This is a genomic window from Pseudomonas sp. BF-B-15 (assembly GCF_019946675.1).
GTDB classification, from domain to species: domain Bacteria; phylum Pseudomonadota; class Gammaproteobacteria; order Pseudomonadales; family Pseudomonadaceae; genus Aquipseudomonas; species Aquipseudomonas migulae.
Window position 1 is genome coordinate 1 of sequence record NZ_JAGYFZ010000006.1, and the last position, 57671, is coordinate 57671.

53 protein-coding genes (1 of these 53 running past the window's edge) are annotated in these 57671 nt (G+C 58.9%); 13 read left to right on the forward strand and 40 right to left on the reverse strand.

What is annotated here, in order from left to right; genetic code table 11:
• The 4 genes from KGA97_RS03275 to hflK (KGA97_RS03290) all read right to left on the reverse strand — a co-directional run.
• Nucleotides 1–1553 (reverse strand): heavy metal translocating P-type ATPase (locus KGA97_RS03275; protein ID WP_223480216.1); only part of this gene is annotated, 1553 nt, incomplete at its 3' end.
• Entirely contained in the window at nucleotides 1550–2608 is a 1059-nt protein-coding gene (gene hflK, locus KGA97_RS03280) for a protease modulator HflK (protein WP_008027495.1), read from the reverse strand. The genes hflK (KGA97_RS03280) and KGA97_RS03275, both read right to left, overlap by 4 nt.
• Nucleotides 2605–3645 (reverse strand): protease modulator HflC, encoded by a 1041-nt coding sequence (gene hflC / locus KGA97_RS03285; protein WP_032828679.1) that lies wholly within the window; start codon nucleotides 3643–3645, stop codon nucleotides 2605–2607. The genes hflK (KGA97_RS03280) and hflC overlap by 4 nt, the downstream gene beginning before the upstream one ends.
• On the reverse strand, nucleotides 3642–5600 hold the full coding sequence (gene hflK, locus KGA97_RS03290) for a protease modulator HflK (protein ID WP_223480236.1): 1959 nt from the start codon (nucleotides 5598–5600) through the stop codon (nucleotides 3642–3644). The genes hflC and hflK (KGA97_RS03290) overlap by 4 nt, the downstream gene beginning before the upstream one ends.
• 217 nt (nucleotides 5601–5817) lie before the next feature.
• On the opposite strand from hflK (KGA97_RS03290), the gene lpdA reads away from it, so the two are divergent.
• A complete protein-coding gene (gene lpdA / locus KGA97_RS03295) occupies nucleotides 5818–7218 on the forward strand; it encodes a dihydrolipoyl dehydrogenase (protein WP_192228156.1) in 1401 nt (466 codons plus the stop codon).
• Between the two features lie 121 nt (nucleotides 7219–7339).
• Here lpdA and KGA97_RS03300 read toward each other — a convergent pair whose 3' ends face one another.
• Nucleotides 7340–7813 (reverse strand): Lrp/AsnC family transcriptional regulator, encoded by a 474-nt coding sequence (locus tag KGA97_RS03300; protein ID WP_008027506.1) that lies wholly within the window; start codon nucleotides 7811–7813, stop codon nucleotides 7340–7342.
• A 144-nt stretch (nucleotides 7814–7957) separates the two neighbouring features.
• Here KGA97_RS03300 and KGA97_RS03305 point away from each other — a divergent pair, with 144 nt between their 5' ends.
• The gene (locus KGA97_RS03305; RefSeq protein WP_223480217.1) at nucleotides 7958–8587 is read left to right on the forward strand and encodes a LysE family translocator; all 630 of its coding nucleotides are present in this window, start codon (nucleotides 7958–7960) and stop codon (nucleotides 8585–8587) included.
• Nucleotides 8588–8590: 3 nt separating this feature from the next.
• Here KGA97_RS03305 and KGA97_RS03310 read toward each other — a convergent pair whose 3' ends face one another.
• The 5 genes from KGA97_RS03310 to KGA97_RS03330 all read right to left on the reverse strand — a co-directional run bounded on the left by KGA97_RS03310 (nucleotide 8591) and on the right by KGA97_RS03330 (nucleotide 15775).
• Nucleotides 8591–10708 carry a hypothetical protein gene (locus tag KGA97_RS03310; protein ID WP_223480218.1) on the reverse strand — a complete coding sequence of 706 codons (2118 nt, stop codon included), beginning with the start codon at nucleotides 10706–10708 and terminating at the stop codon, nucleotides 8591–8593.
• Nucleotides 10695–11891, reverse strand: a complete 1197-nt coding sequence (locus tag KGA97_RS03315) for a DUF3142 domain-containing protein (RefSeq protein WP_223480219.1) — start codon at nucleotides 11889–11891, stop codon at nucleotides 10695–10697. Before KGA97_RS03315 ends, KGA97_RS03310 begins: the two co-directional genes overlap by 14 nt.
• 130 nt (nucleotides 11892–12021) lie before the next feature.
• Nucleotides 12022–14052: a pyridoxamine 5'-phosphate oxidase family protein gene (locus KGA97_RS03320; RefSeq protein WP_223480220.1), complete on the reverse strand. Its 2031-nt coding sequence runs from the start codon at nucleotides 14050–14052 to the stop codon at nucleotides 12022–12024.
• Nucleotides 14053–14115: 63 nt separating this feature from the next.
• Nucleotides 14116–14742: a glutathione S-transferase family protein gene (locus KGA97_RS03325; RefSeq protein ID WP_008041372.1), complete on the reverse strand. Its 627-nt coding sequence runs from the start codon at nucleotides 14740–14742 to the stop codon at nucleotides 14116–14118.
• 130 nt (nucleotides 14743–14872) lie between these two features.
• Complete coding sequence (locus KGA97_RS03330) at nucleotides 14873–15775, reverse strand: LysR family transcriptional regulator (RefSeq protein WP_008041374.1); 903 nt, start codon at nucleotides 15773–15775, stop codon at nucleotides 14873–14875.
• A gap of 106 nt (nucleotides 15776–15881) precedes the next feature.
• On the opposite strand from KGA97_RS03330, the gene ppk2 reads away from it, so the two are divergent.
• Nucleotides 15882–16703: a polyphosphate kinase 2 gene (gene ppk2, locus KGA97_RS03335; protein ID WP_008027519.1), complete on the forward strand. Its 822-nt coding sequence runs from the start codon at nucleotides 15882–15884 to the stop codon at nucleotides 16701–16703.
• Nucleotides 16704–16772: 69 nt separating this feature from the next.
• On the opposite strand, the gene glmS is transcribed toward ppk2, so the two are convergent.
• The 21 genes from glmS to rpmH form a co-directional block, all read right to left on the reverse strand.
• Nucleotides 16773–18605, reverse strand: a complete 1833-nt coding sequence (gene glmS / locus KGA97_RS03340) for a glutamine--fructose-6-phosphate transaminase (isomerizing) (RefSeq protein WP_008041429.1) — start codon at nucleotides 18603–18605, stop codon at nucleotides 16773–16775.
• Nucleotide 18606: 1 nt separating this feature from the next.
• Complete coding sequence (locus KGA97_RS03345; protein WP_008027522.1) at nucleotides 18607–19383, reverse strand: DeoR family transcriptional regulator; 777 nt, start codon at nucleotides 19381–19383, stop codon at nucleotides 18607–18609.
• 209 nt (nucleotides 19384–19592) lie between these two features.
• Complete coding sequence (glmU, locus tag KGA97_RS03350) at nucleotides 19593–20960, reverse strand: bifunctional UDP-N-acetylglucosamine diphosphorylase/glucosamine-1-phosphate N-acetyltransferase GlmU (RefSeq protein WP_192417792.1); 1368 nt, start codon at nucleotides 20958–20960, stop codon at nucleotides 19593–19595.
• Between the two features lie 116 nt (nucleotides 20961–21076).
• Nucleotides 21077–21502 (reverse strand): F0F1 ATP synthase subunit epsilon, encoded by a 426-nt coding sequence (locus KGA97_RS03355; protein ID WP_007969909.1) that lies wholly within the window; start codon nucleotides 21500–21502, stop codon nucleotides 21077–21079.
• A 45-nt stretch (nucleotides 21503–21547) separates the two neighbouring features.
• The gene (gene atpD / locus KGA97_RS03360) at nucleotides 21548–22927 is read right to left on the reverse strand and encodes a F0F1 ATP synthase subunit beta (protein ID WP_008027526.1); all 1380 of its coding nucleotides are present in this window, start codon (nucleotides 22925–22927) and stop codon (nucleotides 21548–21550) included.
• 27 nt (nucleotides 22928–22954) lie between these two features.
• Entirely contained in the window at nucleotides 22955–23815 is an 861-nt protein-coding gene (atpG, locus tag KGA97_RS03365) for a F0F1 ATP synthase subunit gamma (RefSeq protein WP_008027528.1), read from the reverse strand.
• Between the two features lie 50 nt (nucleotides 23816–23865).
• Nucleotides 23866–25410 (reverse strand): F0F1 ATP synthase subunit alpha, encoded by a 1545-nt coding sequence (gene atpA, locus KGA97_RS03370; protein WP_008027530.1) that lies wholly within the window; start codon nucleotides 25408–25410, stop codon nucleotides 23866–23868.
• 21 nt (nucleotides 25411–25431) lie between these two features.
• A complete protein-coding gene (locus tag KGA97_RS03375) occupies nucleotides 25432–25968 on the reverse strand; it encodes a F0F1 ATP synthase subunit delta (protein WP_008027533.1) in 537 nt (178 codons plus the stop codon).
• A gap of 12 nt (nucleotides 25969–25980) precedes the next feature.
• The gene (locus tag KGA97_RS03380) at nucleotides 25981–26451 is read right to left on the reverse strand and encodes a F0F1 ATP synthase subunit B (protein ID WP_008027535.1); all 471 of its coding nucleotides are present in this window, start codon (nucleotides 26449–26451) and stop codon (nucleotides 25981–25983) included.
• A gap of 56 nt (nucleotides 26452–26507) precedes the next feature.
• Nucleotides 26508–26765 (reverse strand): F0F1 ATP synthase subunit C, encoded by a 258-nt coding sequence (atpE, locus tag KGA97_RS03385; RefSeq protein ID WP_002555987.1) that lies wholly within the window; start codon nucleotides 26763–26765, stop codon nucleotides 26508–26510.
• 133 nt (nucleotides 26766–26898) lie between these two features.
• Nucleotides 26899–27768, reverse strand: coding sequence for a F0F1 ATP synthase subunit A (gene atpB, locus KGA97_RS03390; RefSeq protein WP_008027537.1), 870 nt, complete (start codon nucleotides 27766–27768; stop codon nucleotides 26899–26901).
• A gap of 16 nt (nucleotides 27769–27784) precedes the next feature.
• Nucleotides 27785–28192, reverse strand: coding sequence for a F0F1 ATP synthase subunit I (locus KGA97_RS03395; RefSeq protein WP_008027539.1), 408 nt, complete (start codon nucleotides 28190–28192; stop codon nucleotides 27785–27787).
• Between the two features lie 148 nt (nucleotides 28193–28340).
• Nucleotides 28341–29213 (reverse strand): ParB/RepB/Spo0J family partition protein, encoded by an 873-nt coding sequence (locus KGA97_RS03400; protein WP_008027541.1) that lies wholly within the window; start codon nucleotides 29211–29213, stop codon nucleotides 28341–28343.
• A gap of 9 nt (nucleotides 29214–29222) precedes the next feature.
• Nucleotides 29223–30020 (reverse strand): ParA family protein, encoded by a 798-nt coding sequence (locus KGA97_RS03405; RefSeq protein ID WP_008027543.1) that lies wholly within the window; start codon nucleotides 30018–30020, stop codon nucleotides 29223–29225.
• 18 nt (nucleotides 30021–30038) lie between these two features.
• Nucleotides 30039–30683, reverse strand: a complete 645-nt coding sequence (gene rsmG / locus KGA97_RS03410) for a 16S rRNA (guanine(527)-N(7))-methyltransferase RsmG (protein WP_007948096.1) — start codon at nucleotides 30681–30683, stop codon at nucleotides 30039–30041.
• Entirely contained in the window at nucleotides 30680–32578 is a 1899-nt protein-coding gene (gene mnmG / locus KGA97_RS03415) for a tRNA uridine-5-carboxymethylaminomethyl(34) synthesis enzyme MnmG (protein ID WP_008027545.1), read from the reverse strand. Before mnmG ends, rsmG begins: the two co-directional genes overlap by 4 nt.
• A gap of 551 nt (nucleotides 32579–33129) precedes the next feature.
• Nucleotides 33130–34500 (reverse strand): tRNA uridine-5-carboxymethylaminomethyl(34) synthesis GTPase MnmE, encoded by a 1371-nt coding sequence (gene mnmE / locus KGA97_RS03420; protein WP_223480221.1) that lies wholly within the window; start codon nucleotides 34498–34500, stop codon nucleotides 33130–33132.
• Between the two features lie 79 nt (nucleotides 34501–34579).
• The gene (gene yidC, locus KGA97_RS03425; RefSeq protein ID WP_008041448.1) at nucleotides 34580–36265 is read right to left on the reverse strand and encodes a membrane protein insertase YidC; all 1686 of its coding nucleotides are present in this window, start codon (nucleotides 36263–36265) and stop codon (nucleotides 34580–34582) included.
• Between the two features lie 2 nt (nucleotides 36266–36267).
• Nucleotides 36268–36513, reverse strand: a complete 246-nt coding sequence (gene yidD, locus KGA97_RS03430; RefSeq protein WP_010207715.1) for a membrane protein insertion efficiency factor YidD — start codon at nucleotides 36511–36513, stop codon at nucleotides 36268–36270.
• A complete protein-coding gene (gene rnpA / locus KGA97_RS03435) occupies nucleotides 36506–36907 on the reverse strand; it encodes a ribonuclease P protein component (protein ID WP_028620331.1) in 402 nt (133 codons plus the stop codon). Before rnpA ends, yidD begins: the two co-directional genes overlap by 8 nt.
• A 16-nt stretch (nucleotides 36908–36923) precedes the next feature.
• Complete coding sequence (gene rpmH, locus KGA97_RS03440; RefSeq protein ID WP_003213577.1) at nucleotides 36924–37058, reverse strand: 50S ribosomal protein L34; 135 nt, start codon at nucleotides 37056–37058, stop codon at nucleotides 36924–36926.
• A gap of 566 nt (nucleotides 37059–37624) precedes the next feature.
• Here rpmH and dnaA point away from each other — a divergent pair.
• The 5 genes from dnaA to KGA97_RS03465 all read left to right on the forward strand — a co-directional run bounded on the left by dnaA (nucleotide 37625) and on the right by KGA97_RS03465 (nucleotide 44589).
• The gene (gene dnaA, locus KGA97_RS03445) at nucleotides 37625–39145 is read left to right on the forward strand and encodes a chromosomal replication initiator protein DnaA (RefSeq protein ID WP_008027554.1); all 1521 of its coding nucleotides are present in this window, start codon (nucleotides 37625–37627) and stop codon (nucleotides 39143–39145) included.
• A gap of 39 nt (nucleotides 39146–39184) precedes the next feature.
• Nucleotides 39185–40288 (forward strand): DNA polymerase III subunit beta, encoded by a 1104-nt coding sequence (gene dnaN / locus KGA97_RS03450; protein ID WP_008027555.1) that lies wholly within the window; start codon nucleotides 39185–39187, stop codon nucleotides 40286–40288.
• A gap of 20 nt (nucleotides 40289–40308) precedes the next feature.
• Complete coding sequence (gene recF / locus KGA97_RS03455; protein WP_008041454.1) at nucleotides 40309–41412, forward strand: DNA replication/repair protein RecF; 1104 nt, start codon at nucleotides 40309–40311, stop codon at nucleotides 41410–41412.
• A gap of 5 nt (nucleotides 41413–41417) precedes the next feature.
• Complete coding sequence (gene gyrB / locus KGA97_RS03460; protein ID WP_008027559.1) at nucleotides 41418–43835, forward strand: DNA topoisomerase (ATP-hydrolyzing) subunit B; 2418 nt, start codon at nucleotides 41418–41420, stop codon at nucleotides 43833–43835.
• Between the two features lie 235 nt (nucleotides 43836–44070).
• Complete coding sequence (locus KGA97_RS03465; RefSeq protein ID WP_032832632.1) at nucleotides 44071–44589, forward strand: Hcp family type VI secretion system effector; 519 nt, start codon at nucleotides 44071–44073, stop codon at nucleotides 44587–44589.
• 185 nt (nucleotides 44590–44774) lie between these two features.
• Here KGA97_RS03465 and KGA97_RS03470 read toward each other — a convergent pair whose 3' ends face one another.
• From KGA97_RS03470 to glyQ, 4 genes are all read right to left on the reverse strand, one after another.
• Nucleotides 44775–45554: a lysophospholipid acyltransferase family protein gene (locus tag KGA97_RS03470; RefSeq protein WP_008027562.1), complete on the reverse strand. Its 780-nt coding sequence runs from the start codon at nucleotides 45552–45554 to the stop codon at nucleotides 44775–44777.
• An 82-nt stretch (nucleotides 45555–45636) separates the two neighbouring features.
• Nucleotides 45637–46170, reverse strand: a complete 534-nt coding sequence (gmhB, locus tag KGA97_RS03475) for a D-glycero-beta-D-manno-heptose 1,7-bisphosphate 7-phosphatase (RefSeq protein WP_008027564.1) — start codon at nucleotides 46168–46170, stop codon at nucleotides 45637–45639.
• 6 nt (nucleotides 46171–46176) lie between these two features.
• Nucleotides 46177–48231 carry a glycine--tRNA ligase subunit beta gene (gene glyS / locus KGA97_RS03480; RefSeq protein ID WP_008041461.1) on the reverse strand — a complete coding sequence of 685 codons (2055 nt, stop codon included), beginning with the start codon at nucleotides 48229–48231 and terminating at the stop codon, nucleotides 46177–46179.
• Nucleotides 48228–49181: a glycine--tRNA ligase subunit alpha gene (gene glyQ, locus KGA97_RS03485; RefSeq protein ID WP_003213601.1), complete on the reverse strand. Its 954-nt coding sequence runs from the start codon at nucleotides 49179–49181 to the stop codon at nucleotides 48228–48230. Before glyQ ends, glyS begins: the two co-directional genes overlap by 4 nt.
• An 81-nt stretch (nucleotides 49182–49262) precedes the next feature.
• Here glyQ and tag point away from each other — a divergent pair, with 81 nt between their 5' ends.
• From tag to KGA97_RS03500, 3 genes are all read left to right on the forward strand, one after another.
• The gene (gene tag, locus KGA97_RS03490; protein ID WP_008041464.1) at nucleotides 49263–49820 is read left to right on the forward strand and encodes a DNA-3-methyladenine glycosylase I; all 558 of its coding nucleotides are present in this window, start codon (nucleotides 49263–49265) and stop codon (nucleotides 49818–49820) included.
• Between the two features lie 40 nt (nucleotides 49821–49860).
• A complete protein-coding gene (locus tag KGA97_RS03495; protein WP_192228140.1) occupies nucleotides 49861–50748 on the forward strand; it encodes a lysophospholipid acyltransferase in 888 nt (295 codons plus the stop codon).
• Nucleotides 50749–50930: 182 nt separating this feature from the next.
• Nucleotides 50931–51170: a PilZ domain-containing protein gene (locus KGA97_RS03500; protein WP_008027574.1), complete on the forward strand. Its 240-nt coding sequence runs from the start codon at nucleotides 50931–50933 to the stop codon at nucleotides 51168–51170.
• On the opposite strand, the gene KGA97_RS03505 is transcribed toward KGA97_RS03500, so the two are convergent.
• The 5 genes from KGA97_RS03505 to def form a co-directional block, all read right to left on the reverse strand.
• Nucleotides 51171–51485: a tetratricopeptide repeat protein gene (locus KGA97_RS03505; RefSeq protein ID WP_008027576.1), complete on the reverse strand. Its 315-nt coding sequence runs from the start codon at nucleotides 51483–51485 to the stop codon at nucleotides 51171–51173. It abuts the gene before it with no gap.
• 116 nt (nucleotides 51486–51601) lie between these two features.
• Nucleotides 51602–52975, reverse strand: coding sequence for a Trk system potassium transporter TrkA (gene trkA, locus KGA97_RS03510; protein ID WP_008027578.1), 1374 nt, complete (start codon nucleotides 52973–52975; stop codon nucleotides 51602–51604).
• Nucleotides 52976–52997: 22 nt separating this feature from the next.
• Complete coding sequence (gene rsmB, locus KGA97_RS03515) at nucleotides 52998–54308, reverse strand: 16S rRNA (cytosine(967)-C(5))-methyltransferase RsmB (RefSeq protein ID WP_008041465.1); 1311 nt, start codon at nucleotides 54306–54308, stop codon at nucleotides 52998–53000.
• Nucleotides 54305–55264: a methionyl-tRNA formyltransferase gene (gene fmt / locus KGA97_RS03520; protein WP_008027581.1), complete on the reverse strand. Its 960-nt coding sequence runs from the start codon at nucleotides 55262–55264 to the stop codon at nucleotides 54305–54307. Before fmt ends, rsmB begins: the two co-directional genes overlap by 4 nt.
• Nucleotides 55265–55335: 71 nt before the next feature.
• On the reverse strand, nucleotides 55336–55842 hold the full coding sequence (gene def / locus KGA97_RS03525; RefSeq protein ID WP_008027583.1) for a peptide deformylase: 507 nt from the start codon (nucleotides 55840–55842) through the stop codon (nucleotides 55336–55338).
• Nucleotides 55843–56013: 171 nt separating this feature from the next.
• On the opposite strand from def, the gene KGA97_RS03530 reads away from it, so the two are divergent.
• Complete coding sequence (locus tag KGA97_RS03530) at nucleotides 56014–57039, forward strand: LysM peptidoglycan-binding domain-containing protein (protein WP_192417806.1); 1026 nt, start codon at nucleotides 56014–56016, stop codon at nucleotides 57037–57039.
• A gap of 80 nt (nucleotides 57040–57119) precedes the next feature.
• Nucleotides 57120–57671, forward strand: partial view of a DNA-processing protein DprA gene (gene dprA, locus KGA97_RS03535; protein ID WP_223480222.1) — the 5' portion only. 549 nt of this gene lie beyond the right edge of the window; only the first 552 of its 1101 coding nucleotides appear in the window; its start codon is at nucleotides 57120–57122; the stop codon falls past the right edge of the window.

Here is a 57671-nt window from a genome sequence, read left to right on the forward strand (position 1 = left end):
TCCCCGACCTCCATCGGCTGGAAGCCGCGGCCGATTTCTGTCAGCACACGGTTGAGTTTGTCCGCGGGCAAGGCCTGGGCTTCGACATCGCTGATCCCGACATCCAGGGCCAACGTATTCGCGACGCTTTGGCGATCGCCGGTGAGCAACAATTGCCGGCCCAATCCGAGTTCACGTAACTCACTCAAGGCAAACCGCGCTTCAGGCTTCACGCTGTCCGCGAGCAACAGCCAGGCCAGGAATTCACCGTTGAGCGCCAACCCGGCGATCGGGCCATCGTGTTCAGGAACCGCTGAAGTGGCGATTGCCAATTGCGCGAACAACTCCGGTCGCCCGAGCGCCGCTTCACCCTGCTCAGTCATCGCTACCACGCCCAGGCCCTGACGTTCGTGAATGTCCGTGAGCAGCAGAAAATGTTCCTGGCTAACCAACCCGGCGAGCGCGCGACTGACCGGGTGACTGCTGGCGGAACCCAGGCTGGCAGCCAGTTTCAGCACGTGGTTGCGATCTTCCAGCGGACTGTCGATCGATTGCAGGCGCAAGGTGCCGAAGGTCAGCGTCCCGGTCTTGTCGACCACCAGCGACGTCAGATCCGCCAGCTCTTCGAGAAACGCCGAACTGCGGATCAGAATCCCGTGTCGTGCGGCAACCGCGACGCCGGCAATCGCCGTGGCCGGTGCCGACAACACCAACGCACATGGACAGGCTGCCACCAACACCGCGAGCATCGCTTGCGCATCATTGGTGATGAACCAGGTCACTGCGGCCAGCAACAACACCAGCACCATATAGCTACCAGCGTAGCGCTCCAGCAAACGGGTGATTGGCGGCTTGGAACGCTCGGCGCTTTGCATCAGCGCGATGACTTTACCGAGTGTCGATTCATTGCCGGTACGGGTCACTTCAATGCGCAGCAGGCCATCAAGGTTGATCGCCCCGCCGAACACCGTCATGCCGACGCCCGCCTCCACCGGCACCGACTCGCCCGTGATCGATGCGGTATCGAGACTCGCCTGACCGGAGAGCACACGACCATCGGCCGGCACCCGATCACCGGCGCGGACCTCCACGCGGTCGCCAGCCTTGAGTGTGCCGTTGTCGACTTCGACGATGGAGCCATCCGCCTGAACCTTGCGCGCATGGCTGCGTGTCAGTTTGCCGAGTGCGTGAATCGCCTCCTGGGAACCGATCACGCTGCGCTCTTCCAACACATGACCGAAGATCATGATGATCGGCAACAACGCAGCGGTCAGCAGATCGCCCGTTGCCCAGGCACCCAACATCGCCAACGCAATCAACTGATCGGTGATCCCGTGCAAGCTGGGATAACGCAGGCTGTACCAGGCAGAACGCATCACCGGCACGGCCACCAGCAACGAGGCAAAACCCAGCAGCAATTGACTGACGCCCGTCTGCTCCGGCGACCACCAGCGCCAGATCAAACCGAGCGCCAGCAAGCCGAGCGCGAGCATGGCCAGGGTCAGTTGGCGTGCAGCGCTGCGTTGTTCGGCCGAGGACAACATGCTCGGTGCGGCGGCAGTTTGGGCGGTCATTGTGCAGCTCCCTGAATGATCAGGCGGGAATCGTCTTTCGGATTAACCGTGGTCACCGAGCCGGCCTGACCGAGGATTTTTGGCAAGCGCTCGCGGTAAATGCGCAACAGCATTTGCGGGTCGGTGCCTTGTTGTTGCGCCTTGGCCAAGCTCAATACCGTGGCCGTGTCGGCGGAGGCTTTGGCCAGCCGTTCGCTGGCTTGAGCGTGGGCGACTTGCAGCGCACGGTCGGCTTGCTCGTTGGCGGCCTGGGTGAGTTTCTCGGCTTCAGTGCGGGCATTGGCCACGGCTTTATCGGCTTGCTGACTTGCCGTCAGAACGGCGTTGAAAGCATTGACCGCAGGTCCTGGCAGACTCGACTGCACATCCACGCGCGCCACTTCGATCCCCAGTCCCTGCCCCGTTGCAGTCAATTGCGCGAGTCGTTGATTGATGCCTTGTACCAAATCCCCGCGCAGGCGTTCGCGTCTTTCCGCCGCTTGATTATCCGCGCCGATCAACTCCGGGCGCGCCACCAGGATGGTGTCCAGATCTCGTGCGGCGGTGAGTGCCACGGCGCTGCGAGTCACCAGCCGATCCAGTGCCGGCAGCACATGTTCACCTTGAACAACGAACGCATACGGTTCGGTGACTTTGTAAAACACCCGCACATCCAGTTGCACCACACCTGCGTCACCCGTCAGCAGATAACCGGAACCTGCCAGCGCATCACTGAGCGGCGTGGCGAAAGTGGCTGCTCGGTCGGCCTGCAGCGCGGCATCGCTGCGCAGTAGATTATCGACCCGACGCTCGATCACCCGATCTGCCGCCGGCAACAAAACCACCTGCTCGAACGGCCTCGGCCACGCCAACAGCAGGCCGGCATTCTGAATGCGATCCAGCGCACCAAAGTGCAACACCACCGCGCGATTTTGCGGGTCGATTTGCCGCACGTTGGAGAATGCCCACGCCAACGCGGCCAAGACTGTCACCGCATACAGGGCGAGAAAAGCCAATCGCCCGGCCTGAATCCAGGGGCTACTTAACTCATTTGTTCCACGTGGAACCAAACTCATGGCTGCGATCCGGACTTGTTATCGAGTGTCGGCGGGCCGTCAACCAACACCCGGAACGGCGCGGCATCGGTGCGCAGAATCAGTTTTGTTCCAGGCGTGACGATGGTGCCCAAGGTGTCGAGGGAGCGCAGCAAGTTATACAACTGCGGCGAACCCGCGTAAGCACGGCCGTAAATCTGTGCGGCTTCGACCCGGGATTGAGCTTCGATGTCGGCAGCTTTTACCGTGGCATCGGCCTGGACGATTCGCGCATCACGCTCGGCAGCAGAGCGAATTTGCGCCGCTTCACGTTTGCCGATGGCCGTGCGTTCGGTGGCGATTGTTTCACGCTCGGCGCGCATGCGATCGACGGTGGCGGTCAGGGTCACCGACGGCAAGGTCAATCGTTCGATGCCGACTTGCAGCACACGAACGCCATAAGTGGCGAGTAACTGCTGATCGATTTGCTGACGCAACTGCGCTTCAAAATCAGCGATGTGCACCTGGCTGGCATCGGTGTTCACCAGATTGGCCAGGTCAAAACTGCTGGCCGTGGTTTCCAGCGCCGAGCCGACGAAGGTGCGAATCTGCCGCGCCGCTTCGTCCGGCTGATTCTGCACGGCGCGCATGAAGCGCTGCACATTGTCCGGATCGCCTTGCACCTGCCACGCCACGTAAGCCTGAACGATGATGCGCAAACCGTCGCGCGTACCCACATCCTGCAAACCACTGGACGTGGTGCGCAAACGCAGATCGACCGGAATCGCCGCTTCAAAAGGCGCGGGCCAACGCCAGCCCAGCCCCGGCTCCAGCAACACCCGCGACGGATTACCGAAGCGCGTGATCACCGTGGCTTCGCCGGAGCGCACCTGCACCAGGCTCGCGGCGGCGATGGCAAACGCCACCAGCAACGCCGCCCACCCCATGCGCCGCCACGGGAATGGACCCGCTTCCTGCGGATCGCCGTGGTGGTGATGGTGATGCCCGTGATGATGCCCGCCATGACCGTGATCGTGGCCGGCGTGATCATCGTGATCGTGAGTGTGCGACTGGCTCAATTGGCAGCTCCTGGCTGAGCAGTTTTACGCGCCGATGCAGGGTCAACCGGCAGCGTGAAAGTACGGAGGTCGATGGTCGGCGCGTTGCCGCTGCCGCCCAGACGATGATCGAGAACCAGCAACCTGGCGTTGGTCAGGCCTTGGGAGAGCTGGCTGAAATACTGTTCCAGCACGAAAGCCTGGCCCGCGCTGGCGTAGGCTTTTTGCTCGGCGCTGAATTTCAGATCGGCCGCTTGCGCAGCCGCATTGATTTCACGCGCGCTGGCCGTCGCTTGATCCCGTGCGATGCTGGCCTGCAATTGCGCCTGATTAGTGGCCTCTGCAGCTGCGCCGCGCTCACGCGAGATCAAGGCCTGCGCAGCAATTTGCGCCGCTTGCACACCGTGATAAGCGTTGGCCGCGCCGGCCGGTGGGTGAATCGCTTCAACCACAGTCGCGAGAATCTCCACGCCGCTGTCGAGTTTTTCCAGGTCCGCTTGCACCGCGCGGCCAATCTCTTCGGCGAGCCCTACCCTGTCCTCACCGAGCAGACCGTCGAGGGTACGAGACGCGAAGTCGTGCACCAGAATCCGGCTGGCGGTGCTGCGGATCAGTGCCGGCACGTTGGCGCTGTTGTACGTCGCGGCCAACGCCGCTTGATCCGTGAGGCCGATGCGATAGACAAAACGCACGTCCATGTTGACGATCTGGAAGCTCTGTTTGTCGGCGCGACTGCTGGCAATCACCTGAGACTTGTCGTTCACATGACTGGCGTCCCACAAGCGATTGGCCGTCGTCGGCGCCGGACCTTCAGCCGGTTCAGCCACAATCGGCGCCGTCGCTTCGCCAACACTGGTGGCCAACTCGTGGACCACGCCGTTCTCGACACTCAACACTCGACCCAGCGGCCATGGCAGACCTGCGTGCAAACCGGGGCCGAAGACCTCCACCGGTTTGCCGAAACGCTCATAGATGCCCCGCCCTTGCAGGGAAATTTCGTGAATGCCAGTGAGCGACCAACCGACCAGTGCCACCACCGCCAGCACCGGAACGAATGCCCGGCGCATGTAAGTGAAGGCCCAGATCTGTCGCAGATCGATGCCGAAGCGGTTATGTAATTCGTGTTGCAGCGCCAGCAACGGTTGGGGTGGCCAGCGCAGCATGTCAGCGACGAAACTTCGCGCCAGCAACGCAGGTTCGAGTTGTTCACGCTGCGGACTGAACAGTGACAACACCGCGCGTAGCAGCAGTTCAACCGCAACCAGACCCGGCAGCAGGCCAATCAGTACAGCCAGACGTACCGGCCAAACCGACGCTTCGCTGCCGAACAACAGGCACAGCGCGCCCAGCACAAGACAGATGATTGCCACGCGCGTCAGCTGCGCAAGCGAACCTGCTTCGGGCCACTGGGCCACGTTTTCCTGGGCAAGTTGTCGCTCCAGCACCAGCAAACCGAAGGCCAGCAGTAACGACAATGCCGCCGCGACACTCGCGGAAAAACCGAGCGCAGCGGGAGGCAGGGCCAGGTTCCAGACTTGATTGATGCTGAACACTACCAGCAGCGCCCAAGCGCCAAGCCACAGCGTCGAAGCGCCGATCTGCGCCAGCAGCCGCAACCATCGCTGGCTGATCCGCTCCAGCAGCCGTTCATACCAGCCCACTGGCGGCGTTTCAGCGACGACTTCCACAGGGAGCATCGCCGGGTGCATCGCCCTTTCACGCCACTGCGTCACCCACCACGCCGATTGCAGCCCGGCGACCAGCACCAGCAAACCGGCGCTCTGATTGACCAGCACCGCAGGCCAAAGCGACTGCGGTGCAAACAGCCCGACGAAAAACGCCAGCACCCAGCCTGCCCCTGCGAGCGCGCCGAGGCCGATTGCCAACTGCCGCAATCGCCGCCCTTGAAAGACTGCCTGCTGAAAGCGCGGCAGCCCGGCTACCGTTGCGCCCTCAATCTCGAGATCGACTTGCATACCACCCCAGTGATTTTCTTTGCTCACGTCGCAATTCGTTACGATATAACGAAAGCCGTGAAATTTTCGTACTAAATCTCTTTATCTAAAGACGCTCAACCTGTCGCTTGGCTGAAGCCTTGACCGAAAGGCGTGGCTGCGCACATATTACGCTCGTAATTTTATTCAGGAACTACGTTTATCCAGCCCGATTCCCATCCAATTCAGGAGTACATCCATGAGCAACTATGACGTCGTGATACTGGGCGGAGGCCCCGGCGGCTATAACGCGGCGATTCGCGCCGGCCAGTTGGGCCTTAAAGCCGCCTGTGTCGAAGGCCGCGCCACCCTCGGCGGCACTTGCCTGAACGTCGGTTGCATGCCGTCCAAGGCATTGCTGCATGCTTCTGAATTGTATGACGCGGCCATGGGTGCGGAATTTGCCAACCTCGGTATCGAGGTCAAACCCACGCTGAACCTCGCGCAAATGATGAAGCAGAAGGATGACAGTGTTGCCGGACTGACCAAGGGCATCGAGTTTCTGTTCCGCAAAAACAAGGTCGACTGGATCAAGGGCTGGGGCCATATCGACGGGCCGGGCAAAGTCACGGTAACGGACAGCCAGGGCGGCAAGACTGAGCTGAGCGCCAAGGACATCATCATTGCCACCGGCTCCGAGCCCACTCCCCTGCCCGGCGTGGACATCGACAACACGCGCATCCTCGATTCCACAGGTGCGCTTTCTTTGTCCGAAGTGCCCAAGCATCTGGTGGTGATTGGCGCCGGAGTCATTGGCCTGGAATTGGGCTCGGTGTGGCGGCGTTTGGGCGCACAGGTGACCGTGGTCGAGTTTCTCGACCGGATCTGCCCTGGTGTGGACGGCGAAGCGGGCAAAACCCTGCAACGTTCGTTGAGCAAGCAAGGCATCAGCTTCAAGCTGAGTTCGAAAGTCACCCGCGCCACGACCTCGGCGAACGGCGTTCAGCTCAGCGTAGAACCGGCCGCCGGCGGCACTGCCGAACTACTCGAAGCCGATTACGTGCTGGTCGCCATCGGGCGCCGGCCTTACACCGAGGGACTGGGGTTGGAGAACGTTGGCCTCGCCACGGATAAACGCGGCATGCTCGCCAACAAGGGTCATCGCACTGAAGCGGCAGGCGTGTGGGTCATCGGCGATGTCACGTCGGGGCCGATGCTTGCGCACAAGGCCGAAGATGAAGCCATGGCCTGTATCGAGCAGATCGTCGGCAAGGCAGGCGAGGTCAACTACGACCTGATCCCCAACGTCATTTACACCAGGCCGGAGCTGGCCAGCGTCGGCAAGACCGAAGAGCAACTCAAGGCTGAGGGCCGCGCGTACAAGGTCGGTAAATTCCCCTTCACCGCCAACAGCCGGGCGAAGATCAACCACGAGACTGAAGGCTTCGCCAAAGTGCTGGCCGATGAGCGCACCGACGAGATTCTTGGCGTGCACCTGGTAGGCCCGAGCGTCAGTGAAATGATTGGCGAATATTGCGTGGCTATGGAGTTCAGTGCTTCGGCTGAAGATATTGCCCTGACCTGTCATCCACACCCGACCCGCTCCGAGGCGTTGCGCCAGGCGGCGATGAATGTGGAGGGGATGGCGACGCAGATGTAGGGCTGGAGGTTTTCGGTGCCGGGCCTACCGCCTTCGCGAGCAAGCCCGCTCCCACACTGGTTTTGTGTACGCCACAGATCACATGTGGGAGCGGGCTTGCTCGCGAAGGGGGCAACTCGGTTTAAAGCGGCAAATGCTCTAGAGGCAACGCGCCCGGCGTTTTCACAGTGTGAATCGCAAAGTTGCTGCGGATGTCGCTCACGCCCGGCAACTTCAGCAACCGCCCGGTGAGAAAGCGGTCATAAGCACGCAAATCCGGCACCACCACCTGCAACAGAAAATCCGATTCCCCTGACACCAGAAACGCCGAAATCACTTCGGGCAACGCCATCACCGCCACACGGAAGGCTTCGGCCTGTTCGTCGTTGTGGCGTTCGACCTTGACCCCGACAAACACCGTCAGCCCCAACCCGACTTCATCGCGGTCCAGGTTGGCCTGATAGCCGCGAATCACCCCGGCCTCCTCCAGCATCCGCACCCGACGCAAACAGGGGGACGCGGACAGACCGATTTCATCCGCCAGTTGTACGTTGCTCAGACGACCGTCACGTTGCAGGGCCGCGAGAATTTTTCGGTCGTAAGCGTCCAGTTTCATGCTTGGTAGATCCTGATGGTTCATGCGTCAAAGAATGGCAGGTTATGCCAATTCAAGACTGTTTAGAAGCAAACTACGCAACCACCTGCCCTGTGCTTCAGCCCTAGACTGGCGCTACCGAATCGACAACGAAAGGGGTGCAGCATGGCGGGGCTTTGGCTGTTTTTCATGGCGCTGGCAGTGGTTTACCTGCTCCCAGGCCCGGACATGATTCTGCTGCTGCAAACCGGCGCTCGTCAGGGCAAAGGCGCGGCGCTGGCCACGGCGGTGGGATTGGGCATTGCCCGGGGTTGTCATGTGGCGTTGGCGGCACTGGGGCTGGCGGCACTGTTCAAGGCTGCGCCCTGGACGTTCGATTTGGTGCGCCTGACCGGGGCCGCGTACCTGTTGTGGATCGGCATTCAATGCCTGCGGACCACGATGCTCCCGAGCCTGAACGGCGCAGATTCAGCCTGTGGAAAACCTCGTTGGCGCGAAGCCATTCAGCGCGGATTGTTGACCAACCTGCTGAACCCCAAGGCGCTGCTGTTCTGCTCGGTGCTGCTGCCGCAGTTTATCGATCCGCATGCAGGGCCGGTGCTCGCACAATTCGCGACCCTGGGCGTGGTGCTGGTCAGTGTCGGTTTGTTGTTCGACAGCGCGTACGCCTTGGCCGGCGCCGCGCTTGGCCGTTGGCTGCAACGCAGTCCTTCGGCCCAGCGCGTACAGCAGTGGTTGTTTGGCAGCCTGTTGATTGGTTTTGCCCTGCGACTGACCTTTGTTCAACAGGTTTGAACCTTACTGCGACTTACGGCGGCGACGATTGATCAGTAACAATGCCGCTGCCGTGACCGCCAACACACCGCCGATCTGCAAAGTTTTTTTGTAAGGCCGCAGCTCGGAGCGCACGGCGTCGGTGACCTGGGTGACGTAGCGCTTGTCGGCGCGCTGAAAATCCGGGTCCTGGCATTGGTGACCGAAATCACCCGCCCAGACGACATACGGGCCTTCCTCGACATAACGACGGTAGAACGCGCTTTGCTCTTGCAGGCTCGTCCCCCACGACGAAGCCTTGCACAGCACCGACGCGAAAGCCTGGCTGCTGTGGGGCAAAAGATCAGCCGCTTTACTCGCCAGCGCGGTGGCAACAAACCGGTAATGGAAACGCTCATCAGGTTGCGCCAACGTGGCTTGCTGCCGTTTCACCTCACCCTCGGCCATTAATGGGCCGACCTTGAGCTCGGGAGTCTTGAGACTGTAATTGCCACCGAAAGTGGCGTAATCCGGAGACATCTCGTAGCCCAACAGCTCCATTCCGTCGAAACGAGCCACTGTCGCGGCATGGTAATAAGCGAATGCCCGTTTGGTTGGCCACCATTTCGACTCGGCGTCGTGGCGCAACTCCCCGTACCACTTGGCCTTGGCCTGCAAGTCGGCATTATCGAAATAGCCTGGCGCCTCGTCATAACGGCCCTCACGCAACAATCGCCGCCCCAGCAGGTTGCGCAACTTCGCCGCCACCGACAACGGCACGTAGTTATCGCGATCCTCCTGAGTCAGTGCTGGCGGCGCCGGCACTTGAGTGTCGACGTAATGCTTGAGTTCATCGACGGTCAGCACACGCTCAGCGACGGTCGCAGCGTCGAACCAATAAATGTCGTTGCTGCGATAGAGCTGATCGAATGCCTGCAAATAATCCCCACGTTGCAACGCCAGGATCGCGCTTTCCCCCTCGACACGACACTTGGGCTGAAGCGTTTCGAAATCCCAGTCCGGCGTCCGTCGCTCGCCCCAGGATTCGTTCTGCGGGAAGGCCTGGGCAGCCTTGGCGTACGCGGCGGCGGCAGCCGTCTTATCACCCTCGCGCATCGCCAGTTTCGCCCGCAGCCACCACGCCAGGCCACCGTCGCCGGCGTGTTCAAGGAAGGCCTTGGCGCTGGCGTAATCGCCCTGTTGATAATTCACGGCCGCCAGCCGATCAGCATTGTCGAGGCTGCCGCGCGTGCTGTTCTGCAGCAGCTTGATCAGTTTTTGCTCGCTCGGCGGTTGATCACCAAATGACCAACCCAACCGGCTGATCAGCGACGCCGTGACCAGCTGCTGCACCGGTTTTCCTTTAAGCAACGCGGCCAGTTGCTCGTCAGGCATCGCCGCCAGATCGGCCATCAACAGCTTCAATGAGGTGTAACCCACTACGGAACCGTGGAGGTTTTGCGTGGCGTAGAGTTTTATAGCGTTGTCCCAATCGCCCGCCGTGCGAGCGACACGCGCCTCTTCGCCGAGGCTGGCGACGCCCAGCTCCAATGGGTCGCTGAAGCCGTCGATGCTCAACTGGCGCGCCTGCTCAAAGGCCTTTCGCGACTGCGTCAGCAGATCGGGTGCGGCGTCCGCTTCGCTGCTCATGGCAAACAGCGCCCGGCCCAGCGAGTAAGCGGCCCAGGTGCTGCGCAACGCGCGTTGATCCGCCGGCAATGCGAGCACTTTCTGGAAGTAATCGGCGGCCAATCCATGGTCACCGGCGCTGAACGCCACGGCGCCCGCCAGATAGAGCCTGAGCTCGGTCGGCAGACTTGCGCCCTGCGCCTCGACCTGATGAGCATCGCTCAGCGTGCGCAGTTGTTTGACCAACGCCTGCTGCTGCGCCGTCAAACCAGCCTGTTCGGCGTCGTCGCGCTGCACGGCATAGTCAGGCGCGTCCATGCTGTAGACGACTTCGCTGACGTTCTTCAAACCCGTAATCGCCTGCCCGAGACGACTGATCTCGAACCGGAAGTTGCCTTCCGGCAGCTCCGCCAGCGACTGGCCCCGGTTGTCGAGCAGGCGCATGGGGAAATCCGGCCCGCAGGCCACTGCCGAACCCAGTGGAAAACCGAGGCTCAGGCAAAGCAAATGGCGGGGCCAGTTACGGGTGAACATTCGAACCTCCTTGATCAATGTTTGTGCAGCGCGCCCAACCGATGGCGCGCTGCCCACCGGCCGGGATCCGACCGTCGCGCAGGCGGGTGAAGGTAAGCAGATCCGGGCTTTGTTGCAACGCATAACCGGCCAGGGCATCGGCGCCCTCACAACCTCGCGCGGCGAGCGTCAGGCGTTCGGGCCAGGCACTGTCGAGGTTGCCTTGATTGCTGATGCTGACGTCATAGAGGCCATCCTGCGCCGAGAGTTTCAGCGTCAGGCGACTATCGAGGGCATCGCCACGGGCCACGGCGCGCAAGGTCGTCAGGCTCCAGGCCCGGCGATCATTGACCAATGGCAGGCGAAACCAGATCAGCCCGGCCAGATGAGCCGGCGGATCGTCGCGCAACTGGGTGGCAAGTGTGCTCAGTTGCTGCGGATCGGCCAGCAATTCCCGGCGCTCGCCGACGCGCTCAATGGGCACTTCGCTTTCCACGTCGAGTGCGCCGCCGGCCTGCGGCAACAACGCTACGCCATAGGCCGGCAGCGCCAGATAAAAAGGTTTCGAAGTGATGCGGCTCCAGGCGCTGGCCCATTTTCTGGCCTGATCCGGATCAAACAATCCCATGCGCGGGTCGCTCACCGCATGCACCTGCAACACGCTGCTATCGACTGTGGATAACAATGCAGGCAGTTCAGGACTGTCGAGCCACGCCGGCAGCGCAGTAATGCTCAACGGCATGGAAGCCGGCAGCACCGCGCGCAAGTCCGTGAGGAATTTCCGATAAGCCGGTAGCCGAGCGTTCCCGGCATCGTGGTCGATTTCCACGCCGGAGAGCACCAGCCCTTGCGCCTGCCAATCGCTGAGCACTTGCTGGATCTGCGCAGCGACCTCGTCCTGATCCAGCGACTTGAGCTGGCCATCGAGACGAATCACCGCAATCAGCGGCCAGCCATCCCGTTTGAGCAGCACCGGGTCGATTCGCGCCCGGTTCCAGCCCGCCTTGGGGAATGCTTGCAAGGCCAACACCCGCAAGGTCGAAAAGTCCGCACGGCTGTCTTTGAGTGCGGCTTCGTGGGCCGGCGTCCATTGTCGTTGCCATACATAAAGTTGCTGATCGAGCGGCGGTGCGTCCTGTTGTTCGCAACCGCTAAGCAAAGCCAGCATCACCAGCAAGCCTGACAGGCGAGCGAGAAAAACCATAAAACTCCTAAGCCTGAATCTCATATTTGTAGGAGCGAGGCTTGCCCGCGAAGGCGTCCTAAACTCCGCCAAAAGCTTCGCGGGCAAGTCGGGGCGCCGCATCGCTCGCTCCTACACGCCGCGTCAGATGCTACAGGTCGAGCACCAAAGGCTGCGAGCCCTGCGCCGGAATCGCACAACAAATCAGGACATGTCCTACTTCCGGCACTTCCGCTGGTGGCTGTGGATAATTCACCTGACCGCTGATCAGGCGAGTCTTACAGGTCCCGCAGGAACCGCCGCGGCAACTGAACTCCGGGCGCAAACCGCGGCTTTCCGCCAACTCCAGCAAACTGCCGCCGTCGGGTTGCCAGCGAGCTTCTTTGGCCGAACGCTCGAACACCACCGGCACTGACGTGGTCGCGGCGGGCGGTTGCTCGATGACCACCGCGTCGGGGTCCGGCCGGCGACGCAAGGTCGACGGGCCGAAGGTCTCGGCGTGAATCCTGCTGTCACGGATGTCCAGTTCCCGCAGGCTGTCGTACAGCCCCTGGGTAAAACTGCCCGGCCCGCAGAGTACAAAATCGAGCTGATCGTAGTCCTCCACTTCAAGGATGTTCTTCAGCAACGCGGCGTCTATCCGTCCGGTCAGGTCAAAGTCCTCGCCCTCCTGAGCATCGGCCTCCGGCTGACTGAGCAGACGCAGCACCCGCACCGAATCACCGGCGTCATCCAGCAAACGATCCAGCTCGGAGCGAAACGGTTGATCCGCCAGCGTGCGAGAACTCTGAAAAAACCATGTAGGCCGAATGTGTCGGGTGCGCAGGCCTTGATACACCACCTCCCGCACCATCGACAGCAAAGGCGTAATGCCTACGCCGGCGGCCAACAACACCAGCGGCCGACGCTCATGGGTTGCCACGGTGAAATGCCCTTGAGGCGCGCGGGCTTCCAGCAGGTCACCGACACGAACCTGCTCATGCAGATGCGAAGACACCCGCCCTTCTCGCTTCACGCTGATGCGGAAAAAGTCATCGGACGGCGCGCTCGACAGGCTATAGGTGCGGATATGCACCTCGCCGCCAATGTTGAACCGCAGCGGTAGATGCTGCCCCGCTTGAAACAGCGGCAACCCGGCGCCATCGGCGGGCTCCAGATAGATCGAGCGGATGTTGTGGCTTTCCGCTTCGATGCGCACCACCCGCAGCGGCCGCCAATGATCACCCAGCGCCCGGGCTTGCAGGCGTGCGTTGGCCTGCTCCCAGGTGCCCGTCAGCAAACTGGTGGGCGATACGCCGTCGAAGCGCCAGCGCAGAGCCAGTGCTGCGGGCCGACGCACCACCTGCTCCACCTCGAATGTCCACAGACGCTCGGCGCCTTGAAAGGCTTCTACTTGGGGGCCTTCAAGGATGATTTCGGTACGACCGCTGAGGTGCAGCAGGTCGCCGGAGTTGAAGTCGATAAACAGCAAGCCCGCCCGTGGATTGATCAACAGGTTGCCCAGGGTATTGAAGAACAGATTGCCGGCGAAGTCCGGGATGGTCAGACGATTACCTTCCACGTGTACGAAACCGGCCTGACCGCCACGGTGGGAAACGTCCACCGAACGTCGGCCGTCCACATCCACATAACTGGCGACGAAGAAGGTATCGGCGTCGGCAATCATGGCTTTGGCAGCGTCATCCAGAGCGCCCAGGTGCTGCGCGATGCGCGTCGAGGGATCCGCCAGCGGCACCGAACGAAACTGCCGCAATTGAATGTATTGCGGGCAGTTGCCGAAGGACTGTTCGACCGTTACGCCGAAGCCATTCGCCGTCACGGCGCCGACGCGACCATTGAGGCGGTTGCGCCGCCGCGTGTGCAGTTCGATCCCCAACAAGCCGATCGCCGCGCCATCAGTCAATTGCGCCGGGTCATCCGCCCCCGGCAAGCTGTTGAATTGCAGCGCACCTGGCTGGGGCGAATGAGCGAAACCCGGTTGCCCTTCAAGAATGCTCGCCCAAGGATTGCCGTCGATGTCCACTGCGCCGTACAGCATGAACGGCAGTTGCTCATAGAATTTGCGGTGTTGGTCCGGCATCTCAGTGCGAACCACCCTACGACCCAACTCCTCCATTCGCTGGGCAACACCGACGTGTGCCTGCAACTGTTTTTCGCCCGCGTGCCAAGGTGACTGGTCCATTACGGCTTCTCCCGTGCGCGCCAGGCGCAGTGTGAACGGCCCGACAATGCCGGGCCGCAGGTATCAGGCAGTTTTTTGCAGGCCGGCGACAGTGCGCGGCATGCCGACAAACCCTGGCAAGGCTTCGATGCGCGCCAGCCAGGCTCGTACGTTGGCGTAGTCCTCGAGCGACACGTTGCCTTCCGGTGCGTGGGCGATGTAACTGTAGGCGGCCACGTCGGCAATGGTCGGCTCGCTGCCGGTCAGGTAAACCGTATCCGCCAGTTCCTGATCGATCAGTTTGAGCCAGACGTGGGCGTAAGCGATCGTCTCTTCAGCCCTGTAAGGCGCGCCAAACACCGTGATCAGCCGGGCCCGGCCCGGGCCAAAGGCAATCGGTCCAGCCGCCACTGACAACCAGCGTTGAACCTTGGCGGCACCGAGCGGGTCGTCTGGCAGCCAGCGACCGTTACCGTATTTTTTCGCCAGGTAAACCAGAATCGCGTTGGAATCGGCCAGCACCACGCCTTGATCGTCGATGGCCGGGACCTGTCCGAACGGGTTGATCGCCAGGTAATCCGGCTGTTTGTGCGCGCCCTTGGCCATATCGACCAGGATCAGCTCGGTCGGCAGTTGCAGCAGGGATAACATCAGCTCCACACGGTGAGCATGGCCGGAACGTGGGAAGTTGTAGAGTTTGATCGCTTGCATGGTCGACTCCGCTGGGTGGTGGCGCCGTTCTGAAACGATCAGCGCCGATGGGAGCCATCTTCCACCCCCAACCAAAACAACAGAATAACCAGCAAACGCAATCAATTATTTCAGCCAGTGCAATAACCCATCAGCCCTGCAAGGCCGGGTGTTCGCGCAGCGCTTTCACCGTGAAGTCGACAAAACTGCGAATCCGGGCCGGCGCATTGCGGCCGCCCTGATACACCACATGGATGGGCAATGGCGGCAGTTCGAAGTCAGCCAATACGATTTCCAGTTCGCCGGAAGCGACTTTACTGGCGACTTGATAAGACAGGACACGGGTGAATCCCAGCCCGAGACACGCAGCCGTAATGGCTGCCTGATTCGCCGTCACCACCAATCGCGATTCAACCCGCACGCTGAGTGGCTCGCGCGCATCCTGAAAAGGCCAGCTTTTAAGCTGACCAATAGCGGACGTCGAAATAACCGGTGCACGCGCCAGATCCTGAGGATGCACCGGCCTGCCTTGCGCCTCCAAAAATGGCGGAGCAGCGCAAATCACCCGCCGTACTTCGCCAACGCGGATCGCGTGCTGGTTGCTGTCGGGCAACTCACCGATGCGCACAGCCACATCAATCCCCTCCTCGACCATGCTCACCACCCGATCGACCAGCAAGCCGTTGATGCAGACTTCAGGAAACTGCTTCAGATAACTCACCATTACCGGCGTAACGAACAACTCGCCAAATAACACCGGCGCGGTGATCGTCAGTTGCCCACGGGGTTCGGCATGACTGCCCGCAGCTGAATCCTCCGCTTCCTGCACCTCGGCAAGAATCCTCCTACAGTCTTCGAGATACCGCTGACCCGCCTCGCTCAAATGCACGCTGCGGGTGGTGCGCGTCAGCAACCGTGTGCCAATGCGTTTTTCCAGCGCGGCCACGGCACGGGTAACACTGGCCGCCGACAGGCCCAAACGCCGCGCCGCAGCCGAAAAACCCTGGTCCTGGGCGACGGCGGCGAAGACCTGCATTTCCTGGAATCGGTCCACTGGGTATGTCCTCTACTCAGATAATCGCTACCGTCAGGCTGCGAATCCAATACGGCGTTCAAAACAATCTAGTCTGACATAACCGGGAATTTGCGAGGTCTTGATTATGGCAAAGGATAAGAAGCGCCCGCTTAAGCAGAACGCTGCCGACAGCTCGAAGATGTCTAACAAGGACTACCTGGAAGAACTGCGCCGACTGCACGTCGAAACCGTCAAATTGCAGGAGTGGGTAAGGCAAAAAGGGATCAAGGTGTGCATTGTTTTCGAGGGCCGCGACGGTGCCGGCAAGGGAGGGACAATCAAGGCCCTGACTGAACGGGTGAGCCCACGTATCTTTCGGGTGGTGGCGTTGAGCGCGCCGACCGAACGTGAGAAAACCCAGATGTATGTCCAGCGGTACCTGCCGCATCTGCCGGCGGCTGGCGAAGTGGTGATCTTCGATCGCAGTTGGTACAACCGTGCGGGCGTTGAGCGTGTGATGGGGTTCTGCACCCAGGAGCAGGTTGACCGTTTCCTGAAGTCGATTCCGTTGGTGGAACGTGCAATCGTCGATTCAGGCGTCATCCTGATCAAATATTGGCTGGAGGTCAGCCAAGAGGAACAGACACGACGTCTCCAGGCACGCATCAAGGATGGACGCAAAATCTGGAAGCTCACCGGCATGGATCTCAAGTCATACAGCCGCTGGTACGACTATTCACGCGCCCGTGACGACATGTTCAAGATGACCGACACCGAACATGCCCCCTGGTTCGTGGCCAACTCCAATGACAAGCGACGGGCTCGCCTGAACATCATCACCGACCTGCTCAGCCGCATTCCCTATAAGGATGTTCCGAGGGAGCCCGTGAAGTTGCCCAAACGCCAGAAGCCAGGCAGCTATCGAGAGCCGGATTATCCACTGCGATTGATAGAGGAAAAATTCTGAGCTGAATGTAAAAGGGGCAAGGTCCTGTGAACAACAGGAACCTTGCCCCTCGATTCAGCTGTGGATAACTTATTCCACGGTGACTGACTTCGCCAGGTTGCGCGGCTGGTCAACGTCTGTGCCCTTCAACACCGCGACGTAGTACGACAGCAACTGCAGCGGGATGGTGTAGAGGATCGGCGACAGAATGTCGTGGATGTGCGGCATGTGCACAACGTGGGTGCCTTCGCCGTTGGTCATGCCGGCCTGTTCGTCTGCGAAGACGATCAGCTGGCCACCACGGGCGCGCACTTCCTGGAGGTTGGACTTCAACTTCTCCAGCAGTTCGTTGTTGGGCGCCACGGTCACGACCGGCATGTCGTTATCCACAAGCGCCAACGGGCCGTGTTTCAGTTCGCCGGCCGGGTAAGCTTCAGCGTGGATGTAGGAGATTTCCTTAAGTTTCAGGGCACCTTCCATCGCTACCGGGAATTGCGCGCCACGACCGAGGAACAGGGTGTGATGCTTCTCGGCGAACAACTCGGCGATTTTCTCCACAGTGCTGTCCATGGCCAGGGCTTCGCCAAGACGGGTCGGCAGGCGACGCAGTTCTTCGACCAGGGTGGCTTCGACGCCTTTGGCCAAAGTGCCGCGCACTTGACCCAGGGACAGCGTCAGCAACAGCAGGCCAACCAATTGAGTGGTGAAGGCTTTGGTCGAGGCCACGCCGATTTCGCGACCGGCCTGGGTCAGCAAGGTCAGGTCGGACTCACGCACCAGCGAGCTGATGCCGACGTTGCAGATCGCCAGGCTGGCGAGGAAGCCCAGCTCCTTGGCGTTGCGCAGCGCAGCCAGGGTGTCGGCGGTTTCGCCGGACTGGGAAATGGTCACGAACAGGGTGTCTGGCTGCACTACGACTTTGCGATAGCGGAATTCGCTGGCGACTTCGACCTGGCACGGGATGCCGGCCAGCTCTTCCAGCCAGTAACGGGCGACCATGCCGGCGTGGTAGCTGGTGCCGCAGGCGACAATCTGCACGTTGCGCACTTTGGCGAACAGCTCGGCAGCCTGTGGGCCGAAAGCTTGCACCAACACACCGTCCGGGCTCAGACGACCTTCGAGGGTACGCTGCACCACAGCCGGTTGTTCGTGGATTTCCTTGAGCATGAAGTGGCGGAACTCGCCCTTGTCAGCCACGTCGGCACCGTCACGGTACTGCACGGTTTGGCGCTCTACGACCTTGCCGCTAACGTCCCAGATCTGCACGCTATCGCGACGAATTTCGGCGATATCGCCTTCTTCCAGGTACATGAAGCGGTCAGTGACCTGGCGCAGGGCCAATTGGTCGGAAGCGAGGAAATTTTCACCCAGGCCAAGGCCGATCACCAGCGGGCTGCCACTGCGAGCGGCGAGCAGGCGATCCGGTTGCCGAGCGCTGATCACGGCCAGGCCGTAAGCACCGTGCAACTCTTTAACAGTGGCCTTGAGGGCCACGGTCAGGTCGTTCAGATCCTTGAGTTTGTGGTTCAGCAGGTGGGCGATGACTTCAGTGTCGGTGTCCGATGTGAACACGTAACCCAATGCCTTGAGTTGTTCGCGCAGGGCTTCGTAGTTCTCGATGATGCCGTTGTGCACCACCGCCAAATCACCGGAAAAATGCGGGTGAGCGTTGCGCTCGCACGGCGCACCGTGAGTGGCCCAGCGAGTGTGGGCGATGCCCAGGCGACCGGCCAGCGGCTCGGCTTCGAGCGCCAGTTCCAGTTCGCTGACTTTACCCGGACGACGCATGCGCTCGAGCTGTTGGTCATTGGTATAGACCGCCACACCGGCGCTGTCATAGCCACGGTATTCCAGGCGCTTGAGGCCTTCGAGGAGGATGGCAGTGATGTTACGTTCTGCGACTGCACCGACAATTCCACACATGCTATTTCTCCTGACTGACAGCCGCGCATATCAGCGTGATACCGCGGGCTTGTATCTGATCGCGTGCCTCCAGCGGCAGGCGATCATCGGTAATTAGGGTATGGACGCTGCTCCATGGCAGCTCCAGGTTGGGAATCTTGCGGCCTATCTTGTCGGACTCCACCATCACGATCACTTCGCGGGCAACATCCGCCATGACGCGGCTGAGTCCCAGCAATTCATTGAAGGTGGTGGTACCGCGCACCAGGTCGATGCCGTCGGCACCGATGAACAACTGATCGAAATCGTAAGAGCGCAGCACTTGCTCGGCGACCTGCCCCTGGAAAGACTCGGAATGCGGGTCCCAGGTACCGCCGGTCATCAGCAGCACCGGTTCATGCTCGAGTTCACTCAAGGCGTTGGCGACATGAAGCGAGTTGGTCATCACCACCAGGCCCGGCTGCTGACCAAGTTCCGGAATCATCGCTGCCGTGGTACTGCCACTGTCGATGATGATCCGGGCATGCTCGCGGATCCGCGCAACGGCAGCACGGGCGATCGCCTGTTTGTACCTGGAAACCGGTTGCCCGATATCGGCGACCAGTTCCTGAGGCATGGTGATCGCACCGCCATACCGGCGCAACAAAAGACCATTGCTTTCGAGCGCCGCCAGGTCCTTGCGAATCGTAACTTCCGAGGTTTCGAAGCGCTTGGCCAATTCATCAACACTGACTTCGCCCTGCTCATTGAGCAAGGCGAGGATATTGTGACGGCGTTGAGGTGTATTGCGCTTCGACATGACCTGGTAAGTTTCGATTCGAAAGATAACGGAAGCAATCAAAACCTATTGGCGAAACTTCGTCAAGCGCGAGGCGATAAAAAGGTCTGTGGATAAAAGCTTCGCGGGCAAGCCTCGCTCCTACGGGATTTGTTCACTATCGGAGAACGACGTGAAATCTGTAGGAGCGAGGCTTGCCCGCGAAGACGATGGCATGAACTGTGGATAACTCAGGCCTTTTTGATTTTCTCTGGCCGCTTCCAGCCATCGATGTTCTTCTGGCGTGCACGGCCTACGGCCAACTGCGCGTTATCCACATTCTGCGTAATTGTCGATCCGGCCGCAGTGGTCGCACCGCTAGAGATATCCACAGGCGCCACCAACGAGTTGTTGGAACCGATGAACACATCCTCACCCAACACGGTTTTCCACTTGTTGGCACCGTCATAGTTGCACGTGATAGTGCCCGCACCGATGTTGGTGCGTGCGCCAATCTCGGCATCGCCCAGATAGGCCAAGTGACCGGCCTTGGCGCCTTCGCCCATGTGAGCGTTTTTCAGCTCGACAAAGTTACCCACATGCGCGCGAGCCTCCAGCACGGAGCCGGGACGCAGGCGCGCGAATGGACCGGCATCGCTGCCTTCGCCCATGATCGCGCCTTCGATATGGCTGTTCGCCTTGATCACCACGCCTTTGCGCAAAGTGCTGTCCTTGATCACGCAGTTCGGGCCGATCACCACGTCATCTTCGATGACAACCTTGCCTTCGAGAATCACGTTGATGTCGATCAGCACATCGCGACCGACAGTGATGTCACCGCGGACATCGAAACGTGCCGGGTCGCGTAGGGTCACGCCCTGGGCCATCAAACGACGACCCGCGCGCAGTTGATAATGACGCTCGAGCTCGGAAAGCTGCTTGCGATCATTGGCGCCCTGCACTTCCATCGCATCGTGAGGCTGCTCGGTCGCCACCACCAGACCATCACTGACTGCCATGGCAATCACGTCAGTCAGGTAGTACTCGCCCTGGGCGTTGTTGTTGGAAAGACGGCTCATCCAGCCGCCCAGTTGCGCGAACGGCAGTGCGAGAATGCCGGTGTTGCCTTCAGTGATCGCACGCTCGGCTTCGTTGGCGTCTTTCTGCTCGACGATAGCCGTCACCTTGCCGGCAGCATCACGAACGATGCGGCCATAGCCGGTTGGATCATCCAGCTGAACGGTCAGCAAACCCAATTGCTGCGGTGCAACCTGCTTGAGCAGACGTTGAAGAGTCTCGACTTCGATCAACGGCACGTCGCCGTAAAGAATCAGGACGGTGTCGGATTCAATGAACGGGACTGCCTGAGCAACCGCGTGGCCAGTACCCAGCTGTTTGTCCTGCAGGACGAAATTCAGATCATCGGCTGCCAGTCGCTCACGTACGGCGTCGGCACCATGGCCAATCACCACGTGGATGCGCTGTGGATCAAGTTGCCGCGCGCTGTGGATAACATGGCCAAGCATCGAGTTGCCGGCAATCGGATGCAGGACTTTCGGCAGTGCCGAGCGCATGCGAGTGCCTTGGCCGGCAGCGAGGATAACAATTTCAAGAGACATGACTGGCTACCAATCCTGGATGGTCAGCGGCTGCGACCAGGTTATGAAAATCGGAAAAGAAAAAAGGGTAGCCGAGGCTACCCTTTTTAATCAATCGCGCAACAAGTGATGGCCTGTTAGTGGCCAAACTTCTTGCGGATCTGCTGGACGGTGCGCAGCTGAGCTGCAGCCTCGGCCAGACGTGCGGCAGCAGAACCGTAATCGAATTCCGCGCCCCGCTCATGCAAGGCCTTCTCGGCAGCCTTAACGGCTTCCTGAGCGGAGGCTTCGTCCAGGTCGGCAGCTCGTTGCACGGTGTCGGCAAGAACCTTGACCATGTTCGGCTGAACCTCGAGGAAACCACCGGAGATGTAATACACCTCCTCTTCCCCGCCCTGCTTGACCAGGCGGATCGGGCCAGGCTTGAGATTAGTGATCAGCGGCGCGTGGCCCAGGGCGATACCAAGATCACCCAGTGCACCGTGCGCAATCACCATCTCGACCAGGCCGGAAAAGATTTCTCCTTCCGCGCTGACGATATCGCAATGGACTGTCATAGCCATCTGATTGCCTCAACCTAAATTAGCGCCCGTTGCCGGGCGCCGGGATTACAGTTTCTTGGCTTTCTCGATCGCTTCTTCGATGCCGCCGACCATGTAGAACGCTTGTTCTGGCAGGTGGTCGTAGTCACCGTTGAGGATGCCTTTGAAGCCAGCAATGGTGTCTTTCAGGGAAACGTATTTACCCGAGGCACCGGTGAAGACTTCAGCCACGAAGAACGGCTGCGACAAGAAGCGCTGGATCTTACGAGCACGGTTTACCAACTGCTTGTCGGCTTCCGACAGCTCGTCCATACCCAGGATCGCAATGATGTCCTTCAGTTCTTTGTAACGCTGCAGAACGTACTGTACACCGCGAGCGGTATCGTAGTGGTCCTGGCCGATTACGTTCGGGTCCAGCTGGCGAGAAGTCGAGTCGAGTGGATCGACCGCTGGGTAGATACCCAGGGAAGCGATGTCACGGGACAGAACGACGGTGGCGTCCAAGTGGGCGAAGGTGGTCGCTGGCGACGGGTCAGTCAAGTCATCCGCAGGTACGTATACCGCTTGGATCGAGGTGATCGAACCGTTTTTGGTCGAAGTGATACGCTCTTGCAGAGTACCCATCTCTTCGGCCAGGGTCGGCTGGTAACCTACTGCGGAAGGCATACGGCCCAGCAGTGCGGATACTTCAGTACCGGCCAGGGTGTAACGATAGATGTTGTCGACGAACAGCAGAACGTCGTTACCTTCGTCACGGAACTTCTCGGCCATGGTCAGGCCGGTCAGTGCTACGCGCAGACGGTTACCCGGCGGCTCGTTCATCTGACCGTAAACCAGTGCCACTTTGTCCAGAACGTTGGAGTCCTTCATCTCGTGGTAGAAGTCGTTACCCTCACGAGTACGCTCACCCACACCGGCGAACACGGAATAACCGCTGTGCTCGATGGCGATGTTACGGATCAGTTCCATCATGTTTACGGTTTTGCCTACACCGGCACCACCGAACAGACCAACTTTACCACCCTTGGCGAACGGGCAAACCAGGTCGATAACCTTGATGCCGGTTTCCAGCAGGTCGTTGCCGCCCGCTTGCTCAGCGAAGGTTGGCGCAGGACGGTGAATGCCCCAGCGCTCTTCGGTGGCGATCGGGCCAGCTTCGTCGATCGGGTTGCCCAGTACGTCCATGATCCGGCCCAGAGTCGCTTTACCGACCGGTACGGAGATGGCTGCGCCAGAGTCGGTGACTTCCAGACCGCGCTTCAAGCCCTCGGTGGAACCCATCGCAATGGTACGAACCACGCCGTCGCCCAGCTGCTGCTGAACTTCGAGAGTGGTGCCTGCATCGCTTTTTACACTCAAAGCGTTGTAGATGCTCGGTACGCTGTCGCGTGGGAATTCCACGTCGATAACGGCGCCGATGATTTGAACGATACGTCCGCTACTCATAGCTGGATCCTCTGAATATTTGAACCGTTAAACCGCGGCAGCGCCGCCGACGATTTCCGAGATCTCTTGGGTGATCGCAGCCTGACGCGCCTTGTTGTAGACCAGCTGCAAATCGCTGATCAAATCACCGGCGTTGTCGGTAGCGTTCTTCATCGCGATCATCCGCGCAGCTTGTTCAGCCGCGTTGTTCTCGACCACCGCCTGGTAGACCTGCGACTCCACGTAACGGACCATCAAGCCGTCAAGCAGCTCTTTGGCGTCCGGTTCGTACAGATAATCCCAGTGGTGCTTGAGTCCTTGATCCGGGGTTGCCACCAGTGGAATCAACTGCTCCACGGTAGGCGTTTGCGTCATGGTGTTGATGAACTTGTTGGACACCACGGACAGGCGGTCAATACGGCCGTCCAGGTAGGCATCCAGCATCACCTTGACGCTGCCGATCAGGTCATTGATCGACGGCTCTTCACCCAGGTGGCTGATAGCTGCTACGACGTTACCGCCGAAGTTGCGGAAGAAAGCCGCACCCTTGCTACCAACAACACACAGATCAATCTCGACGCCGTTTTCGCGGTTTACCGCCATGTCCTTGACCAGAGCCTTGAACAGGTTGGTGTTCAAGCCACCACACAGACCACGGTCACTGCTCACCACGACATAACCAACGCGCTTTACTTCACGGTCGATCATGAATGGGTGGCGATATTCCGGGTTAGCGTTGGCCAAATGGCCAATAACCTGGCGGATGCGCTCCGCGTAAGGACGGCTAGCAGCCATGCGCATTTGTGCCTTGCGCATTTTACTGACCGCCACTTTTTCCATGGCGCTGGTAATCTTTTGCGTGCTTTTGATGCTCGCAATCTTACTGCGAATCTCTTTTGCGCCTGCCATGTAACACCTATCAGGTTAGCAAGCGGGAGCCTTGCGGCTCCCGCTGCGGCTTACCAGGTTTGGGTGGCCTTGAACTTCTCGATACCGGCTTTCATGCCAGCGTCGATTTCGTCATTGAAGTCACCCTTCACGTTGATCTTCGCCATCAATTCGGCGTGATCGCGGTTGAAGAAAGCAATCAGCGCTTGTTCGAAGCTGCCGATCTTGGCGATTTCAACGTCAGTCAGGAACCCACGCTCAGCGGCATACAGCGACAGCGCCATGTCAGCGATCGACATTGGTGCGTATTGCTTCTGCTTCATCAGCTCGGTAACGCGCTGACCATGCTCAAGTTGCTTACGGGTCGCTTCGTCCAGGTCAGAAGCGAACTGGGCGAATGCCGCCAGTTCACGGTACTGAGCCAGAGCGGTACGGATACCACCGGAGAGCTTCTTGATGATCTTGGTCTGAGCGGCACCACCCACACGGGATACCGAAACACCGGCGTTCACAGCAGGACGGATCCCGGAGTTGAACATGGCCGATTCCAGGAAGATCTGACCGTCGGTGATGGAAATCACGTTGGTCGGAACGAACGCGGAAACGTCGCCAGCCTGGGTTTCGATGATCGGCAGTGCGGTCAGGGAACCGGTTTTGCCGGTCACTGCGCCGTTGGTGAACTTCTCTACGTATTCTTCCGAAACGCGGGATGCGCGCTCCAGCAGACGGGAGTGGAGATAGAACACGTCGCCTGGGTAAGCTTCACGGCCTGGTGGACGGCGCAGCAGCAGGGAAATCTGGCGGTAAGCCACTGCTTGCTTGGACAGATCGTCATAAACGATCAGCGCGTCTTCACCGCGGTCGCGGAAGTACTCACCCATGGTGCAACCGGAGTACGGTGCCAGGAATTGCAGTGCTGCAGATTCCGAAGCGCTCGCTGCCACGACGATGGTGTTAGCCAGTGCGCCGTTTTCTTCCAGCTTGCGAACCACGTTGGCGATGGTCGATTGTTTCTGACCGATCGCTACGTAGACGCAGAAAATGCCGCTGTTTTTCTGGTTGATGATCGCGTCGATCGCCAGAGCGGTTTTACCGATCTGACGGTCACCGATGATCAGCTCACGCTGGCCACGGCCGACAGGGATCATGGCATCGACAGCCTTGTAGCCAGTCTGTACAGGCTGGTCTACCGACTTACGCCAGATCACGCCTGGAGCAACTTTCTCGACCGCGTCGGTCTCGGTGTTGTTCAGCGGACCTTTGCCGTCAACTGGGTTACCCAGTGCGTCGACTACGCGACCCAGCAGTTCCTTACCAACCGGAACTTCGAGGATGCGGCCGGTGCACTTGGCGCTCATGCCTTCAGCCAGAGTCTGGTATGCGCCCAATACAACGGCACCTACAGAGTCTTGCTCCAGGTTGAGGGCCATACCGAAGACGCCGCCCGGAAACTCGATCATCTCGCCGTACATTACGTCGGCCAGACCGTGAATCCGCACGATACCGTCAGATACGCTGACGACAGTGCCTTCGTTACGGGCTTGGGAGGTCACATCGAGCTTGTCGATGCGGCCCTTGATAATTTCACTTATTTCGGAAGGATTGAGTTGCTGCATTGCTCTGCTGCCCCTTCAAACTCAAGATTTCAATGCTTCGGCAAGGCTCGCGAGTTTGCCGCGAACCGAGCCATCGATAACCAGGTCGCCGGCGCGGATGACAATGCCCCCAATAAGGGATTTGTCTTCCTCGACTTGCAGGCGCACTTCCCGGTTGAGTCGTGCACTGAGAACCTTGGCGAGTTTGTCTTGCTGTTCTTGGTTCAATGCAAAAGCACTGGTCACTTCAACGTCTACCGACTTCTCTTGTTCGGCCTTGTACAGGTCGAACAGAGCGGATATCTCCGGCAACAGCGGGAGACGGTCGTTTTCGGCAACGACGTTGATGAAGTTCTGTGCCTTGGCATCAAACTTGTCGCCGCACACGTCAATAAACGTGGCGGCCTTGTCTGCGCTCGTCAGTCGCGGGGCCTTGAGCACGCGCTGCATGGTGTCGTCTTGCGACACTGCTGCAGCCAGGCCGAGCATGGCTGACCAAGAGGCCAGTTGCTGGTGGGCCTGGGCGTGCTCGAAGGCTGCCTTAGCGTAAGGTCGGGCCAACGTGGTCAATTCTGCCATGATCGCCCTCGCTTAAATTTCAGCAGCCAGTTTGTTTACCAGCTCCGCGTGCGCGTTTTGATCGATTGTGGCACCCAGGATCTTCTCGGCGCCGCCAACGGCCAGTGCACCCAGTTGGGCACGCAGCGCGTCTTTGACACTGTTCAGTTCCTGCTCGATCTCGGCCTGAGCCTGAACCTTCACACGGTCAGCGTCGATACGGGCTTTTTCAACAGCCTCTTCAACAATCTGGTTACCGCGTTTCTTGGCTTGCTCAATGATTTCAGCTGCCTGAGCCTTAGCTTCGCGCAGTTGTTGACCCGCTTTATCTTGGGCCAACTCCAGGTCGCGAGCTGCTCGGGCGGCAGCGTCCAGTCCATCCGCGATCTTCTTCTGACGTTCGTGCAAAGCCGCGATGACCGGAGGCCACACGAACTTCATGCAAAACAGTACAAAAATGAAGAACGCAACGGACTGGCCAATCAGGGTTGCATTAATGTTCACGCCAACACCTCGCTCGTTCGTTGCACATCAAACCAATCACTCGAAGGTTCGAGTGATTAGCCAGCGAGTTGACCAACGAATGGGTTCGCGAAGGTGAAGAACAGAGCGATACCAACACCGATCATGGTTACGGCGTCGAGCAGACCGGCAACGATGAACATTTTAACTTGCAGCATTGGAACCATTTCTGGCTGACGCGCTGCGCCTTCCAGGAACTTGCCGCCCAACAGGCCGAAACCAATTGCGGTACCCAGTGCGCCCAGGCCGATCAACAGTGCAACAGCGATAGCGGTTAGACCAACTACAGTTTCCATCTTTCCTCCCGACTTTTACGTCGTATGGTTTAGGTTTTTTAGATTTTAAAGCGGTAAAACAAATCGTTTCATAGCCCTGTTCGGGCCCCCACCCGTTTGACCGGGTGGGACATCAGACTAGTCGAGACTGGCCTTAATGGTTCTCTTCGTGCGCCATCGAAAGGTAAACGATGGTCAGCATCATGAAGATAAACGCCTGCAGGGTGATGATCAGGATGTGGAACACAGCCCACGCCCACTGCAGAACTACGCCCAGGCCGCTAAGCCAGAGCAGACCGCTGCCGAACATCACAGCAATCAGAATGAAGACCAGCTCGCCGGCGTACATGTTGCCGAACAGACGCAGTGCCAGGGAGATTGGCTTGGCTACCAGCGTCACGAACTCCAGCAGGAAGTTCACCGGAATCAGCAGGGCCTGAACGAAGATGTTCTTGCTGCCGAACGGGTGCAGGGTCAGCTCGCCGACAAAGCCGCCGATGCCCTTGACCTTGATGCTGTAGAAAATGATCAACGCGAACACCGACAGGGCCATGCCCAGGGTAGCGTTCGGGTCAGTGGTCGATACGGCACGGAACGGAATGTGCGCATCGCCAGTGATCAGGATGGCCAGCTGAGGAATCCAGTCGACCGGGATCAGGTCGACGGCGTTCATCAGGAAGACCCAGACGAAGATGGTCAGTGCCAGCGGTGCAATCACCGGGCTACGGCCATGGAAGCTGTCTTTCACGCTGCCATCGACGAATTCGACCAATACTTCAACGAAGTTCTGCAAAGCACCAGGCTGACCGGAAGTCGCTTTCTTTGCCGCCATGCGGAAAAGAAGAACGAAGATCAGACCCAAAGCGACCGACCAGCCGAGGGTATCGACGTGGAAAGCCCAGAAGCCCATTTCTTTGGCTTCTGCTGCGGTGTGGGCAAAACCCCACCCGCCGGTTGGGTGCTGACCGAAGGTCAGGTTCTGCAAGTGGTGCTGGATATAGCCCGAAGCGGTTGTTTCTGCCATGGTTGCCTCAAACGCCCTAAGGTCTCGAAAGTCTTGTTCTCATCAGCAGGGGCGCGAACCAGCTGACCAGTTGGGTCAACACGAAGACGCCGAATACAGCTAGCGGCGCCAATGGCTTCACACCTGCAAACGTCAATGCAAAAAGCACTGCCGTCAAAATCAGTTTGCCCGCCTCGCCGGCATAAAAAGACCGGACGATGGCTTGAGCTGCTCGGGCGCCGGAAAACCGAAATGCCCTGTGAGCGAAATAAACATTGGGTAGCAAGGCTATCAGGCCTCCGCAGAGTCCTGAGTACCCGGCAACGACTCCGTGCCATTGCCACAGCGCCAAAGCGGCGATCAGCAACACGACAAACTGAGCCATCAACACCGGAAAAACTGCCAGGCGATGGAACGGCAAGCGGTTTGGCGTGCGGGTTTCCATCACTAATACTCCCCAATGGTCGGCTGCCAGAATTCAATAACTTGGCATAATTTGTGCCGACAAAATGCGCGCAGAGTATAGGGGCGGTTCTGCCCCTATTCAACTGTCAGGTAGTGATTTCCGACTGCACGCTACATGAGGAAATGTTTCAGCGAATGTGTGCGAGCACACCCTGAAGCTCATCGAGGGAGTTGTAACCAATGACCAACTGCCCTTTCCCCTTCTTTCCGTGTCGGATCTGCACCGCAGAGCCTAGGCGCTCAGCCAGACGCTGCTCGAGTCGGGCGATATCCGGGTCCGGTTTTACCGGTTCGGCAGGCTCCTGTTTGCCACTCAACCACTGGCGAACCAGTGCCTCAGTCTGGCGCACAGTCAGCCCCCGTGCGACAACATGTCGCGCCCCTTCAACCTGTTGATTCTCCGGCAAACCAAGCAAAGCACGGGCATGACCCATTTCCAGGTCACCGTGCGACAGCATGGTCTTGATAACTTCAGGCAATGCGATCAAGCGTAGCAGGTTGGCCACAGTCACGCGGGATTTGCCCACCGCTTCGGCCACTTGTTGCTGAGTCAGCTGGAATTCCTGCTGCAAACGCTGCAAGGCCACCGCTTCTTCGATCGGATTGAGGTCTTCGCGCTGGATGTTCTCGATCAGCGCCATGGCGATGGCGGTTTCATCCGGCACATCGCGCACCATCGCCGGGATGGTTTCCTGGCCAGCCTGCTGGCTGGCACGCCAGCGACGTTCGCCGGCGATGATTTCGAAGCGGCCGCTGCCGATCGGGCGAACCACGATCGGCTGCATCACGCCCTGGGCCTTGATCGATTGCGCCAGTTCTTCCAGCGCTTGCGGGTCCATGTCCCGACGCGGCTGGTACTTGCCGCGCTGGATCAGGTCCAGGGGCAAATGCTGCAGCTCACGCTGATCGGCTTGTACAGCCTGCTCTTCCAGCGAGCTGACAGTCGGACCGCTCAGCAGTGCATCCAGTCCACGTCCGAGACCTCGTTTCTTGACGGCCATGGGGATTCCTTAAGTTGCCTGAGCTGCGGCAGTGCGTGAGTTTTTGCGCTGACGGCGAACCATCTCGCCGGCAAGTGCCAGATAGGCAATGGCGCCCCGCGAAGTCTTGTCGTAAGCCAGCGCCGGCATGCCATAGCTTGGCGCTTCGGCCAGGCGGATGTTACGCGGGATAACCGTGTCGTAGAGCTGCTCGCCGAAGTGTTCTTTCAACTGCGCCGACACGTCGTTCATCAGGCTCAGGCGCGGGTCATACATCGTGCGCAACAGGCCTTCGACTTTCAGGTTCGGGTTCAGCAGTTCTGCGATGCGCTTGATGTTATCCACAAGGTCGCTCAAGCCTTCGAGCGCAAAGTACTCGCACTGCATGGGGATAATTACCCCGTCAGCCGCGACCAAAGCGTTCAGCGTGAGCATCGACAGCGACGGCGGGCAGTCGATCAAAATGTAATCGTAGTTTTCACGGATCGGCGCCAGCGCGCTGCGCAGGCGGCTTTCCTTCATCTGCATTTCCAGCAGAACCACTTCGGCCGCGGTCAGGTCGCGGTTGGCCGGCAACAGCTGGTAACCACCGTGCTCGGAGAAGTGCATGGCCTGGGCCAGATCGCATTCGCCGATCAGCAAGTCATAGACCGAGTTTTCCAGGCCGTGTTTATCCACACCGCTACCCATGGTGGCGTTGCCCTGTGGATCGAGATCGATCAACAGCACCCGGCGCTTGGTAGCAACCAGGGAAGCTGCGAGGTTGATGCAGGTGGTGGTTTTACCCACACCACCCTTTTGGTTCGCTATCGCGAATACCTTAGCCATTCTTGCTTGTGTTCCCAATCATGCCGTGCGGCGCAGTATCAGCAGATGGCGTTGGCCTTGGCAACCAGGTACAGCCAGGGCGTGTTCGCTATCGAGGTGGAAGTCTGCCGGCAATGCTACCAGCTCATCGGCCGGATGAACGCCCTTCATTGCCAGCCAACGTGTATCGGCATCGCCAAGGTGGCGCGTCCAGTTGCTGAAGTTCTCCATGCTGCTGAACGCCCGGGAAATGATCCCGTTGAAAGGCTGTGCAGGCTGGAAGGCTTCGACGCGACTGTGGATAACTTGCAGGTTATCCAGTTTGAGTTCGAGTTTGACCTGGGTCAGGAAGCGGGTTTTCTTGCCGTTGCTGTCCAGGCAGGTCACTTGGGACTCTGGAAACAGGATTGCAAGTGGAATGCCCGGCATGCCGCCGCCGCTGCCAACGTCCAGCCAGCGACCGTTTTCGATGAACGACATCACGCTCAAACTATCGAGCAGGTGACGCGAGACCATTTCGTCCGGATCGCGCACAGCGGTCAGGTTGTAGGCCTTGTTCCATTTGATCAACAGGGCCAGATAACCCAACAACTGCGCGTGCTGGGTTTCGGTCAATGTGACACCGAGCTGGCGAGCACCTGTGGATAACTCTTCGGCGTGTTGCGAGGTGACCAACGAACTCAAGCGCTTTGCTCCAACTGACGGCCCGCGCCGCGTTTTTTCAAATGAATCATCAACAGCGAAATGGCTGCCGGTGTGACACCCGGAATGCGTGACGCCTGGCCCAGTGTTTCTGGACGGGTCGCACCGAGCTTGCTCTGGATCTCTTTGGAGAGACCGGAAATGTTCGTGTAATCGATATCCACAGGCAGTTTCGTGTCTTCGCTCGCCCGCAGACGTGCGATTTCATCTTGCTGACGATCGATGTAACCGGCGTATTTGGTCTTGATTTCGACCTGTTCGGCGACTTGTGGATCTTCTGCGCCCCCGCCAGTCACAGCGATCAGACCAGCGTAGTCGATTTCCGGACGGCTCAAGAGGTTGAGCAGGTTGTATTCGTGAGTCAGCGGCGTGCCGAATTTCTCGGAAATCGCATCGCCCTGCTCGGTGCCCGGGCGAACCCAGGTACTTTTCAGGCGCTGCTCTTCCAGCGTGATGCTTTCGCGTTTGGTGCAGAACGCCGCCCAACGCGCGTCATCCACCAGACCCAGCTCGCGACCTTTTTCGGTCAGGCGCAGGTCCGCGTTGTCTTCACGCAAGATCAGACGGTACTCGGCGCGGGATGTGAACATCCGGTATGGCTCTTGAGTTCCAAGGGTAATCAGGTCGTCAACCAACACGCCGATGTACGCCTCGTCGCGACGCGGGCACCAGGCGTCTTTGCCTTGCGCACGCAGTGCAGCGTTGGCCCCGGCCAGCAAACCCTGGGCGCCGGCTTCTTCGTATCCGGTGGTGCCATTGATTTGTCCGGCGAAAAACAGACCGCCGATAACTTTGGTTTCCAGGCTGTACTTCAGGTCACGCGGGTCGAAGTAGTCGTACTCGATGGCGTAGCCCGGACGCACGATATGCGCGTTTTCCATGCCGCGAATCGATTGCACGATCTGCAATTGCACGTCGAACGGCAGGGATGTGGATATCCCGTTCGGGTACAGCTCGTGAGTAGTCAAACCTTCCGGTTCGATGAAGACCTGGTGGCTTTCCTTGTCGGCAAAGCGGTGGATCTTGTCTTCGATCGACGGGCAGTAACGCGGGCCGATACCTTCGATCAACCCTGCATCGGAATACATCGGCGAACGGTCGAGGTTCGCTGCGATGATTTCGTGGGTCCGGGCGTTGGTGTGGGTAATCCAGCAGCTCACCTGTTTCGGATGCTGCTCTTTGGAACCCATGAACGACATCACCGGGATCGGCGTATCACCGGCTTGCTCGGTCATCACCGAGAAATCCACAGACCGACCGTCGATACGCGGCGGCGTACCGGTTTTCAATCGGCCAACACGCAGTGGCAATTCGCGCAGACGGCGAGCCAGGGCAATCGACGGCGGATCACCGGCACGACCACCGGAATAATTCTGCATTCCGATGTGGATAAGTCCACCGAGGAAGGTGCCAGTGGTCAACACCACGGAGTCGGCGAAGAAACGCAGGCCCATTTGGGTGACAACACCACGCACTTGTTCCTGTTCAACGATCAGGTCATCAGCGGCTTGTTGAAATATCCACAGGTTCGGCTGGTTTTCCAATGCTTCGCGGACAGCGGCCTTGTACAGAACCCGGTCTGCCTGGGCGCGGGTTGCACGCACGGCCGGGCCTTTGCGGCTGTTCAACACGCGAAACTGAATGCCGCCTTTATCGGTAGCCATCGCCATCGCGCCGCCGAGGGCATCGATTTCTTTTACCAGGTGGCTTTTGCCGATCCCGCCAATGGCCGGGTTGCAACTCATGGCACCGAGGGTTTCCACGTTATGCGTCAGCAACAGGGTTTTTGCCCCCATACGTGCTGAGGCCAGTGCTGCCTCGGTACCGGCATGACCGCCGCCGATGACGATCACTTCAAAACGGGAAGGGAAATCCACCACGCACCTCGTGCCTGCTTAAGTAGGTAATTCAGGAATAGTTTGAGCTCAGGTTTTTGGACCTGGTCGACAAGTATAGGGACTTCGCCCTTCCTAAAGAACCCTTTGCACAAAATTTAACCAGCTGTGGAGAAGTCGGGGTTATAGAAATTAAAAAGAAAGAAATTTATTAAATCTTTGTTTTTATGTTTATTTCTACTGAGCACCATTTCTGTGGATAGATTCCTACAGCCCTTTGTTTTCAATATGTACAGAGAATCAAAACCCTGTGGTCATGTGCCAATGAGGCCCTTGGATAACCGGTGTAAGCCTGTGGATGAAAGGGGTGGTTATCCACAGAGGCGGTTATCTTCAGTTTTGAGGCCCTGTTATCAACTGCCCTTAGCGGCAGTTATTCACAGGGCTTAATCCACAGAAAAGCAGCGATTGATCAAATCCCGGGCGCAGAAAATCCGCCCGGGCAGAAAGAATCTGCTCGGCACTGGAGGCAATTCAGGAAAAGGGGTGAGAACAGACAGGCGCGAATGGCCTGTCTGTGGACAACGATAGGGCTATTTGCCGATACAGAAACTGGAAAAGATCCGTCCCAGCAGGTCGTCGGAGCTGAATGCACCGGTGATCTCGCCCAAGGCATGTTGAGCCTGGCGCAAATCTTCGGCCAGTAGCTCGCCGGCACCCGCCAGAGTCAGCTGCGCACGGCCGTGCTCGAGGGATGCACTGGCATGACGCAACGCCTCAAGGTGACGCCTGCGAGCACTGAAGCTGCTTTCCGACGTCTGTTCATAACCCATGCAGGCCTTGAGATGATCACGCAGCAGTTCCAGGCCTTCGCCAGCCGACTTGGCACTCAGGCTGATGGTCACATGGCCATCCTCACTGACTTCCAGGGCAATCGCTTCACCCGTGAGGTCGGCCTTGTTACGGATCAACGTGACTTTCGCCGGATCCGGGCGGGTTTCCAGGAACTCTGGCCACAACGCGAACGGATCAAGTGCTTCCGTTGCAGTGGCATCGACCACCAACAGCACTCGATCAGCTTCGCTAATGGCTTTCAACGCCCGCTCAACACCGATTTTTTCCACATGGTCATCGGTATCTCGCAGACCAGCGGTATCCACCACGTGAAGCGGCATGCCATCGATGTGGATATGTTCGCGCAAAATGTCACGGGTGGTGCCGGCAATCTCGGTCACGATCGCTGCTTCACGACCCGCCAGTGCGTTGAGCAAACTGGATTTACCGGCATTTGGCCGGCCGGCGATCACCACCGTCATGCCGTCACGCAGCAACGCACCCTGCCCGGCTTCGCGCAGCACGGTGGATAACTCTTCCCTGACTTTGTCGAGCATGCTCAGTACATGGCCATCGGCAAGGAAGTCGATTTCTTCTTCCGGGAAGTCGATGGCCGCTTCTACGTAAATCCGCAGGCCGATCAGTTGCTCGGTGAGGTTATGCACACGATCGGAAAATGCCCCCTGCAAGGAGCGCAATGCATTGCGGGCGGCCTGTGCAGAACTGGCCTCGATCAGGTCGGCGATTGCTTCGGCCTGTGCCAGGTCGAGTTTGTCATTGAGGAACGCACGCTCGCTGAATTCACCTGGTCGTGCCAGACGGCACCCCAGTTCAAGGCATCGCTTGAGCAGCATGTCGAGAACAATCGGGCCGCCATGGCCCTGGAGTTCCAGCACATCTTCGCCGGTGAACGAGTTCGGGCCCGGAAAATACAAGGCAATGCCCTGGTCCAGCACCTCTTCGTTTTGATCGAAAAACGGGCCGTAGTGGGCGAATCGCGGCTTGAGTTCACGACCGCTGAAGGCCTTGGCCGCAACGCTCGCCAGCGGCCCGGAAATACGGACGATGCCTACGCCACCACGACCTTGAGCGGTGGCGACGGCGGCGATGGTTTCACGAGGAGCGCTCATAAACCGGTATCCAGACAAAAGTGACAGATAGCAAAACGCCCCACTAGGGGGCGTTTTGAGTGGTTATCCACAGTGTAAATCAGGCAGCTGCTTTAGTAGCCGCTTCGATTTTACGAGTGATGTACCACTGTTGGGCGATGGACAGGCAGTTGTTCACTACCCAGTACAGCACCAGACCAGCCGGGAACCACAGGAAGAAGAAGGTGAAGATGATTGGCATCAGCTTCATCACCTTGGCCTGCATCGGATCCGGAGGAGTCGGGTTCAACTGCTGCTGGATGAACATGGTTGCACCCATGATGATCGGCAGAATGAAGAACGGATCCTTGATCGACAGGTCAGTAATCCACAGCATGAACGGCGCTTGGCGCATTTCAACGCTTTCCAGCAGAACCCAGTACAGCGAGAGGAAAACCGGCATCTGCACGAGGATTGGCAAGCAACCACCCAGCGGATTGATCTTCTCTTTCTTGTACAGCTCCATCATGGCTTGCGACATTTTCTGCCGGTCATCGCCATGTTGCTCTTTCAGCGCGGCCAGTTTCGGTGCCACTGCGCGCATGCGGGCCATGGATTTGTAGCTTGCTGCCGACAGCGGGAAGAAAATCCCTTTGATCAGCATGGTCAGGAAGATGATCGACCAGCCCCAGTTACCGACCAGCGCGTGGATGTGTTGCAGCAGCCAGAAGATTGGCTGGGCAATGAACCACAGAATGCCGTAGTCGACGGTCAGTTCCAGACCTGGGGACAACTCTTTCAGCACAGCCTGACTTTTCGGACCGGCGTACAGAACAGCGCTGGTTTCGGCTTTCGCACCTGGCGCAACAGTCATTGCCGGGGCGGTGTAGCCGATGATGTAGTTGCCTTTGCTGTCTTTACGGGTCTGGACGACGTTGTTTTCGCCCTTCGCCGGAATCCATGCAGTCACGAAGTAGTGTTGCAACCAGGCAACCCAACCACCGTTCACGGTTTCTTTCAGCTGAGCCTTGTCCATGTCCTTCATCGACACTTTCTTGTACGGCTCGTTACTTGTCCACAGGGCGGCGCCCAGGTAAGTCGCGGTGCCGGTGGCAGTGCTGGAAGAAGGATCGGAGCTGGCGTCGCGCTTCAGTTGGGCGAACATCGCACCGGACCAAGGCTTGGCGCTTTCGTTGTCGATCACGTAGGAAACGGTTACGTCGTACAGGCCACGTTTCAGTGTGAAACGCTTGATGTAGTTGACGCCGTCCTTGCTGAACTTCAGGTCTACAACCAATTGGTCCTGACCGTCGGCCAGTTGGTAGATCTTCTTCTCGGAGGAGTAAACCGGACGACCGGCAGGACTTGCGTCCGGACCATCGGTACCGATCAAACCGCTTTGAGCCAGATAAGTCCGCTCGTTGCCGTTATCGAACAACTGGAATGGAATTTCCGGATGGTCCTGGCGACGTGGATACAGCGGCAGCGTCAACTGCGCAACATCGCCACCTTGTGGATCGATAGCCAGGTTGAGCACATCCGTTTTGATCTGGATGAGGTCTTTGCTTGCAGCTACTGGTGTTTCAGCAGGTGCAGTGGCACTGGTATCGCTTGCGGCGCGCGGAATGTCGTCACTGACAGAAGCATTATTGCCAGTCGCCGTATCCGGTAGGCCCGGTGCGGAAGTACTGGAAGCAACATTCTGAGTCGGCAGGGCAGCCTGGCCATAGTCCTGGTTCCATTTAAGAACCATAACGTAGGACACGATTGCCAGGGCGACGATCAGGATCGTGCGTTTGATATCCATGATTACTCGGCCATCGAAGAAGAACGGGAGGTAGGGATAGGTGGAACCGGGTCATAACCACCGGGATTCCACGGATGACAGCGACCTAAACGACGAAAGGTCAGCCAGCCACCGCGCAGAAGGCCATGATTTTCTATGGCTTCTAACGCGTAGCAGGAACAACTGGGGTAGAAACGACAGTGACTGGCCATCAGAGGACTAATGGCATAGCGATAAAACTGGATCGGAACGAGTGCCAGTTTACGCATCGGGACTGTCTACCCCTACAGTTTCGGTTTTGACTGCTGGTACCGGCGTGCTGCGTGCCAGACGCTTCCAGAGTTTGCCGAAATGCTGAATCAATTCGGGGTTTTCTACGTCACCCAAACCTTTGCGCGCGACGATAACGATATCCCAGCCGACCAGTGAATCCTGGTTCAGACGGAACGATTCGCGCATCAGACGTTTGAGGCGATTGCGCTCGACGGAGAGCTTTACGCTCTTTTTCCCGATAACCAGCCCTAGACGGGGGTGATCAAGATCGTTGTTGCGCGCAAGGAGCAGGAGATTTTTCCCCGGAACCTTGCCGGTAGGGGAGTCAAAGACTGCCTTGAAATGCCGGGGAGTAAGCAGACGCTTTTCCCGACTGAAGTCCTGACTCACCTCCAGTGCCGGCTTATCAAACTGCCAGACGCGCACGACCTTTGGCGCGACGACGCGACAGAACGGCACGACCGTTCTTGGTAGCCATGCGAGCACGGAAACCGTGGGTACGAGCGCGTTTGATAGTGCTTGGTTGGAAAGTACGTTTCATTGTCGTGTTACCTGGTTCGTCCACAACGGGCCGGAATGGCCCCCGTTTTAAGAGACCGGGGATTCTAGAGAAAGCAAGCCTCTAGGTCAATTTCCAACCAACGTTTCCTTATAAATAGATCTCCAGACGTTTTGCTCGTCTTCACCTCCAGCCAAATATAAAAATAAAGAAGGAAAGTATTTAAAGCTTTTCTGTAAAGCTTATAAAAGCTAGGACACCGATCATCTGTGGATAACTACCTTCAGGCCTTCTATCCCGTGCTGTACAGAGAATGACAACTACGGTGGAAAACGGTGGTCAGCCTGTGCTGCGCTGTCGGATAAGCTGTGTGTGAAAGGGGCTGTTATCCACAGGCAGGTTATCCACCGAGTTTCGCCCCCACTTGTGCAACGACCTCAAGGGCGGTTATCCACAGACCTTATGCACAGACCACTGGTCGTCTTTTTTACCTATAAAACGTTGATTCTTCTTGGTCAGTGACCCACCTACGTGTGGATAAGTCGGCGTCTGGTCGCTACAATGGCCGCTTGTTTTTGCCTCACCGGCTTTCAACTTAGGGGATATCCGTGTCAGTGGAACTTTGGCAGCAGTGCGTGGAGCTTTTGCGCGATGAGCTGCCTGCCCAACAATTCAACACTTGGATCCGTCCACTACAGGTCGAAGCCGAAGGCGACGAGTTGCGTGTCTACGCACCGAATCGTTTTGTTCTCGACTGGGTCAACGAAAAGTACCTGGGCCGCGTCCTTGAACTGCTGGATGAGCATGGCAATGGCATGGCGCCGGCGCTTTCCTTATTAATAGGCAGCAAACGCAGTTCGGCTCCACGGGCTGCCCCGAATGCGCCACTGGCTGCCGCCGCGTCTCAGGCACAGGCGGCTCAAGCGCCTGTCAGTGCTCCGGCACCTGCCCCGACGGCCACACCGACCAAGCGTTCGACCCAGAAAGTTGCCGAAGTCAGTGAAGAGCCATCGCGCGACAGCTTCGATCCGATGGCCGGCGCCAGTTCTCAACAGGCCCCGGTGCGTTCCGAGCAGCGCACGGTGCAGGTAGAAGGTGCGCTCAAGCACACCAGTTACCTGAACCGCACTTTCACCTTCGAGAACTTCGTCGAAGGTAAGTCCAACCAACTGGCCCGGGCTGCGGCCTGGCAGGTGGCGGACAACCCCAAGCACGGTTACAACCCGCTCTTCCTTTATGGCGGTGTTGGCTTGGGTAAAACTCACTTGATGCACGCTGTGGGTAACCATCTATTAAAGAAGAACCCGAATGCCAAGGTCGTGTACCTGCATTCGGAGCGTTTCGTGGCCGATATGGTCAAGGCTCTGCAACTGAACGCGATCAACGAGTTCAAGCGCTTCTACCGTTCGGTGGACGCATTGCTGATCGATGACATTCAGTTCTTCGCCCGCAAGGAACGTTCGCAGGAAGAGTTTTTCCACACCTTCAACGCCCTGCTCGAAGGTGGCCAGCAGGTCATTCTCACCAGTGACCGCTACCCTAAAGAAATCGAAGGCCTTGAAGAGCGCCTCAAATCCCGCTTCGGCTGGGGCCTGACGGTAGCCGTCGAGCCGCCGGAGCTGGAAACCCGTGTCGCGATCCTGATGAAAAAGGCCGACCAGGCCAAAGTCGATCTGCCCCACGACGCGGCGTTCTTCATCGCCCAACGTATTCGCTCCAACGTCCGTGAGCTGGAAGGTGCGCTTAAACGCGTAATCGCCCACTCGCACTTCATGGGCCGCGATATCACCATCGAGCTGATTCGCGAATCCCTGAAAGATCTGTTGGCGCTGCAAGACAAACTGGTCTCTGTGGATAACATTCAGCGCACTGTCGCTGAGTACTACAAAATCAAGATTTCCGACCTGCTGTCCAAGCGTCGTTCACGCTCGGTCGCTCGTCCGCGTCAGGTTGCCATGGCGTTGTCCAAAGAGTTGACTAACCACAGCCTGCCGGAAATCGGCGATGTGTTTGGCGGCCGCGACCACACGACTGTTTTGCACGCCTGCCGCAAGATCAACGAACTTAAGGAATCCGACGCGGACATCCGCGAGGACTACAAGAACCTGCTGCGTACTCTGACAACTTGATGAACACCAGCGCAGCTTATTAAGGCAAGGGACTAGACCATGCATTTCACCATTCAACGCGAAGCCCTGTTGAAACCCCTGCAACTGGTCGCAGGCGTCGTCGAGCGCCGACAGACCTTGCCGGTGCTCTCCAACGTGCTGCTGGTTGTCGAAGGCCAGCAACTGTCGCTGACCGGTACCGACCTGGAAGTCGAGCTGGTCGGTCGTGTACAACTCGAAGAGCCTGCTGACCCGGGTTCCATCACTGTGCCTGCGCGCAAGCTGATGGACATCTGCAAAAGCCTGCCGAACGACGCGCTGATCGACATCAAGGTCGACGAGCAGAAGCTGGTGGTGAAGGCTGGCCGTAGCCGCTTCACCCTGTCGACCCTGCCGGCGAACGATTTCCCGACCGTTGAAGAAGGTCCGGGTTCGCTGACTTGCAGCCTTGAGCAAAGCAAACTGCGTCGTCTGATTGAACGCACCAGCTTCGCCATGGCCCAGCAGGACGTGCGTTATTACCTGAACGGCATGCTGCTGGAAGTCTCGGCCGGGATCATCCGCGCCGTGGCCACCGACGGTCACCGTCTGGCCATGTGCTCGATGCAGGCCGACATCGGTCAGCCGGATCGCCACCAGGTCATCGTGCCGCGCAAGGGTATCCTTGAGCTGGCGCGCCTGCTGACCGAGCCGGACGGCAATGTCAGCATCGTCCTGGGCCAGCATCACATCCGCGCCACGACAGGCGAGTTCACCTTCACCTCTAAACTGGTCGACGGTAAATTCCCGGACTATGAGCGTGTTCTGCCGAAGGGCGGCGATAAACTGGTGCTCGGCGATCGTCAGGCGTTGCGTGAAGCTTTCAGCCGTACCGCGATTCTGTCCAACGAGAAGTACCGCGGTATCCGTCTGCAACTGGCCAGCGGTCAGTTGAAGATCCAGGCCAACAACCCGGAGCAGGAAGAAGCGGAAGAAGAAGTGGGCGTTGAGTACAACGGCGGCAATCTGGAAATCGGCTTCAACGTGAGCTACTTGCTCGACGTGCTGGGCGTGATGACCACTGAGCAGGTTCGCCTGATCCTGTCCGACTCCAACAGCAGTGCGCTGGTGCAAGAGTCCGACAATGATGACTCGGCCTACGTTGTCATGCCGATGCGTCTGTAATCATGCTCAGCAGAAGCTAGATGTCATTAAGTCGCGTCTCGGTCACCGCGGTGCGCAATCTGCACCCGGTGACCTTCTCCCCTTCCCCCCGAATCAACATTCTTTACGGCGCCAACGGCAGCGGCAAAACCAGTGTTCTGGAAGCCATTCACCTGCTGGGGCTTGCCCGTTCGTTTCGTAGTACCCGCCTTTTGCCGGTTATTCAGTACGAGCAATTGGCCTGCACCGTATTCGGTCAGGTTGAGTTGGCTGAGGGCGGGCACAGCGCACTGGGGATATCACGGGACCGCCAAGGCGAATTCCAGATCCGTATTGACGGGCAGAACGCGCGCAGTGCGGCACAGCTGGCGGAGATCCTGCCGCTGCAACTGATCAACCCTGATAGCTTCCGCCTGCTTGAAGGTGCACCGAAGATTCGCCGACAGTTTCTCGACTGGGGCGTGTTCCACGTGGAACCGCGGTTCATGTCCACCTGGCAGCGCTTGCAGAAGGCCCTGCGCCAGAGAAACTCTTGGCTGCGGCATGGTACACTTGACGCCGTTTCGCAAGCGGTTTGGGACAGGGAACTGTGCCAGGCCAGCGCTGAAATTGATGAATACCGCCGTGCCTATATCAAAGCCTTGAAACCAGTCTTTGAACAGACCTTGAGCGAACTGGTTGAGCTTGAAGGTTTGACGCTCAGCTATTACCGAGGCTGGGACAAAGACCGCGAATTGAGTGCAGTGCTCGCTGGGTCCGTTCAGCGAGACCAGCAGATGGGTCATACCCAGGCCGGACCACAACGCGCTGATTTGCGCCTCAGATTGGGTGCACATAATGCCGCGGACATCTTGTCCCGCGGTCAGCAGAAGTTGGTGGTCTGTGCATTGCGGATTGCCCAAGGGCACCTGGTCAGCCAGGCCCGACGCGGCCAGTGTATTTATCTGGTGGATGACTTGCCGTCCGAACTGGACGAGCAGCACCGCCGCGCGCTTTGCCGCTTGTTGGAAGACTTACGCTGCCAGGTGTTTATCACCTGTGTAGATCACGAATTATTGAGGGAAGGCTGGCAGACGGAAACGCCAGTCGCTCTGTTCCACGTGGAACAGGGCCGTATCACCCAGACCCACGACCATCGGGAGTGAAGGCATTGAGCGAAGAAAATACGTACGACTCAACGAGCATTAAAGTGCTGAAAGGCCTGGATGCCGTACGCAAACGTCCCGGTATGTACATTGGTGACACCGACGATGGCAGCGGTCTGCACCACATGGTGTTCGAGGTGGTCGATAACTCGATCGACGAAGCTTTGGCCGGCCATTGCGACGACATCAGCATCATCATCCACCCGGACGAATCCATCACCGTTCGCGACAACGGTCGTGGCATCCCGGTAGACGTACACAAAGAAGAAGGCGTTTCGGCAGCCGAGGTCATCATGACCGTGCTGCACGCCGGCGGTAAGTTCGACGACAACTCCTACAAAGTATCCGGCGGTCTGCACGGTGTAGGTGTTTCGGTAGTGAACGCACTGTCCAAGGAACTGGTCCTGACCGTTCGCCGCAGCGGCAAGATCTGGGAACAGACTTACGTCCATGGCGTCCCGCAAGAGCCGATGAAAATCGTTGGTGAGAGCGAAACCACGGGCACCCAGATTCACTTCAAGCCATCGGCTGAAACCTTCAAGAACATCCACTTCAGCTGGGACATCCTGGCCAAGCGGATTCGTGAACTGTCCTTCCTCAACTCCGGTGTCGGCATCGTCCTCAAGGATGAGCGCAGCGGCAAGGAAGAGCTGTTCAAGTACGAAGGCGGCTTGCGTGCGTTCGTTGAATACCTGAACACCAACAAGACTGCGGTCAACCAGGTGTTCCACTTCAACATCCAGCGTGAAGACGGCATCGGCGTGGAAATCGCCCTGCAGTGGAACGACAGCTTCAACGAGAACCTGTTGTGCTTCACCAACAACATCCCGCAGCGTGATGGCGGTACTCACCTGGTGGGTTTCCGTTCCGCACTGACGCGTAACCTGAACACCTACATCGAAGCTGAAGGCCTGGCCAAGAAGCACAAGGTCGCCACCACCGGTGATGACGCCCGTGAAGGCTTGACCGCGATCATCTCGGTGAAGGTGCCGGATCCGAAGTTCAGCTCCCAGACCAAAGACAAGCTGGTTTCTTCCGAAGTGAAGACCGCGGTCGAACAGGAAATGGGCAAATACTTCTCCGACTTCCTGCTGGAAAACCCGAACGAAGCCAAACTGGTCGTCGGCAAGATGATCGACGCGGCACGTGCGCGTGAAGCAGCACGTAAGGCCCGTGAGATGACCCGCCGCAAAGGCGCGCTGGACATCGCCGGCCTGCCGGGCAAACTGGCTGACTGCCAGGAAAAAGACCCTGCCCTTTCCGAACTGTACCTCGTGGAAGGTGACTCTGCTGGCGGCTCCGCCAAGCAGGGGCGTAACCGTAAAACCCAGGCCATCCTGCCGTTGAAGGGCAAGATCCTCAACGTCGAGAAGGCGCGCTTCGACAAGATGATCTCTTCGCAAGAAGTAGGCACCTTGATCACCGCACTGGGCTGCGGTATCGGTCGCGACGAATACAACATCGACAAGCTGCGCTACCACAACATCATCATCATGACCGATGCTGACGTCGACGGTTCGCACATCCGTACGCTGCTGCTGACGTTCTTCTTCCGTCAGCTGCCAGAGCTGATCGAGCGTGGCTACATCTACATCGCTCAGCCACCGCTGTACAAGGTCAAGAAAGGCAAGCAAGAGCAATACATCAAAGACGACGACGCCATGGAAGAGTACATGACGCAGTCGGCCCTGGAAGATGCGAGCCTGCACCTGAACGAGGAAGCCCCGGGTATCTCCGGCGAAGCTCTCGAGCGCTTGGTGAACGACTTCCGTCTGGTGATGAAGACCCTCAAGCGTCTGTCGCGCCTATACCCTCAGGAACTGACCGAGCACTTCATCTACCTGCCAGCGGTGAGCATGGAGCAACTGTCCGATCACGCAGCGATGCAAGATTGGCTGGCCAAGTATGAAGTCCGTCTGCGCACCGTCGAGAAGTCCGGCCTGGTCTACAAGGCCAGCCTGCGTGAAGACCGTGAGCGTAACGTCTGGCTGCCAGAGGTCGAGCTGATCTCCCACGGCCTGTCGAACTACGTCACGTTCAACCGCGACTTCTTCGGCAGCAACGATTACAGGACTGTCGTATCCCTGGGCGCTCAGCTGAGCACCCTGCTGGACGACGGCGCGTACATCCAGCGTGGCGAACGCAAGAAGCCGGTCACCGAGTTCAAGGAAGCCCTTGAATGGCTGATGGCTGAAAGCACCAAGCGTCACACCATCCAGCGATACAAAGGTCTGGGTGAGATGAACCCGGATCAGCTGTGGGAAACCACCATGGACCCAAGCCAGCGCCGGATGCTCAAAGTGACCATCGAAGACGCCATTGGCGCGGACCAGATCTTCAACACCCTGATGGGTGATGCGGTCGAACCTCGTCGTGACTTCATCGAAAGCAATGCCTTGGCGGTTTCTAACCTGGACTTCTGATCCAGCGGTTCTGCCAACAATAAAAAGGCCAGCGCATTGCGCTGGCCTTTTTATTACGCTATTTCGCCCTTCAGCGGCGGTGCCAAATCGTATGGAACGCAGGCGTTTTGCCTCGGATCCTCACAGATAAGTCCTACATACGCTATCCCGAGTGCTCTTTATCCTACAGCCTCTTCGTCAAGTGTATGACTGACGGGAGCTATCATTTTTGGGATATCGAACAGGGAATGCAGTTATGCCAACACCCGCGTATTTAGTTATAAATGGAAATCGGCAAGGGATGATTACTGCCGGGACATTTACTCCGGAGTCGGTTGGTAACGTCTATCAGGAGGGGCACGAAGACCAAATCCTGGTCCAGGCATTCAGTCACCAAATTATCATTCCGAGAGATCCCCAATCGGGTCAGCCAACGGGCCAGCGTGTGCATAAGCCGCTGATGATCTCAAAGGTATTTGATAAATCATCACCGTTGATTTTTAACGCGTTAACGAGCGGAGAAGTGTTGAATAGCTGCCATATCGCTTGGTATCGGACTTCGTCGGCGGGGAAACAGGAACATTACTTCAGCATCGAGCTGGAAGACGCAGTGATCGTCGATGTGCAGACAAGAATGCCAAGCTGCCAGGATCCCAATATGGCCCACTTTACGCATCTCGAAGACGTGTATTTCACCTACCGAAAAATCACCTGGACTCACGAAGCCTGTGGTACTTCCGGTTCTGATGACTGGCGTGCTCCGATTATCAGCTAAGCTTCCCTGCTCAATTCGCAGGCATAAAAAAACCGGCTATATCAGCCGGTTTTTTTACGTCCGAAAAAAACTTATGCACCTTTTTCCATATTTTATGAGCTTAGGAAATATGTATATAAATCATAAGCCTACAAACTAAATACGCTACTTTTCAGCGAAACGGTACACAGGTTATCCACAGAATCTCAGACAGCCATCTGATCATTGGCAGCCGGTGCTTGCGGAGCGGGTGGGAGCGAGCCCATTTCCCGTTGCATCTGCTCGTTCCAGGCCTGAACCCGGTCATTGAGGTTGGCAATCGCGCGGGGGCCACTGCCTTCGGCGTACATCGGCTCGCCGATGATCACAGTGATGACGCCCTGCTTCTTGGCCCAACCGGTTTTCGGCCAGAATTTGCCGGCATTGTGCGCAATCGGCAGCACCGGGAGTTCGGCGTTGACGGCTAACGCCGTACCACCTCGTGAGAATTTTCCGATGGTGCCGTAAGGGACCCGCGTTCCTTCAGGGAATATCAGTACCCAGACGCCATCCTTCAGCAGTTCATCGCCCTGCTTCGCTACATGTTTGAGCGCGGCCTTCGGGTTGTCGCGGTCGATGGCGATCGGCCGCAGCATGGCCATGGCCCAACCGAAGAACGGTACAAACAGCAATGAACGCTTCAGTACCTGGCTCAACGGCTCGAAATAGGCCGAGAGGAAGAACGTCTCCCAGGTGCTCTGGTGGTTCGACTGAATCACGCAGGGCTGGTCTGGCACGTTCTCGGCACCTTTCACTTCGTAGCTGATGCCCAGAAAGACTTTGCTCAGCCACAAGGCGCAACGGCACCAGTACACGTTGATAAAACGATAGCGCGCCTTGAACGGCAGAAAAGGCGCGATAAAAAAGCTCAGGCTGCACCAAAGCAAGGAACTGGTGCCCAGCAGCAGGTAAAAGAGGAAGGTTCTGATGGCCTGCAATATCGACATGGCGACGTTTACCGTGCGGGCTCTGCCCGTCTATATAAAGCGCACTCCCGATCAATCCTTGGTCAGGAATCTCGAAAACGCTCTAATTGTGGATAAGTTCTGCGGCAATCGCCGCGAGATCGTCAAAAATCAAAGTGCCTACCGGTAGGGTTTTGCCCAAAGTCTTTTCGCCTTTCCCGGTCTTTACCAAAACTGGCTGAGAATCGACGGCTTTGGCGGCTTCCAGGTCACCAAGACTGTCGCCGACGAACCATAGATTAGTCAGCGATACGTTGTAATGCGTGGCGATGGTTTTCAGCATCCCGGGTTTTGGCTTGCGGCAATCGCAGCCTTCGTCCGGCCCGTGCGGGCAATAGACGATCAGCCCGACTTCACCGCCCTGCTCCGCGACCAACGAGCGCAAGCGCTCGTGCATGGCGTCCAGGGTGGCGACGTCGTAATAGCCGCGAGCGATGCCGGACTGGTTGGTAGCGACCGCTACCGTCCAGCCGGCCTTGCTCAACTGCGCGATGGCTTCGATCGAACCGGGGAGCGGTTTCCACTCCTCCACCGACTTGATGTAAGCGTCGGAGTCGTAATTGATCACCCCGTCCCGATCGAGAATCAGCAGTTTCAAACAGTCTTACCCCAGCAACGAAATATCGGCGACGCCGAGGAACAAGCCACGCAGACGCGCCAGCAGCGCATAGCGGTTGGCACGGACCTTGGCATCTTCAGCGTTGACCATGACGGCTTCGAAGAAAGCATCCACCGGCTCGCGCAAGGCTGCCAGACGTGCCAGCGACTCGCTGTACTGACGCGCAGCTGCCATCGGTTGAACCGCTTGGTCCGCCTGCTGAATCGCCGAGTACAGGGAGAACTCGTTGGCGTTGTCGAAGTACTTGGCTTCAACGACTGTAGGAACAGAACCTTCGACCTTGCTCAGCAAGTTCGAAACGCGCTTGTTCACTGCAGCGAGGGCCGCCGCTTCAGGCAGTTTGCGGAACGCTTCCACCGCTTGTACGCGCTGATCGAAGTCCAGCGCAGAACCTGGCTTCAGGGCACGAACCGACAGGTAAGTCGCCACGTCCACGCCTTCATCTTCGTAACGGGCACGCAGACGGTCGAACACGAATTCCAGAACCGAGTCGGCCAGGCCAGCAGCCTTGACCTTGGCGCCGAACGCATTCACGGCAAAGGCCACTGCGTCGTTCAGGTCGAGGTCGAGCTTCTTGTCGATCAGGATGCGCAATACGCCCAGTGCAGCACGGCGTAGGGCATACGGGTCTTTGCTACCGGTTGGCAGCATGCCGATCCCGAAGATACCGACCAGCGTGTCGAGTTTGTCAGCGATGGCCACGGCCGCACCGGTCAGGGTGGTCGGCAGTTCTGCACCGGCACCGCGCGGCATGTACTGCTCGTTCAGCGCCAGCGCGACTTCTTCCGGCTCGCCATCGTTCAGGGCGTAGTAGTAACCGGCGACGCCTTGCATCTCCGGGAACTCACCGACCATCTCGGTCGCCAGGTCGCACTTGGACAGCAGGCCGGCACGGGAAGCCCATGCGGCGTTGCCGCCAATGCGTTGCGCGATGAACGCAGCAAGCTTGGATACGCGCTCGGCCTTGTCGTAGACGCTGCCGAGTTTTTCCTGGAACACCACGTTTTGCAGGCGCAGGTTGAAGTCTTCGAGTTTCTGTTTCTTGTCTTGCTTGAAGAAGAACTCGGCGTCGGTCAGGCGTGGGCGAACCACTTTCTCGTTACCGGCGATGATTTGCTGCGGGTCTTTGCTTTCGATGTTGGCCACGGTAATGAAACGTGGCAGCAACTTGCCGTCGGCATCCAGCAGGCAGAAATACTTCTGGTTGTCCTGCATGGTGGTAATCAGCGCTTCTTGCGGCACGTCGAGGAAACGTTCTTCGAACGAGCACACCAGCGGCACCGGCCATTCAACCAGCGCGGTCACTTCGTCGAGCAGGGCTGGCGGAACGATCGCCGTGCCTTCCTGCATCGTCGCCAGTTCTTCGGTGCGCTTGCTGATAATCGCGCGACGCTCGTTGGCGTCGGCCAGAACGTAAGCGGCACGCAAGTCGGTCAGGTAGTTGGCCGGCGAGGTAATGCGTACGCTTTCCGGGTGATGGAAGCGGTGACCACGGGAATCGCGGCCGGCTTTCTGGGCGAGGATCGTGCAATCGATGACCTGGTCACCGAGCAGCATGACCAGCCATTGGGTCGGACGAACGAATTCTTCCTTGCGCGCACCCCAGCGCATGCGCTTCGGGATCGGCAGGTCATTCAGGGAATCTTCGACGATGGTCGGCAGCAGGCTTGCGGTCGGCTTGCCGGCGATGCTCTGGCTGTAGCGCAGTTTCGGACCGCTCTGATCGATTTCGCTCAGCTCTACGCCGCACTTCTTGGCGAAACCCAGTGCCGCTTGAGTCGGGTTGCCTTCGGCATCGAACGCCGCCTGACGTGGCGGGCCGTCGAGGTTGATGCTGCGATCCGGTTGCTGGGTAGCCAGCGCGGTGATCAGCACAGCCAGACGACGCGGCGCGGCGTAGACGGTTTTGGTCTCGTAGTTCAGGCCAGCGGCTTGCAGGCCTTTGTCGATACCGGCCAGGAACGCTTCGGCCAAGGTGTTCAGGGCCTTGGGTGGCAGTTCTTCGGTGCCCAGTTCAACCAGGAAATCTTGAGCACTCATTGTGCAGCCTCCAGCTTGGCCAGTACTTCGTCACGCAGGTCCGGGGTCGCCATCGGGAAGCCCAGCTTGGCGCGAGCCAGCAGGTAGGCTTGCGCAACGGAACGCGCCAGGGTGCGCACACGCAGGATGTATTGCTGACGCGCAGTCACCGAGATCGCCCGGCGCGCATCCAGCAGGTTGAAGGTGTGGGACGCCTTCAACACCATTTCGTAGCTCGGCAACGGCAGCGGCTGGTCAAGTTCGATCAGGCGCTTGGCTTCGCTTTCGTAGAAGTCGAACAGTTCGAACAGCTTCTCGACGTTGGCGTGTTCGAAGTTGTAGGTCGATTGCTCCACTTCGTTCTGGTGGAACACGTCGCCGTAGGTCACTTTGCCGAACGGACCGTCAGCCCAGACCAGGTCGTAGACCGAGTCCACGCCTTGCAGGTACATGGCCAGACGCTCGAGGCCGTAAGTGATCTCACCGGTCACCGGATAGCACTCGATGCCGCCCGCCTGCTGGAAGTAAGTGAACTGCGTCACTTCCATGCCGTTCAGCCAGACTTCCCAGCCCAGACCCCAGGCGCCCAGGGTCGGCGATTCCCAGTTGTCTTCGACGAAGCGAATGTCGTGGACCAGCGGGTCCAGGCCGACATGCTTGAGGGAGCCCAGGTACAGTTCCTGGAAGTTGTCCGGGTTCGGCTTCAGAACCACCTGGAACTGATAGTAGTGCTGCAGACGGTTCGGGTTTTCGCCGTAGCGGCCGTCAGTCGGGCGACGACTGGGCTGCACATAAGCGGCGTTCCAGGTTTCCGGGCCGATGGCGCGCAGAAACGTGGCTGTGTGGAAAGTCCCGGCGCCTACTTCCATATCGTAGGGCTGAAGTACCACGCAACCTTGCTCGGCCCAGTATTGCTGGAGGGCGAGGATCAAGTCTTGGAAGGTACGCACGGCTGGCGTAGGCTGGCTCACGAAATTCACCTGTTTCTTGGGCTGCGATTTAAAGAGCGGGAGTATACCCGATTCATTGCTGCGCACGCCCCCTGGAGCCTTATGCCACGCTGCTTTTGGTGTTCCGAAGATCCGCTGTACATGGCTTATCACGACCAGGAGTGGGGCACGCCGCTACGCGATGCGCAGGGTTTGTTCGAGTTGCTTTTGCTCGAAGGGTTCCAGGCCGGCCTCTCCTGGATCACCGTGTTGCGTAAACGCGAGCGATATCGCGAGGTGCTGTTCGGCTTCGATGTACAGCGCGTGGCGCAAATGAGCGACGCCGAAATCGATGAATTGATGCTCGACCCCGGGATCATCCGCAATCGCCTCAAACTCAACGCCGCCCGGCGCAATGCCCAGGCCTGGCTGGCACTTGAAGACCCGGTCGAGTTTCTCTGGTCTTTCGTCGGCGGTAAGCCTGTGATCAATCATTTCAAGGATCGCACCGAAGTCCCGGCGGTCACGCCAGTCGCTGTGGAGATGAGCAAAGGCCTGAAAAAAGCCGGCTTCACCTTCGTCGGCCCGACCATTTGCTACGCGCTGATGCAGGCCTCCGGGATGGTCATGGACCACACCAAGGATTGCGATCGCTACGCGACCTTGTCGATCGGCGGTTAGAATAGCCGCCTCGCGCACAGCACAAGATCAGGAGTGACCTGTGGATAAGTTGAAAGGCGCCTTGCTGGTAGGCGCTCTGCGGCTGTTTGCCCTGCTTCCCTGGCGAGCAGTGCAGGTGGTTGGCTCGGCCATCGGCTGGGTAATGTGGAAAACCCCTAACCGTTCCCGTGATGTGGTGCGGATCAATCTGGCCAAGTGTTTTCCGGAGATGGACCCTGCCGAGCGCGAGCGTCTGGTCGGCCAGAGCCTGAAAGACATCGGCAAGTCGCTGACCGAAAGTGCCTGCGCGTGGATCTGGCCGGCGCAGCGTTCCATCGATCTGGTGCGCGAAGTCGAAGGGCTCGACGTCTTGAAAGACGCCCTCGCCTCCGGCAAAGGTGTGGTCGGCATCACCAGCCACCTCGGCAACTGGGAAGTGTTGAACCACTTCTATTGCAGCCAGTGCAAACCGATCATTTTCTATCGCCCGCCAAAGCTCAAGGCTGTGGATGAATTGTTGCGCAAGCAGCGAGTGCAACTGGGTAACAGGGTCGCCGCCTCCACCAAGGAAGGCATCCTCAGCGTCATCAAGGAAGTGCGCAAAGGTGGTGCAGTGGGCATTCCCGCTGACCCGGAACCGGCCGAATCCGCCGGGATCTTCGTGCCGTTCTTCGCTACTCAGGCACTCACCAGCAAGTTTGTGCCGAACATGCTCGCTGGCGGCAAGGCGGTTGGCGTGTTCCTTCACGCGCTGCGGTTACCGGACGGTTCGGGCTACAAAGTGATCCTCGAAGCGGCGCCAGAGGCCATGTACAGCACTGATACCGAGACGTCCTGCGCAGCCATGAGCAAGGTGGTCGAGCGTTATGTGCGTGCTTATCCGAGCCAGTACATGTGGAGCATGAAGCGCTTCAAGAAGCGGCCGCCGGGTGAAGAGCGCTGGTATTGAGTTGATTGGCATGATCTGTGGATAACTTGAACCTGTAGGAGCGAACGGTGCGGCGATCCGACTTGCTCGCGAAGAGGCCATTACATTCAACATTGATGTTGGATGTGATATCGCCTTCGCGAGCAAGCTTCGCTCCTACAGGTTCAGGTTATCCACAACTGTTCATAAAAAGGGCGCAGAAGATGTCCGAACACCGCAAATCGTTTCGCATCAAGATCAGTCACGAAAGCTTCGGCGAATGCCTCGGCCAGACCCGAAATCTCTCGACCACGGGCGTCTACGTCAAGCATCCGGGCTTGTCGGCGTTGCCCAAGGGGGCGGTGGTCTATGGTCAGGTACAGGATTTACCCACAGGCGCGCCGCGGGTTCGCATGGAAGTGGTGCTGGTAGACGCTGACGGCATCGGCCTGCGCTACCTCTGATCAGTGCGCCTGGCGCTCAAGTTTCTTCAGGAACACCGTCATCTCCTTCTCCGCCTGCTTGTCGCCGTGAGCACGAGCAGCTTCCAGACCCTGCTCCCACGCCTGACGCGCGGCCGGATAGTCCGCCAGCGCCAGATGAGCCTTGCCCAACAGCTTCCACGCCGCTGAATACTTAGGGTCGAATTCGACGCAACGCTGGAAATGCTCGGCGGCCTTGGCGTTTTCCCCAAGATCAAGATAACCCTTGCCGAGGCCGAAGCGCAGCAATGAGTTATCCACACCCTTGGCGAGCATTTTTTCCAGGGATTCGATCATGGTGCACCTCGGTTTTTGGGGGAGCTTCGGAATCGCCTTCGCGGGCAAGCCTCGCTCCTACAGAGAATCGCGCAAAACCTGTAGGAGCGAGGCTTGCCCGCGAAGAGGCCTTCGGATCAGAAAAAACTCAGGCCAACATGGAACAACTTCTCCACATCCCGAATATGCTTCTTGTCCACAAGGAACAGAATCACATGGTCGCCCGCCGCGATCACCGTGTCATCGTGGGCAATGATCACCTCTTCATCACGAATGATCGCGCCAATCGTGGTGCCTGGCGGCAGACCGATGTTCTCGATGGCCTTGCCAATCACTTTGCTCGACTTCGCATCACCATGGGCAATCGCCTCGATGGCCTCCGCCGCACCACGGCGCAATGAATGCACGCTGACGATGTCGCCGCGCCGCACGTGGGCCAGCAAGGTGCCGATGGTCGCCAGTTGCGGGCTGATGGCGATGTCGATGTCGCCACCCTGGATCAAGTCGACGTAAGCCGGGTTGTTGATGATCGTCATCACCTTCTTCGCGCCCAGGCGCTTGGCCAGCAGCGACGACATGATGTTGGCTTCGTCGTCGTTCGTCAGCGCCAGGAAGATGTCGGCGTCGGCGATGTTCTCTTCCATCAGCAAATCGCGGTCGGAGGCACTGCCTTGCAGGACCACGGTGCTGTCGAGGGTGTCCGAGAGATGGCGGCAGCGGGCCGGGTTCATCTCGATGATCTTCACCTGATAACGACTTTCGATGGCCTCGGCCAGACGCTCACCGATCTGCCCGCCCCCGGCGATGACGATGCGCTTGTAGCTCTCATCGAGGCGGCGCATTTCGCTCATCACTGCGCGAATATTCGCCTTGGCGGCGATGAAAAATACTTCGTCGTCCGCTTCGATCACCGTATCGCCCTGAGGCAGGATCGGCCGGTCACGGCGGAAAATCGCGGCTACGCGAGTTTCGACATTCGGCATGTGTTCACGCAACTGACGCAGTTGCTGACCCACCAGCGGTCCGCCGTAGTACGCCTTCACCGCGACCAGCTGCGCTTTGCCTTCGGCGAAATCGATCACCTGCAACGCACCCGGATGCTGGATCAGGCGCTTGATGTAGTTGGTGACCACTTGTTCCGGGCTGATCAGCACATCCACCGGAATCGCTTCGTTATCGAACAGCTCGGAGCGCGTGAGGTACGCCGCTTCGCGTACCCGGGCGATTTTCGTCGGGGTGTGGAACAGGGTGTGGGCGACCTGGCAGGCGACCATGTTGGTTTCGTCACTGTTGGTCACCGCCACCAGCATGTCGGCATCGTCCGCGCCGGCCTGGCGCAGCACCGTCGGCAGCGAGCCGCGGCCTTGCACGGTGCGGATGTCCAGGCGATCGCCGAGGTCGCGCAGGCGTTCGCCATCGGTGTCGACCACGGTGATGTCGTTGGCCTCGCTGGCCAAGTGTTCCGCCAGCGAACCGCCGACCTGCCCTGCGCCGAGGATGATGATTTTCATCCAGTCACTCCCTTAAAACCGGTTAACCGCGCGCGGCGGCGATCTTGATCAGCTTGGCGTAATAGAACCCGTCGTGGCCGCCTTCCTGTGCCAGCAGCTGGCGACCGTGGGGCTGCTTGATGCCGGCCGTGGTGGCGAGGTCCAGCTCACGGGCGCCCGGCGTGCGGGCGAGGAAGGCTTCGATGACTTCGGTGTTCTCGGTCGGCAACGTGGAACAGGTGGCGTAAAGCAGAATCCCGCCCACCTCCAGAGTTATCCACATGGCATCCAGCAACTCGCCTTGCAGCACTGCCAGCGCGGCGATGTCATCCGGTTGGCGAGTCAGCTTGATGTCCGGGTGACGACGGATCACGCCGGTGGCCGAGCATGGCGCATCGAGCAGGATGCGTTGGAACGGTTTGCCATCCCACCAGGTGGCCGTGTCGCGGCCGTCGGCGGCAATCAGTTCGGCGCTCAGGCCCAGGCGTGCGAGGTTTTCTCGCACACGCACCAGACGCTTGGCTTCGAGGTCCACGGCGACGACGCCCGCCAGTGCGGGTTCGGCTTCGAGGATGTGGCAGGTCTTGCCGCCCGGAGCGCAGCAGGCGTCGAGCACCCGTTGGCCCGGCGCCAGGTCGAGCAGGTCGGCGGCCAGTTGCGCCGCTTCGTCCTGCACGCTGATCCAGCCTTCGGCGAAGCCTGGCAGGCTGCGTACGTCGGCGGCGGCGTCGAGAATGATGCCGTCCCGGCTGTAAACGCACGCCGTGGCGGCGATGCCCGCTTCGGTCAGCAGACCCAAGTAGGCATCGCGAGTGTGATGGCGACGGTTGACCCGCAAAATCATCGGCGGATGCGCGTTGTTCGCCGCGCAAATGGCTTCCCACTGCTCAGGCCAAAACGCTTTCAGGGATTTTTGCAGCCAGCGTGGGTGGGCGGTGCGCACCACGGGGTCGTGTTCCAGCTCGGCCAGCAGCGCTTCGCTTTCACGTTGGGCGCGGCGCAACACGGCGTTGAGCAAGGCTTTGGCCCACGGCTTCTTCAGCTTGTCGGCGCAACCGACGGTTTCGCCGATGGCGGCGTGAGCCGGGACGCGGGTGTAAAGCAGTTGATAGAGACCGACCAGCAGCAACGCCTCGACATCGGCGTCGGCAGCCTTGAACGGCTTCTGCAGCAACTTGGCCGCGAGCGCCGACAAACGCGGCTGCCAGCGCGCGGTGCCGAACGCCAGGTCCTGGGTGAAGCCGCGATCGCGGTCTTCGACCTTGTCCATTTGTGTCGGCAGCGAACTGTTGAGTGAGGCTTTTCCGTTGAGAACTGCAGCAAGTGCCTTGGCGGCGGCCAGACGTGGATTCATTGAGCGTCCGCCGTTTGACCGAGCACGGTGCCGACGGCGAATTTCTCACGACGGCTGTTGAACAAATCGCTGAAGTTCAGCGCCTTGCCGCCGGGCAATTGCAGGCGGGTCAGGCACAGCGCTTGCTCACCGCAAGCGACGATCAGGCCGTCCTTGCTGGCGCTGAGGATTTCACCTGGTGCGCCCTTGCCTTCGGCGAGGCTCGCGGCCAGCACTTTCAGCGCTTCACCATTCAACGTGCTGTGGGTGATCGGCCATGGATTGAAGGCGCGGACCAGACGTTCCAGCTCAATGGCCGGGCGGGTCCAGTCGATGCGCGCTTCGTCCTTGTTCAATTTGTGTGCGTAGGTGGCGAGGCTGTCGTCCTGCACTTCGCCTTCCAGCGTGCCGGCGGCGAGGCCGGCAATGGCTTGAATCACTGCCGGTGGGCCGAGTTCCGCCAAGCGGTCGTGGAGGCTGCCGCCGGTGTCTTCAGCGCTGATCGGCGTGGTGACCTTGAGCAGCATCGGCCCGGTGTCGAGGCCCAGTTCCATGCGCATCACGGTCACGCCGCTTTCGCTGTCGCCGGCTTCGACGGCGCGCTGGATCGGCGCCGCACCGCGCCAGCGTGGCAGCAACGACGCGTGGCTGTTGATGCAACCCAGGCGCGGAATATCCAGTACCACTTGCGGCAGGATCAGGCCGTAGGCGACCACCACCAGCAAGTCCGGTTTCAGCGCGGCCAGTTCGGCTTGAGCGTCTTCGTTGCGCAGGGTTGGCGGTTGCAGCACCGGGATGTTGTTTTCCAGGGCCAACTGCTTGACCGGGCTCGGCATCAGCTTTTGCCCGCGACCCGCCGGACGGTCCGGTTGGGTGTAGACCGCGACGATCTCGTAAGGGCTGTCGAGCAGGGCCTTGAGGTGTTCGGCGGCGAATTCCGGGGTGCCGGCAAAGACGATGCGCAGTGGCTCAGTCATGGGAAGCTCTCATTTACAAAGCAGTCGCAAAAGAAAAAGGCTTGCCGCAGCAAGCCTTTGAAAGGAGGGCATCAAGCGTTCTGGCGATGGAGCTTTTCCAGTTTCTTCTTGATTCGGTCACGTTTGAGATTCGACAGGTAGTCGACGAACAATTTGCCGTTGAGGTGGTCGCATTCATGCTGGATGCACACGGCGAGCAGGCCTTCGGCGATCAGTTCGTAAGGCTGGCCGTCGCGGTCCAGGGCCTTGACCTTGACCTTCTGCGGGCGATCGACGTTTTCGTAGAAACCCGGCACCGAGAGGCAGCCTTCCTGGTATTGCTCCATCTCGTCGGTCAGGGGCTCGAACTCGGGGTTGATGAACACCCGCGGTTCGGTGCGGTCTTCGGAGAGGTCCATCACGACGATACGTTTGTGCACGTTGACCTGGGTCGCGGCGAGGCCGATGCCTGGCGCTTCATACATTGTTTCAAACATATCATCGACCAACTGACGCACTTCGTCGTCCACTACGGCCACAGGTTTGGCGATAGTGCGCAGGCGCGAGTCGGGGAATTCGAGGATGTCTAAAATGGCCATAAGCTTGATTGCTGCACGTGTGAGGTAAAGTCGGGTCGATGGCCTGGCAGGTCCGAAGATGCAGGCTACCGTTGTGAAGCGTAGCTCCTTTTCTTTTAGGTAAAGAGTCGGGAGCGAGCCACGAGGGCTCTGGCGTTTCACGCGAACGCACATAATAAAGGGATTCACCGCATGAGGAAATCACTACTCGCCTTGCTCCTTCTGGCCTCGGCCGGTTTGGCGCATGGGCAAGTGCAACTCAAGGAAGGTTTTCCACAGCAATACACAGTGGCGGCGGGTGACACACTCTGGGACATCTCCGGGAAATTCCTCCGTGAGCCGTGGAAGTGGCCCGAGCTCTGGCAGGCCAATCCGCAGATCCAGAACCCCAATCTGATCTACCCCGGCGATTTGCTGTCGCTGGTCTACGTTGACGGGCAGCCGCGTCTGACCCTCAATCGCGGGGCTTCCCGTGGCACCATCAAGCTCTCGCCACGGGTGCACAGTTCGCCGGTGGCCGACGCCATCCCGAGCATTCCGTTGCAGTCGATCAACAGTTTTCTGCTGAGCAACCGCATCGTCGACAAGGTCGAGGATTTCGACAAGGCGCCTTACATCGTCGCCGGCGATGCCGAACGGGTGCTCAGCGGCACCGGCGACCGGATTTTCGCCCGCGGCCATTTCGATCCGAACCAGCCGGTCTACGGCATCTTCCGCCAAGGCAAGGTTTATACCGACCCCGAGAGCAAGGAGTTCCTGGGGATCAATGCCGACGACATCGGCGGCGGTGAAATTGTCGCTACCGAGGGTGATGTCGCGACGCTTGCACTGCAACGCACCACTCAGGAAGTTCGCCTCGGCGATCGCTTGTTCAGCGGCGAGGAACGATCGATCAACTCGACCTTCATGCCCAGTGCGCCAAAAAAACCGATCAACGGCCTGATCATTGACGTACCGCGCGGGGTTACCCAGATCGGCGCGATGGATGTCGTGACGCTGAACCGGGGCCAACGCGATGGTCTCGCCGAAGGCAACGTGTTGGTGGTGATGAAGACCGGCGAAACCGTGCGTGACCGGGTCTCCGGCCAGCCTCTGAAAATTCCCGATGAACGCGCCGGTTTGCTGATGGTGTTCCGCACCTACGACAAACTCAGTTACGGATTGGTGCTCACCGCATCGCGCTCCTTGGCGGTGATGGACAAGGTGCGAAATCCGTAAGCAGGCTCCACAAGTTACCAACAGAGTTATCCACAGCTTATTCCCGTTTGAACGGGGCTCATAACGATCAAGGATGATCCATGTCGCTGCCTGCTGTTACACCGGTTTCCACTGCGGAACTGGAAGCCCGTTTACGTCTGCATCGTTTGCCGGAGCTCGGTCCTGCACGTTTCAGGAAACTGCTCGAAGCCTTCGGCTCGGCGTCCAAAGCCATCAGCGCGCCGGCCAGTGCCTGGCGTTCGCTGGGCTTGCCGTTTGCTTGCGCCGAGGCTCGCCGGGCCGATGATGTCCGGGACGGCGCCAGCCACGCATTGGCCTGGCTAGACCGTCCCGGCCAGCATTTACTGATGTGGGACCAGCCTGACTACCCGGCATTGCTGGCGGAAATCAGCGACGCGCCGCCACTGCTATTCGTCGCGGGCGATCCGGGCATACTGGAAAAACCGCAATTGGCGATGGTCGGCAGTCGTCGCGCTTCCCGTCCAGGGATGGACACGGCCGCCGCGTTTTCGCGCAGTCTGGCTGGCGCCGGTTTTGTCATCACCAGCGGTCTGGCGCTGGGGATCGATGCCGCCGCGCATCAAGCCGCTCTGGACGTGGGCGGGCAAACGGTCGGCGTACTTGGCACGGGA

What these genes read in the sequence shown, in the direction of transcription:
- hflK (WP_008027495.1), bottom strand. Translation starts at nt 2,608, where the DNA reads ATGAGTTTGGTTCCACGTGGAACAAATGAGTTAAGTAGCCCCTGGATT.
- hflK (WP_223480236.1), bottom strand. Translation starts at nt 5,600, where the DNA reads ATGCAAGTCGATCTCGAGATTGAGGGCGCAACGGTAGCCGGGCTGCCG.
- lpdA (WP_192228156.1), top strand. Translation starts at nt 5,818, where the DNA reads ATGAGCAACTATGACGTCGTGATACTGGGCGGAGGCCCCGGCGGCTAT.
- KGA97_RS03300 (WP_008027506.1), bottom strand. Translation starts at nt 7,813, where the DNA reads ATGAAACTGGACGCTTACGACCGAAAAATTCTCGCGGCCCTGCAACGT.
- KGA97_RS03305 (WP_223480217.1), top strand. Translation starts at nt 7,958, where the DNA reads ATGGCGGGGCTTTGGCTGTTTTTCATGGCGCTGGCAGTGGTTTACCTG.
- KGA97_RS03310 (WP_223480218.1), bottom strand. Translation starts at nt 10,708, where the DNA reads ATGTTCACCCGTAACTGGCCCCGCCATTTGCTTTGCCTGAGCCTCGGT.
- KGA97_RS03315 (WP_223480219.1), bottom strand. Translation starts at nt 11,891, where the DNA reads ATGGTTTTTCTCGCTCGCCTGTCAGGCTTGCTGGTGATGCTGGCTTTG.
- KGA97_RS03320 (WP_223480220.1), bottom strand. Translation starts at nt 14,052, where the DNA reads ATGGACCAGTCACCTTGGCACGCGGGCGAAAAACAGTTGCAGGCACAC.
- KGA97_RS03325 (WP_008041372.1), bottom strand. Translation starts at nt 14,742, where the DNA reads ATGCAAGCGATCAAACTCTACAACTTCCCACGTTCCGGCCATGCTCAC.
- ppk2 (WP_008027519.1), top strand. Translation starts at nt 15,882, where the DNA reads ATGGCAAAGGATAAGAAGCGCCCGCTTAAGCAGAACGCTGCCGACAGC.
- glmS (WP_008041429.1), bottom strand. Translation starts at nt 18,605, where the DNA reads ATGTGTGGAATTGTCGGTGCAGTCGCAGAACGTAACATCACTGCCATC.
- KGA97_RS03345 (WP_008027522.1), bottom strand. Translation starts at nt 19,383, where the DNA reads ATGTCGAAGCGCAATACACCTCAACGCCGTCACAATATCCTCGCCTTG.
- glmU (WP_192417792.1), bottom strand. Translation starts at nt 20,960, where the DNA reads ATGTCTCTTGAAATTGTTATCCTCGCTGCCGGCCAAGGCACTCGCATG.
- KGA97_RS03355 (WP_007969909.1), bottom strand. Translation starts at nt 21,502, where the DNA reads ATGGCTATGACAGTCCATTGCGATATCGTCAGCGCGGAAGGAGAAATC.
- atpD (WP_008027526.1), bottom strand. Translation starts at nt 22,927, where the DNA reads ATGAGTAGCGGACGTATCGTTCAAATCATCGGCGCCGTTATCGACGTG.
- atpG (WP_008027528.1), bottom strand. Translation starts at nt 23,815, where the DNA reads ATGGCAGGCGCAAAAGAGATTCGCAGTAAGATTGCGAGCATCAAAAGC.
- atpA (WP_008027530.1), bottom strand. Translation starts at nt 25,410, where the DNA reads ATGCAGCAACTCAATCCTTCCGAAATAAGTGAAATTATCAAGGGCCGC.
- KGA97_RS03375 (WP_008027533.1), bottom strand. Translation starts at nt 25,968, where the DNA reads ATGGCAGAATTGACCACGTTGGCCCGACCTTACGCTAAGGCAGCCTTC.
- atpE (WP_002555987.1), bottom strand. Translation starts at nt 26,765, where the DNA reads ATGGAAACTGTAGTTGGTCTAACCGCTATCGCTGTTGCACTGTTGATC.
- atpB (WP_008027537.1), bottom strand. Translation starts at nt 27,768, where the DNA reads ATGGCAGAAACAACCGCTTCGGGCTATATCCAGCACCACTTGCAGAAC.
- KGA97_RS03395 (WP_008027539.1), bottom strand. Translation starts at nt 28,192, where the DNA reads ATGGAAACCCGCACGCCAAACCGCTTGCCGTTCCATCGCCTGGCAGTT.
- KGA97_RS03400 (WP_008027541.1), bottom strand. Translation starts at nt 29,213, where the DNA reads ATGGCCGTCAAGAAACGAGGTCTCGGACGTGGACTGGATGCACTGCTG.
- KGA97_RS03405 (WP_008027543.1), bottom strand. Translation starts at nt 30,020, where the DNA reads ATGGCTAAGGTATTCGCGATAGCGAACCAAAAGGGTGGTGTGGGTAAA.
- mnmE (WP_223480221.1), bottom strand. Translation starts at nt 34,500, where the DNA reads ATGAGCGCTCCTCGTGAAACCATCGCCGCCGTCGCCACCGCTCAAGGT.
- yidC (WP_008041448.1), bottom strand. Translation starts at nt 36,265, where the DNA reads ATGGATATCAAACGCACGATCCTGATCGTCGCCCTGGCAATCGTGTCC.
- yidD (WP_010207715.1), bottom strand. Translation starts at nt 36,513, where the DNA reads ATGCGTAAACTGGCACTCGTTCCGATCCAGTTTTATCGCTATGCCATT.
- rpmH (WP_003213577.1), bottom strand. Translation starts at nt 37,058, where the DNA reads ATGAAACGTACTTTCCAACCAAGCACTATCAAACGCGCTCGTACCCAC.
- dnaN (WP_008027555.1), top strand. Translation starts at nt 39,185, where the DNA reads ATGCATTTCACCATTCAACGCGAAGCCCTGTTGAAACCCCTGCAACTG.
- recF (WP_008041454.1), top strand. Translation starts at nt 40,309, where the DNA reads ATGTCATTAAGTCGCGTCTCGGTCACCGCGGTGCGCAATCTGCACCCG.
- KGA97_RS03465 (WP_032832632.1), top strand. Translation starts at nt 44,071, where the DNA reads ATGCCAACACCCGCGTATTTAGTTATAAATGGAAATCGGCAAGGGATG.
- KGA97_RS03470 (WP_008027562.1), bottom strand. Translation starts at nt 45,554, where the DNA reads ATGTCGATATTGCAGGCCATCAGAACCTTCCTCTTTTACCTGCTGCTG.
- glyS (WP_008041461.1), bottom strand. Translation starts at nt 48,231, where the DNA reads ATGAGTGCTCAAGATTTCCTGGTTGAACTGGGCACCGAAGAACTGCCA.
- tag (WP_008041464.1), top strand. Translation starts at nt 49,263, where the DNA reads ATGCCACGCTGCTTTTGGTGTTCCGAAGATCCGCTGTACATGGCTTAT.
- KGA97_RS03500 (WP_008027574.1), top strand. Translation starts at nt 50,931, where the DNA reads ATGTCCGAACACCGCAAATCGTTTCGCATCAAGATCAGTCACGAAAGC.
- KGA97_RS03505 (WP_008027576.1), bottom strand. Translation starts at nt 51,485, where the DNA reads ATGATCGAATCCCTGGAAAAAATGCTCGCCAAGGGTGTGGATAACTCA.
- trkA (WP_008027578.1), bottom strand. Translation starts at nt 52,975, where the DNA reads ATGAAAATCATCATCCTCGGCGCAGGGCAGGTCGGCGGTTCGCTGGCG.
- rsmB (WP_008041465.1), bottom strand. Translation starts at nt 54,308, where the DNA reads ATGAATCCACGTCTGGCCGCCGCCAAGGCACTTGCTGCAGTTCTCAAC.
- fmt (WP_008027581.1), bottom strand. Translation starts at nt 55,264, where the DNA reads ATGACTGAGCCACTGCGCATCGTCTTTGCCGGCACCCCGGAATTCGCC.
- def (WP_008027583.1), bottom strand. Translation starts at nt 55,842, where the DNA reads ATGGCCATTTTAGACATCCTCGAATTCCCCGACTCGCGCCTGCGCACT.
- KGA97_RS03530 (WP_192417806.1), top strand. Translation starts at nt 56,014, where the DNA reads ATGAGGAAATCACTACTCGCCTTGCTCCTTCTGGCCTCGGCCGGTTTG.